Origin of the sequence: Pseudomonas sp. Irchel s3b2 (genome assembly GCF_900187445.1) — a bacterium.
Classification (GTDB): Bacteria; Pseudomonadota; Gammaproteobacteria; order Pseudomonadales; family Pseudomonadaceae; genus Aquipseudomonas.
In genome coordinates this window covers 1-46044 of record NZ_FYEB01000025.1, presented here as the reverse complement: position 1 = coordinate 46044, position 46044 = coordinate 1, and the positions used below count along the sequence as shown (strand labels likewise).

43 protein-coding genes are annotated in these 46044 nt (G+C 58.6%); 25 read left to right on the top strand and 18 right to left on the bottom strand.

Going from position 1 to position 46044, the window contains the following annotated elements; genetic code table 11:
- Window positions 1-153: 153 nt before the first annotated feature.
- The 6 genes from msrQ to CKW20_RS28605 all read right to left on the bottom strand — a co-directional run bounded on the left by msrQ (window position 154) and on the right by CKW20_RS28605 (window position 6137).
- Window positions 154-774, bottom strand: a complete 621-nt coding sequence (gene msrQ, locus CKW20_RS28630; protein WP_095055880.1) for a protein-methionine-sulfoxide reductase heme-binding subunit MsrQ — start codon at window positions 772-774, stop codon at window positions 154-156.
- The gene (gene msrP / locus CKW20_RS28625) at window positions 774-1787 is read right to left on the bottom strand and encodes a protein-methionine-sulfoxide reductase catalytic subunit MsrP (protein WP_095055879.1); all 1014 of its coding nucleotides are present in this window, start codon (window positions 1785-1787) and stop codon (window positions 774-776) included. Before msrP ends, msrQ begins: the two co-directional genes overlap by 1 nt.
- 63 nt (window positions 1788-1850) lie before the next feature.
- A complete protein-coding gene (gene pssA, locus CKW20_RS28620) occupies window positions 1851-2708 on the bottom strand; it encodes a CDP-diacylglycerol--serine O-phosphatidyltransferase (protein WP_095055878.1) in 858 nt (285 codons plus the stop codon).
- Window positions 2709-2853: 145 nt separating this feature from the next.
- Window positions 2854-3870: a ketol-acid reductoisomerase gene (gene ilvC, locus CKW20_RS28615; protein WP_095055877.1), complete on the bottom strand. Its 1017-nt coding sequence runs from the start codon at window positions 3868-3870 to the stop codon at window positions 2854-2856.
- A 48-nt stretch (window positions 3871-3918) separates the two neighbouring features.
- On the bottom strand, window positions 3919-4410 hold the full coding sequence (gene ilvN, locus CKW20_RS28610) for an acetolactate synthase small subunit (RefSeq protein WP_003176102.1): 492 nt from the start codon (window positions 4408-4410) through the stop codon (window positions 3919-3921).
- A 2-nt stretch (window positions 4411-4412) separates the two neighbouring features.
- Window positions 4413-6137 (bottom strand): acetolactate synthase 3 large subunit, encoded by a 1725-nt coding sequence (locus CKW20_RS28605; protein ID WP_095055883.1) that lies wholly within the window; start codon window positions 6135-6137, stop codon window positions 4413-4415.
- 400 nt (window positions 6138-6537) lie between these two features.
- On the opposite strand from CKW20_RS28605, the gene CKW20_RS28600 reads away from it, so the two are divergent.
- Entirely contained in the window at window positions 6538-6960 is a 423-nt protein-coding gene (locus CKW20_RS28600) for a DUF4124 domain-containing protein (RefSeq protein WP_095055876.1), read from the top strand.
- Here the strand turns inward: CKW20_RS28600 and CKW20_RS28595 are convergent, their stop codons facing one another.
- The 3 genes from CKW20_RS28595 to mrcB are packed head-to-tail and all read right to left on the bottom strand — an operon-like array spanning window position 6961 to window position 10368.
- Window positions 6961-7296, bottom strand: a complete 336-nt coding sequence (locus CKW20_RS28595) for a YqcC family protein (RefSeq protein ID WP_095055875.1) — start codon at window positions 7294-7296, stop codon at window positions 6961-6963.
- The gene (locus CKW20_RS28590; RefSeq protein ID WP_095055874.1) at window positions 7296-8030 is read right to left on the bottom strand and encodes a M48 family metallopeptidase; all 735 of its coding nucleotides are present in this window, start codon (window positions 8028-8030) and stop codon (window positions 7296-7298) included. Before CKW20_RS28590 ends, CKW20_RS28595 begins: the two co-directional genes overlap by 1 nt.
- Window positions 8031-8046: 16 nt before the next feature.
- Complete coding sequence (gene mrcB / locus CKW20_RS28585) at window positions 8047-10368, bottom strand: penicillin-binding protein 1B (protein ID WP_095055873.1); 2322 nt, start codon at window positions 10366-10368, stop codon at window positions 8047-8049.
- A gap of 118 nt (window positions 10369-10486) precedes the next feature.
- On the opposite strand from mrcB, the gene CKW20_RS28580 reads away from it, so the two are divergent.
- The 3 genes from CKW20_RS28580 (at window position 10487) to CKW20_RS28570 (ending at window position 12983) form a co-directional block, all read left to right on the top strand.
- Entirely contained in the window at window positions 10487-12043 is a 1557-nt protein-coding gene (locus CKW20_RS28580; protein ID WP_095055872.1) for a bifunctional aminoglycoside phosphotransferase/ATP-binding protein, read from the top strand.
- Between the two features lie 91 nt (window positions 12044-12134).
- Entirely contained in the window at window positions 12135-12479 is a 345-nt protein-coding gene (locus CKW20_RS28575) for a pentapeptide repeat-containing protein (protein WP_008015079.1), read from the top strand.
- Window positions 12480-12710: 231 nt separating this feature from the next.
- Complete coding sequence (locus tag CKW20_RS28570; RefSeq protein WP_007902045.1) at window positions 12711-12983, top strand: TfoX/Sxy family protein; 273 nt, start codon at window positions 12711-12713, stop codon at window positions 12981-12983.
- 266 nt (window positions 12984-13249) lie between these two features.
- On the opposite strand, the gene CKW20_RS28565 is transcribed toward CKW20_RS28570, so the two are convergent.
- The 3 genes from CKW20_RS28565 to CKW20_RS28555 are packed head-to-tail and all read right to left on the bottom strand — an operon-like array spanning window position 13250 to window position 15885.
- On the bottom strand, window positions 13250-14113 hold the full coding sequence (locus CKW20_RS28565; protein ID WP_095055871.1) for a ChaN family lipoprotein: 864 nt from the start codon (window positions 14111-14113) through the stop codon (window positions 13250-13252).
- Between the two features lie 21 nt (window positions 14114-14134).
- A complete protein-coding gene (locus CKW20_RS28560) occupies window positions 14135-14902 on the bottom strand; it encodes a heme ABC transporter ATP-binding protein (protein WP_095055870.1) in 768 nt (255 codons plus the stop codon).
- Window positions 14902-15885, bottom strand: a complete 984-nt coding sequence (locus CKW20_RS28555) for an iron ABC transporter permease (RefSeq protein ID WP_176466974.1) — start codon at window positions 15883-15885, stop codon at window positions 14902-14904. Before CKW20_RS28555 ends, CKW20_RS28560 begins: the two co-directional genes overlap by 1 nt.
- Window positions 15886-16157: 272 nt before the next feature.
- On the opposite strand from CKW20_RS28555, the gene CKW20_RS28550 reads away from it, so the two are divergent.
- The gene (locus CKW20_RS28550) at window positions 16158-16475 is read left to right on the top strand and encodes a Rieske (2Fe-2S) protein (protein WP_095055868.1); all 318 of its coding nucleotides are present in this window, start codon (window positions 16158-16160) and stop codon (window positions 16473-16475) included.
- Here the strand turns inward: CKW20_RS28550 and sfsA are convergent.
- Together sfsA and CKW20_RS28540 are read right to left on the bottom strand one after the other, a co-directional pair.
- Window positions 16472-17185, bottom strand: coding sequence for a DNA/RNA nuclease SfsA (gene sfsA / locus CKW20_RS28545; RefSeq protein ID WP_095055867.1), 714 nt, complete (start codon window positions 17183-17185; stop codon window positions 16472-16474). The two genes, CKW20_RS28550 and sfsA, sit on opposite strands and share 4 nt — an antisense overlap.
- The gene (locus CKW20_RS28540; protein ID WP_095055866.1) at window positions 17185-18357 is read right to left on the bottom strand and encodes a pyridoxal phosphate-dependent aminotransferase; all 1173 of its coding nucleotides are present in this window, start codon (window positions 18355-18357) and stop codon (window positions 17185-17187) included. The genes sfsA and CKW20_RS28540 overlap by 1 nt, the downstream gene beginning before the upstream one ends.
- 333 nt (window positions 18358-18690) lie before the next feature.
- Between CKW20_RS28540 and dksA the strand changes: the two genes are divergently transcribed.
- The 15 genes from dksA to CKW20_RS28465 all read left to right on the top strand — a co-directional run bounded on the left by dksA (window position 18691) and on the right by CKW20_RS28465 (window position 38595).
- Entirely contained in the window at window positions 18691-19134 is a 444-nt protein-coding gene (dksA, locus tag CKW20_RS28535) for an RNA polymerase-binding protein DksA (RefSeq protein WP_030130357.1), read from the top strand.
- A 207-nt stretch (window positions 19135-19341) separates the two neighbouring features.
- Entirely contained in the window at window positions 19342-20238 is an 897-nt protein-coding gene (gluQRS, locus tag CKW20_RS28530) for a tRNA glutamyl-Q(34) synthetase GluQRS (protein WP_095055882.1), read from the top strand.
- A gap of 77 nt (window positions 20239-20315) precedes the next feature.
- Window positions 20316-20492, top strand: a complete 177-nt coding sequence (locus CKW20_RS28525) for a hypothetical protein (protein WP_003176118.1) — start codon at window positions 20316-20318, stop codon at window positions 20490-20492.
- Complete coding sequence (locus tag CKW20_RS28520) at window positions 20476-23430, top strand: sensor histidine kinase (protein WP_176466973.1); 2955 nt, start codon at window positions 20476-20478, stop codon at window positions 23428-23430. Before CKW20_RS28525 ends, CKW20_RS28520 begins: the two co-directional genes overlap by 17 nt.
- Window positions 23431-23452: 22 nt before the next feature.
- On the top strand, window positions 23453-24889 hold the full coding sequence (locus CKW20_RS28515) for a sigma-54 dependent transcriptional regulator (protein WP_095055864.1): 1437 nt from the start codon (window positions 23453-23455) through the stop codon (window positions 24887-24889).
- Between the two features lie 709 nt (window positions 24890-25598).
- Complete coding sequence (locus tag CKW20_RS28510; RefSeq protein ID WP_095055863.1) at window positions 25599-26999, top strand: polynucleotide adenylyltransferase PcnB; 1401 nt, start codon at window positions 25599-25601, stop codon at window positions 26997-26999.
- Between the two features lie 3 nt (window positions 27000-27002).
- Window positions 27003-27488, top strand: coding sequence for a 2-amino-4-hydroxy-6-hydroxymethyldihydropteridine diphosphokinase (folK, locus tag CKW20_RS28505; RefSeq protein WP_095055862.1), 486 nt, complete (start codon window positions 27003-27005; stop codon window positions 27486-27488).
- A gap of 354 nt (window positions 27489-27842) precedes the next feature.
- Window positions 27843-28643 carry a 3-methyl-2-oxobutanoate hydroxymethyltransferase gene (gene panB / locus CKW20_RS28500; RefSeq protein ID WP_095055861.1) on the top strand — a complete coding sequence of 267 codons (801 nt, stop codon included), beginning with the start codon at window positions 27843-27845 and terminating at the stop codon, window positions 28641-28643.
- Window positions 28640-29500, top strand: coding sequence for a pantoate--beta-alanine ligase (gene panC / locus CKW20_RS28495; protein ID WP_095055860.1), 861 nt, complete (start codon window positions 28640-28642; stop codon window positions 29498-29500). Before panB ends, panC begins: the two co-directional genes overlap by 4 nt.
- Window positions 29501-29695: 195 nt before the next feature.
- Window positions 29696-30076 (top strand): aspartate 1-decarboxylase, encoded by a 381-nt coding sequence (gene panD / locus CKW20_RS28490; RefSeq protein WP_008153310.1) that lies wholly within the window; start codon window positions 29696-29698, stop codon window positions 30074-30076.
- A gap of 229 nt (window positions 30077-30305) precedes the next feature.
- Complete coding sequence (pgi, locus tag CKW20_RS28485; protein WP_095055859.1) at window positions 30306-31970, top strand: glucose-6-phosphate isomerase; 1665 nt, start codon at window positions 30306-30308, stop codon at window positions 31968-31970.
- Between the two features lie 109 nt (window positions 31971-32079).
- Window positions 32080-34017, top strand: coding sequence for an acetate--CoA ligase (gene acs / locus CKW20_RS28480; protein ID WP_095055858.1), 1938 nt, complete (start codon window positions 32080-32082; stop codon window positions 34015-34017).
- A gap of 213 nt (window positions 34018-34230) precedes the next feature.
- Window positions 34231-35247, top strand: coding sequence for a class I SAM-dependent rRNA methyltransferase (locus CKW20_RS28475; RefSeq protein WP_095055857.1), 1017 nt, complete (start codon window positions 34231-34233; stop codon window positions 35245-35247).
- A 61-nt stretch (window positions 35248-35308) separates the two neighbouring features.
- Window positions 35309-38299: a DUF748 domain-containing protein gene (locus CKW20_RS28470; RefSeq protein WP_176466972.1), complete on the top strand. Its 2991-nt coding sequence runs from the start codon at window positions 35309-35311 to the stop codon at window positions 38297-38299.
- Complete coding sequence (locus tag CKW20_RS28465) at window positions 38299-38595, top strand: DUF2845 domain-containing protein (protein ID WP_095055856.1); 297 nt, start codon at window positions 38299-38301, stop codon at window positions 38593-38595. Before CKW20_RS28470 ends, CKW20_RS28465 begins: the two co-directional genes overlap by 1 nt.
- 187 nt (window positions 38596-38782) lie before the next feature.
- Here the strand turns inward: CKW20_RS28465 and CKW20_RS28460 are convergent, their stop codons facing one another.
- Complete coding sequence (locus CKW20_RS28460; RefSeq protein ID WP_095055855.1) at window positions 38783-39139, bottom strand: BON domain-containing protein; 357 nt, start codon at window positions 39137-39139, stop codon at window positions 38783-38785.
- Between the two features lie 318 nt (window positions 39140-39457).
- Window positions 39458-39886: a pilin gene (locus CKW20_RS28455; protein WP_095055854.1), complete on the bottom strand. Its 429-nt coding sequence runs from the start codon at window positions 39884-39886 to the stop codon at window positions 39458-39460.
- Window positions 39887-40112: 226 nt separating this feature from the next.
- Here CKW20_RS28455 and pilB point away from each other — a divergent pair, with 226 nt between their 5' ends.
- The 5 genes from pilB to yacG are packed head-to-tail and all read left to right on the top strand — an operon-like array spanning window position 40113 to window position 44724.
- Entirely contained in the window at window positions 40113-41813 is a 1701-nt protein-coding gene (gene pilB, locus CKW20_RS28450; protein WP_095055853.1) for a type IV-A pilus assembly ATPase PilB, read from the top strand.
- 2 nt (window positions 41814-41815) lie between these two features.
- Window positions 41816-43033 (top strand): type II secretion system F family protein, encoded by a 1218-nt coding sequence (locus CKW20_RS28445; protein WP_095055852.1) that lies wholly within the window; start codon window positions 41816-41818, stop codon window positions 43031-43033.
- A 1-nt stretch (window position 43034) separates the two neighbouring features.
- The gene (locus CKW20_RS28440) at window positions 43035-43907 is read left to right on the top strand and encodes an A24 family peptidase (RefSeq protein WP_095055851.1); all 873 of its coding nucleotides are present in this window, start codon (window positions 43035-43037) and stop codon (window positions 43905-43907) included.
- The gene (coaE, locus tag CKW20_RS28435) at window positions 43904-44527 is read left to right on the top strand and encodes a dephospho-CoA kinase (RefSeq protein ID WP_095055850.1); all 624 of its coding nucleotides are present in this window, start codon (window positions 43904-43906) and stop codon (window positions 44525-44527) included. Before CKW20_RS28440 ends, coaE begins: the two co-directional genes overlap by 4 nt.
- Complete coding sequence (yacG, locus tag CKW20_RS28430) at window positions 44524-44724, top strand: DNA gyrase inhibitor YacG (RefSeq protein WP_095055849.1); 201 nt, start codon at window positions 44524-44526, stop codon at window positions 44722-44724. Before coaE ends, yacG begins: the two co-directional genes overlap by 4 nt.
- Window positions 44725-44733: 9 nt before the next feature.
- On the opposite strand, the gene CKW20_RS28425 is transcribed toward yacG, so the two are convergent.
- Together CKW20_RS28425 and CKW20_RS28420 are read right to left on the bottom strand one after the other, a co-directional pair.
- A complete protein-coding gene (locus CKW20_RS28425) occupies window positions 44734-44949 on the bottom strand; it encodes a hypothetical protein (RefSeq protein ID WP_007938959.1) in 216 nt (71 codons plus the stop codon).
- A gap of 63 nt (window positions 44950-45012) precedes the next feature.
- Window positions 45013-45702: an energy-coupling factor ABC transporter permease gene (locus tag CKW20_RS28420; protein ID WP_095055848.1), complete on the bottom strand. Its 690-nt coding sequence runs from the start codon at window positions 45700-45702 to the stop codon at window positions 45013-45015.
- Window positions 45703-46044 lie beyond the last annotated feature (342 nt).

Below are 46044 nucleotides of genomic sequence, written 5' to 3'. Positions count from 1 at the left end.
CACCGCTCCTTCAACTCCTTCTGGCTTCGATGAACTGAAGCGTAACCGCTGCCGAAAACTGCGTAACTCTTTGTTTACCAAGGAGTTTTCCGTTTCGACTGCGCCGGAAGTGGGGCGAATTATAGACTTTCAGAATCTGCCGTCAACCTCTAATTACGCTTTTCTGGCAGAAGGCGCCTTTCTGGCTATTAAACGTGGAATCCGGCGAGTTACAGGCGGCAATCTCAACACCAACAACAACGCACCTATAGAAGCATAGATCGCCCATTCCTTCATATCGGCACGCACGATCCACAACATATGCAGCAATCCAAGCCCGAGAACCACATAGACCAACCGATGCAGCTTCTTCCAGCGAGAACCCAAACGCCGCTGACTGTAGCGATTGGAGGTAACCGCCAATGCCAACAAACAGAGAAACCCCAGCGCTCCGACAATAATGTACGGCCGCTTGCGCAACTCGATACCCAGCTGCGACCAATCAAAGCCAAGGATAAACGCTGTGTAACCGCTCAAATGCAGAACCGCATAAGCGAAGCACCACAACCCCAACTGCCGTCGGACAGCTATCCACCCCGGCCAACTGGTGAGCTTTTGCAAAGGTGTCATGCTTAATGTAATCAGCAGCAGAACAAGTGTCCCCAGCCCTAGACGGTCAACCAGTACCTTGCCCGGATCTGGCCCCAACACATCCCCCAAGGCCTGATACAACCAAAGCAGCGGCCAAATCGCTGCAGCGATGAAGACGCCAATACGCCAGAACGGATATCGCATCAGTAATTCTTCCGCAGATCGAGCCCTGTATATAGAGAAGCGACTTCATCCGAGTAACCATTGAACATTTGCGTATCGCGCACATTGGGTTTGAACAGGCCGCTCGGCAAACGCCTTTCCCGTGCCTGGGTCCAACGCGGATGATCGACTGTCGGGTTCACGTTCGCATAAAAGCCATACTCATCCGCAGCGATACTCTGCCAGGTAGTTTTTGGCTGCTCGCTGACCAGACTGATCCGCACGATGGATTTAATGCTCTTGAAGCCGTACTTCCAAGGCACCACCAGACGCAGCGGCGCACCGTTCTGATTCGGCAACTCACGCCCATACATGCCCACAGCAAGAATCGCCAACGGGTTCATCGCTTCATCCAGACGCAGCCCTTCTACATAAGGCCAGTCGATCAGGGCAAAACCGGAACGCTGCCCGGGCATAGTTTTGGGATCCTGCAAGGTTTCGAAGCGAATGAACTTGGCTTTGGACGTTGGCTCGACCTCCTTGAGCAAAGCCGAAACAGGAAAACCGATCCACGGAATGACCATCGACCAGGCTTCCACGCAGCGAAGACGATAGATGCGCTCCTCCAGTTGATAAGGCTTCATGAAGTCTTCCAGCGCATACCGCCCCGGCTTCCCCACCTCCCCGTCCACCACCACGCTCCACGGTTCGGTTTTCAGCGCCCCAGCGTTGGCCGCGGGATCACCTTTATCGGTACCGAACTCATAGAAGTTGTTGTAGTGGGTCGCATCCTTGAAAGGTGTGATCGCCTCGTCCTTTACGTTGACCGCCCCCCATTTAGTAGAAGGAAGCTTTTCGGCAAACCAGGACGGTGCCTTGCCAGGCTCGACATCAGCATAACGCGCAACATCGTCGGCACTCGCCCAACGCGGCAGACCGCTCACAGCCAGACCAGCAACGGCGGCACTCAATACACTGCGACGAGAAAGGTAGAGGGATTCAGGCGTGACGTCCGACTCATGACAGTCAGACGCTTTGGGGACTTTAATCAGCATGACAACTCCGCAGCTTTGGAGGACAGATGCACCCATAGACTGCGGAGTATGAGGGAAATTACATCACTCGGCTTTTTTGTGCCGACGAAGGCGTAACAGGTACTGCACCGGCCCGGAAGCCGCATAGCCGAGGAAAACCAGCAGCAGAATGCGCGGCGGATCACTGAACACAACGGCGAATACCAATACCACTGCGAGTATCGCGACAAAAGGAACGCGCCCCTTCAAGTCCAGCTCCTTGAAGCTGTTGTACTTGATGTTACTGACCATCAGCATGCCAGCGGCGGCAACCATCAGTGCAACCAGGAACGACATCTTGGAACCCTGAATGCCGTAATCGCTGAATGCCCAGACAATGCCCGCGACCACACCGGCGGCAGCCGGGCTGGCCAGACCGATGAAGTAACGTTTGTCTGCAGTGCCGACCTGAGTGTTGAAACGAGCCAGACGTAATGCCGCCCCCGCTACATAGATGAAGGCGACCATCCAGCCGACCTTGCCCATGTCACCCAAGGCCCAGCCGAATGCCAGCAATGCCGGCGCCACACCAAAGGCAACCATGTCCGACAGCGAGTCGTACTCGGCACCGAAAGCACTTTGGGTATTGGTCATACGGGCAACACGACCGTCGAGGCCGTCGAGTACCATGGCGACGAAAATCGCGATCGCGGCAAACGCAAAATATTTGCTCGCGCCGATCGCATCACCGGCACTCAAGGCACTCTGGGCGCTCATCGAGTTGATGATGGAATAGAACCCTGCGAAGAGGTTCGCAGTGGTGAACAGATTCGGCAGAAGATAGATACCACGATGCCGGACTTTACGGCCTTCAGCGTCATGCCCTTCTTCGATGTGTTCATCGATAGGCAGAAGGCTTTCGGCGTCAGAAGCCTGCTTTGGCTCTTCGGGACGTTCGCTCATGGACATTTACCTTGTAACGGGTGGAAAGTTTCGACAGGTGTCTGGGACGACGGTTCGGCCACAAACAATGCAGCTTTATACCAGAACCGGCGGATCCAAACGAAAAAACGCGGCCTAGGCCGCGTTTTCCGTACAAGCTCGGGACTTAGTTCTTGGCTTTGTCGACGATCTTGTTGGCACCGATCCACGGCATCATGGAGCGCAGTTGCTCACCGATGATTTCGATACCGTGAGCGGCGTTGTTACGACGCTTGGCGGTCATCGAAGGATAGCCGGTGGCGCCTTCGCTGATGAACATCTTGGCGTATTCGCCGTCCTGAATACGTTTCAGGGCGTTGCGCATGGCCTGACGAGATTCGGCGTTGATCACTTCCGGACCGGTTACGTACTCGCCGTACTCAGCGTTATTGGAGATCGAGTAGTTCATGTTGGCGATACCGCCTTCGTACATGAGGTCAACGATCAGTTTCAGTTCGTGCAGGCATTCGAAGTAGGCCATTTCCGGCGCGTAGCCAGCTTCAACCAGGGTTTCGAAACCGGCTTTTACCAGTTCAACGGTACCGCCGCACAGAACGGCTTGTTCGCCGAACAGGTCGGTTTCAGTCTCGTCCTTGAACGTGGTTTCGATGATGCCGGTACGACCGCCACCAACGCCGGCAGCGTAGGACAGTGCAACGTTTTTGGCGTTGCCCGAAGCATCCTGGTAGATAGCGATCAGGTCAGGGATACCGCCGCCTTTGACGAACTCGGAACGCACGGTGTGGCCCGGTGCTTTTGGCGCGATCATGATCACGTCGAGGTCAGCGCGCGGTACAACCTGGTTGTAGTGAATCGCGAAACCGTGGGAGAAGGCCAGGGTGGCGCCTTTCTTGATGTTCGGCTCGATTTCGTTCTTGTACAGGGTAGACTGGAACTCGTCCGGGGTCAGGATCATGACCAGGTCGGCAGCCGCTACGGCGGAAGCAACGTCAGTCACTTTCAGGCCGTGGGCTTCAGCTTTGGCAACAGTGGCCGAACCTTTACGCAGACCAACAGTTACGTCAACGCCGGAGTCTTTCAGGTTGCACGCTTGAGCGTGGCCCTGGGAACCGTAACCGATGATGGCAACTTTCTTGCCCTGGATGATCGACAGGTCGCAGTCTTTTTCGTAATAAACTTTCATGAAATTCCCCTCTATATCCTGGCCGTTCAGGCCATTCGCTAATTTGGTTTAGATGCTCAGTACTTTGTCGCCGCGGGCAATCCCGGTGACGCCACTGCGTACGGTTTCCAGAATCGAGGCAGTCCCGATCGATTGAATGAAGCTGTCGAGCTTGTCGCTGGTACCGGTCAATTGAACGGTATACACGCTAGCGCTGACATCAACGATCTGCCCACGATAAATATCGGTGGTGCGCTTGATCTCGGCGCGCTGGGCGCCGGTAGCCTTGACCTTGACCAGCATCAGTTCGCGCTCGATGTGAGCACTCTCCGACAGGTCGACCAATTTGACCACTTCGATCAGTTTGTTCAGGTTCTTGGTGATCTGCTCGATGACTTCATCATGGCCGACAGTGGTCAGCGTCAGACGCGACAGGGTCGGGTCTTCAGTGGGTGCCACGGTCAGGCTTTCGATGTTGTAGTTGCGCTGCGAGAACAGGCCGACTACACGAGACAGAGCGCCCGGTTCGTTTTCCAGAAGCAAGGAAATAATGTGCCGCATGATTAAGTACGCTCCGTCTTGCTCAGCCACATATCGCGCATGGAGCCGTCTTTGATCTGCATCGGGTAGACGTGCTCGCTGGTGTCGACCGAAATATCGATAACCACCAGGCGATCTTTCATGGCGAACGCCTCTTCCATCTTCGACTTCAAATCTTTCGATTCGGTGATACGCACGCCAACGTGACCATAGGCCTCGGCCAGCTTGACGAAGTCAGGCAACGATTCCATGTAGGAGTGCGAGTGGCGGCTGCCATAACTCATGTCCTGCCACTGGCGAACCATACCCAGCACACCATTGTTCAGGATGACGATTTTTACCGGCAAACCATATTGCAGGCAGGTCGACAGTTCCTGAATGTTCATCTGGATGCTGCCCTCGCCCGTTACGCAGGCGACGTCGTCATCCGGGAAGTTCAGCTTGATACCCATGGCTGCCGGGAATCCGAAGCCCATGGTGCCCAGACCACCGGAGTTGATCCAGCGGTTTGGCTTGTTGAACTTGTAGTATTGCGCCGCGAACATTTGATGCTGACCTACGTCCGAGGCTACAAAGGCATCGCCCTTGGTCACTTCGCACAGGGTTTCGATCACGGTCTGCGGCTTGATCACGCTGCCATCGCCCTTGTCGTAAGGGAACAGGCCGCGGTCACCGCGCCACTCATCGACTTGCTTCCACCAACTGGCAACGGACTCCTTGTTCGGGGTCTCGCCGATTTCCTTGAGGATCGCGACCATTTCGGTCAGGACACTCTCGACCGGACCGACGATAGGCACGTCTGCCTTGATGGTCTTGGAGATCGAAGCCGGGTCGATGTCGATATGAATGATCTTGGCGTTCGGACAGAACTTGGCCGGGCCGTTGATCACGCGATCATCGAAACGCGCGCCGACTGCAAGGATCACGTCGGCATGGTGCATCGCCAGGTTGGCGGTGTAGCTGCCGTGCATGCCGAGCATGCCGATGAACTGACGGTCGGTGCCAGGGTAGGCACCCAGGCCCATCAGGGTATTGGTCACTGGCAGGTTGAGCATCTTCGCCAGCTCGGTCAGCGGCGCGGAGCCGCCACCGAGAATCACACCGCCGCCTGCATAAAGCACAGGACGCTTGGCCGCCAGGAGCATTTCAGCTGCCTTGCGGATTTGCCCGGAGTGACCACGAACAGCCGGGCTGTAGGAACGCAGCTTGGCTTTTTTCGGGAAGATGTATTCGAACTTCTCGGCCGGGTTGGTCATGTCTTTCGGGATATCGACAACGACCGGACCAGGACGACCGGATTGCGCCAGGTAGAACGCTTTCTTCATGACTTCCGGGATTTCCGACGCGTGCTTGATCATGAAGCTGTGTTTCACGATCGGCCGGGAAATACCGATCATGTCGGTTTCCTGGAAAGCGTCGGTACCTACCATGGTGCTCGGCACTTGGCCGGAAATGACCACCATCGGAATGGAGTCCATGTAGGCCGTGGCAATACCGGTGATGGCGTTGGTTGCGCCCGGACCGGAAGTTACCAGTACCACGCCGGCTTTACCGGTGGCACGGGCGTAGCCGTCGGCCATATGGGTCGCAGCCTGTTCATGACGAACCAGGATGTGGGTCACTTCCGGTTCTTTGAACAGGGCATCATAGACATGAAGAAGAGCACCGCCCGGGTACCCGTAGATATATTTGACGCCTTCGTCACGCAAAAAGCGGACGAGCATCTCACCGCCAGATAAAAGCTCCACGTTGTTCACCTCTAAAACGCCAGAATACCGCCCACATACATGAGGACGGGTCTTAATAGGTTTACTTCTCAGCAGAGCATGAGCGACGGTGGTCGCCGACTACGTCAGCACTGACTGAGCAAGTATTGGGATCGTCCCAAGTGTTGCGGGCCTTTCCCACCCAGCGCGAGGTAACGCGTTGCGGGTGTAACAGGTCGGCGCGGATGTGCGCCTCATGATCTACCGAGTGGGTCTGCTTCTGGCAGTCCCTCTACAGCGGACTTTGGATTCTTCTGTTTCGCCCTCTCCAAGTCAAGCCGTCAATGTGCTTTATTCGAACTAAGCGCATGAGAACGCAAGAAAAAACCTTTAAACCGCAACTGTGTTAGCTTCGATTGCGCACTCACGACAAGGAAATGGCATGCGAACGCTCTTCTTCACCGCCGGGTTGCTTATCATCCTGAGCCCTTTGTGCACGGCGGGTCAGATCTATAAATGGGTCGATGCCCAGGGCGTTACCCATTTCGATGCACAACCGCCCCCAGGCCGCGAGCCCACCCTCGTGGTGACGCCCGCCCCGCCCGTCGGCAAACCGAGTACGCCAACGCACAGCAACGTCATAGGAGATCAACAGGCCATCGACAACAAAGTGAAAAAGCAGATCGCCGAGCAGCAAGCCCAGCTAAAAACATTCTGCGAACAAGCCCGAACGAACCTGGCTCAACTGCAGAACAATCCGCGACTACGGGAGGATGTCGACGGTGAGATGCGCCGCCTGACCGACCAACAACGACAGGAGCGCATCACCGAAGCACAGAAACAGATTGCGAAAAACTGCCAGTAGTCAGCGGGAGGCGGTAATCAACAGATCGAACTCTTTGAGCAAGACCTGAAGCTGCCGATCCTTGCCCTGAACGTTGCGGGCGGCGAAGACCATTTCGGCCATTTCCTGGATCCCCGACGCATTGGGCAATGGCAGGTTTTGTTCCAGGATCGACTTCATTCTTGGCAGGAAGATCCATTGCAGCCATTGCTCAAATTCCAGTGTATCTACCGAGAACGGCTCGACACTGGAAAGCGCTTCAATGGACGGAGCAACATCGTCCCACCAGCCCTGAACACGCAGTTCGCGCTCGATCAACAGCAATTGCTCGGCAATCTTCGGGAAGCGGGCATCCATCACAGCGAAACCTTGGCCTTCTGACGCGCCAACGCGGCACCGGCGGAGTCACCCTGCTTCTCACGAGCCTGGGCGATCAAATTCCACAGACTGGCCTGAAGGGCCGGGCGACCATTGGCGAACGTCAAACCACGACGAGCGAATTGCTCGGCCTGGGCCGCATCGCCTTGGGCCATACGCACCTGGGCCAGGCGATAAAGCACTTGCGGCTCACGCGGCGCGACACGCTGGGCGCGCTCGAGGCTGGAGGACGCGCCATTAAGATCGCCGCTGGCCTGTTGCTGCTGGGCAGTGGTCAACAACGCCAGGACCGGTCCGTCCAGTTGCTCATCGGCAGACAGACCACCGGAGCTCGCCGAAGGAATCCCGCTCGGCGTCGATGGCATGCTGTAGCTGCCCTGGTTGATCGGTGCCGACTGGACCGGCGAGGTATCGATCGGCCCCGGAGTAATCGGGCCTGGGGTAATCGGCGAAGTGCTGATCGGTGCCGAGGAAACAGCACCACCACCCGGCACCATCACAACAACACCAGTGTCACCTTGCGGGATCGCCTGAGTCTGGCCTTGCACAGGACGTTTTACCGTCGTCTGACGGTAACCGCCATTCGCCGAAATCCGCTCGCTGTTGGAGACGGCGGTGCCGGAATCCACAACCGGGATCGAACCACGTTGTACGGTGGAGCAGCCGCTGAGCAAAGCCACGGCGGTCACTGCTGGAATCAACCACTTGTTCACTTGAAACCCTCTTTGCTTAATTCATCCAGCCCTTGACCCAATCCATCACCGATTCGGCGGAAGGGCTTTCGCCACCGCAAGGAGCACCGGGAGGCGGTTCGCTGCCGCGAATATACGGCATCTGCACTGCGCCTGGGCAGCTGCCTTCAGAACCTTGCCCGGTACGCGAATCGACCCAGGCCTGAACAATGTTGTCCGGCTGCGGCATGTCCAGCGGCAGCGGATCGGCCTTGCGCATAAAACTGGTCCAGACCTGCAACGCACCGGTGGCACCGGTGAACGGCGTCTTGCCGTTATCATCGCGCCCCAACCAGACCACAGCCAGCAGATCCTGACTGAAACCGGCAAACCAGCTGTCGCGCGAATCGTTACTGGTGCCGGTCTTGCCGGCCAGGGCCAGGGTTTTCGGCAGCACGTTGTAAACCGAACTGCCGGTGCCCTCGCGCATGACCCGCTGCATGGCGCTCTGGATCAGGTAAATGGACGCCGGATCGAATTGCTGCTGAATCTGAAACGGATAACGCTTGAGTGGTTCGCCTTCGGCAGTCAACACACTGCGAATCCCGCGCATCGGCGTATTGAACCCGCCGTTGGCCAGCGTCTGGTACATGGTCGCCACTTCGATCGGGGTCAAGCCACCGGCACCCAGCAACATCGACGGGAACGCCGGGAACTCGCGACTCACCCCCAGACGCGCCAGGGTCTTCAAGACATTCGGCACACCCACCGCCAAGCCGAGACGCGCGGTCGACAGGTTGTAGGAATGCGCCAGGCCCTGATAAAGAAATACCGTACCGTGGGAACGGCGATCATAGTTCTGCGGTTTCCAGACCTGACCGTCCGCACCTTTGACCGAGAAGTAGTCGTCCGACAGCCAACTGGTCAGCGTGTACTGGCTCGGCTTCTCAAGGGCCGTCAGATAAACCGCCGGTTTGATCAACGAACCAATCGGTCGTACCGCGTCCAGCGCACGGTTGAAGCCGGCAAAACCCGCCTGACGGCTGCCAATCATCGCCTGGACTTCGCCGGTTTCCGGGTTGGTCACGACCATGGCCGCCTCAACTTCATCGGAACCCTTTCGTCCGGCCAGACGCTTGAACGTGTCGTTGACCGAGGCTTCAGCTTTCATCTGCAGGATCGGGTCGAAACTGGTGAAAATCCGCAGCCCCTCTTCGGTCAAATCTTCGTCGCGGTAGTCTTCGCGCAACTGACGTTTAACCAGATCAAGGAAGCCCGGGAACGAGCTATCAGCCAACTTGCCGCGAGTGGTCACACCCAGTGGCATTTTCTTCGCAGCCTCAACCTGCTCGGCGGTGGCAACGCCTTGTTCCTTCAGAACATCGAGTACCAGATTGCGCCGCTCCAGCGCCCGCTCAGGGTTGCGACGCGGGTTGTAATAGGACGGCCCCTTGACCATGCCCACCAACATAGCGACTTGATGCAGTTTCAGCTCGGACAATGGCTGCCCGAAGAAGAACTGGCTGGCGAGGCCAAAACCGTGCACCGCGCGCTGGCCATCCTGGCCGACGAACACTTCATTGAGGTAAGCCTCAAGAATTTCGCGCTTGTCGTAATGCAGCTCAAGCAACATCGCCATCATGGCTTCGGTGAGCTTTCGGGTCAGGCTGCGTTCGCTGGTGAGGTAGAAGTTCTTGACCAACTGTTGCGTCAGCGTACTGCCGCCCTGGGTCATCTTGCCACCCGAGGTGTTGACGTAGACGGCTCGGACAATCGACTTCGGCGACACGCCCCAGTGGCTGTAGAAATCCCGGTCTTCTACGGCAATCAGGGTTTCGAGCAGATAAGGCGGAACCTGATCGATCTTGATCAGGATGCGGTCTTCAAGATTTTTCGGGTAAATCCCGCCAATCAGCAGCGGCTCCAGTCGCACCACAGAAAGCTTCGAACCGTTGGTCGCCGAGAGCTCGGCCACGTAATCGCCGGAGAAGCGCACACGCACAGGCTGAGCCGTCTCCATGCCTTCATAGAACTGGAAGCCTCGGGTATTCAACTCGATAGTATTGCCATTGACCGCCGCCGCGCCGGGGCCGTTGCTGACCGCTTCGCGTCGATAGCCCAAGGCATCGAGCTCGGTGAGGAAGTCTTCCTTGCTCAGCTTCTGGCCAGTAAACAGCTCGAGCGGGCGTGCATATACCTTGGCCGGGATGGTCCAGCGCTTGCCGGAGAACTTCTCCTGGACCACAGCGTCGAGGTAAACCGCAAACCCGGCAAGCACCACAAGGCCGACCAGGCTGAGTTTAAGGGCCCATCCCAGCCAAGGGCGCAGGCCTTTGGAAGGTGGTTTTTTGGGAGTGCGAGGGGATCGAGTACGAGTCATGGCGGCGGATTATACGCACTTTATTCATCCTCAACAGGAGCCCGCTGAGGTTTGCGTCGGGCGGACTTGCGGCCATAATGACGGCCTTGAATTTTCCCCAGACTCTGAAGGATCGCCTGTGAGCCAGTCCCTGATCGCTGCCCTGCAAAACCCGGCCCTCTACCCGCATCCCGTAGACGGGTTTCAGGTCATCGAGACCCATATTTCCTGGGTGCTGCTCACCGGCCCCTATGCTTATAAAGTGAAGAAGCCAGTAAATTTCGGCTTCCTTGACTTCACCAGTCTCGAGGCTCGCGAACATTTCTGCGCTGAAGAGCTGCGCCTGAACCAGCGCCTGACCCATGATTTGTATCTTGAAGTGTTGCCAGTCACCGGCAGCGCCGAAGCCCCACAATTGGGCGGCGATGGCCCGGCCATCGAATACGTGCTGAAAATGCGCCAGTTTCCGCAGAACGGTCTGCTCAGCACCTTGCAAGCCAACGGCGAACTGACCACCACGCACATTGACGAGATGGCCGCGCAGATCGCTCAATTCCACCTCAACGCACCGAAAGTGCCTGCCGAACACGAAGCCGGTACGCCCGACAGTGTCATGGCGCCAGTACGCCAGAACTTTGAACAGATCCGTCCGTTCCTCAGCGACAAGGCCGATCTGTTACAACTCGATGCGCTGCAAGCCTGGGCCGAAAGCAGCTTCGAGCGCCTCAAGCCGCTGTTCGCCCAGCGCAAGGCCGACGGTTTCATTCGTGAATGCCACGGCGATATTCACTTGGGCAACGCCACCGTGATCGACGGCAACGTGGTGATCTTCGATTGCATCGAATTCAACGAACCGTTCCGCTTCACCGACGTTTACGCCGACACCGGTTTCCTGGCCATGGACCTGGAAGACCGCGGCCTGAAGAGCCTGGCGCGCCGTTTCATCAGCCAATACCTGGAGTTGACCGGCGACTATCAGGGCCTGGAGCTGCTGAATTTCTATAAAGCCTACCGCGCACTGGTTCGCGCCAAGGTCAGCCTGTTCAGCATGCCGGCCGAGGCCGATCCAGTGCAGCGCGCCACTACGCTGCGCCAGTACCGCAACTACGCCAACCTGGCGGAAAGCTATAGCACCATTCCTTCGCGCTTCCTGGCGATTACCCACGGTGTTTCCGCCGTCGGCAAGAGCCACGTGGCCATGCGCCTGGTGGAAGCTTTGGGCGCCATCCGCTTGCGTTCCGATGTCGAGCGCAAGCGTATGTTCGGCGAGCAAACCGTACCGAACGATCCGCAGGCCGGCATCTATAGCGCCGACGCCAGCGCTGCCACCTACAGCCGTCTGCATGAAATCGCCGGTGTAATTCTGCATGCCGGTTTCCCGGTAGTGATCGATGCCACGTACCTCAAGCGCGATCAACGTGACGGCGCGGCAAAAATCGCCGAAGCCACCGGTGCGCCATTCCTGATCCTCGATTGCGACGCACCGCAAGCGGTGATCGAGAGCTGGCTGAAGCAACGTCAGGCAGACAGTAACGATCCGTCCGACGCCAACCTGGCCGTTATCGCCGCCCAGCAAGCCAGCCGCGAGGCTCTGACGCCAGCAGAAATTCTCTGCAGCAAACGCGTCCAGACCAATGAAAGCGGCACGCTCGATACCGTGGTTGCACAAATTCGCCAACGTCTGCCAGGCCTGTAAGAAACTATTTCAATCGTGAAGCCTTCACCGGCTTCACGACTGTCAAATAGTGGCACTATACTGGCGTCATAAAACCATCAGGTGATGCGACATGAGCCAGCCGAAACTTCTCGACACCCCGCTTTATGCCTTGCTGCACAAAGACGACATCACAGGCTTTAACAACGAACGCCCGAAAGATGGACCTATCGACATGGTCGGTGGCGACTTCCGTGGTCTCGATCTGCGTGAGTTGAACGCCGACGGCGTCGACTTCACCGATGCCTATTTCCGCTCTGCCGACTTGCGCGGCATCGACTTTCGCAACGCTTCCCTGGAAGGTGCAAGCCTGGCCCACGCGCAGATCTCCGGCGCCTACTTCCCGCCAGAGCTGAGTGCCGATGAGATTCTGATGTCGATGAATTTCGGTACACGACTGCGTTATCGCACCCGCTAAAAGCGACGTTCTACCCAGGTCCGGCGCCCCTGCTTTGCGCTGGACTCTGTACTTGTTTTGCCTGAAAGACTCGACTCTCTAAACGTCACGCCGCTTTTTCACGCTGCTTCTTGAGCCCGCCTCTTAGACGCTTTTGCGTCGAAACCGACCAAACAATCACGCTTTTCCTACTGATGGCTACACTCCTGAGAGGCTCGCCCACGCACCGTTCGGCTGTCGCAAGGAGGCTTGATGAATGATGAACTGCAACACCTGAAAAATCTTGGCAAGACGTCGGCGCAATGGCTGCATGCCGTAGGCATCCACAGTGCCTCGGACTTGCGTCGGCTGGGAGCTGTGGATGCTTATCGGGCCGTGCGCACGCGCGGTTTTCGGGCTTCCAAGGTGTTGTTGTATGCGATCGAAGGCGCACTGATGGATGTTCACTGGAACGACATTCCCGCCGAACGCAAGGAAGCCTTGAACAAACAGCTGGACGCCATCTCGTCACGACACAAGATTTGAACGGGTAATTTCGCTTCGCACACAGCCTGAAGACCAATGCTTGCAGGGCCTTCATTAAGGGAACTGGTGAGATTCACAGAATTTAAAAATCAGCGGTTGACTTGGTAATGAGAATCGCTATGATTATCACAACTGGTCGCGAGACTGGTCGATATTCTGAAAAGCCCTTGGTTCGGACTCTCAGATTATCTCCTCATCAGGCTAATCACGGTTATTTGACCCGGCTCTTGCCGGGTCTTTTTTTGCCTGTGGAAAACTCGCCAGGGTTACTGGCCTGATGGTTTGCCGAACTGCTTGCGCATTTGCGCGCAGTAATCCTGTGGCGGCGTGGCAGGCGTATACCAGACGTAATCGGCCATGGCCGGTGCAACTTCAGCGCCCTGCTCTGCCAGCATCAATACCGTTGGCGCCTCGTGCTCACCGAAGTCCTGCACATGGATCGGCACCCCGACATCCTTGCGCGCGTGGTACGCGCCGGCAAACAACAGTGAAGGCGTCGGTGCGACCAGTAACCGCTCGGCCATGCGCCGATCACGTTGTTGCTGGACGGCCAGCATCGCGGGCATTTGTGAGGTGGGCAGCAAGCCGCAGTGAGAATCGCTGATTTGTGCCAGCAACGTCTCCTTGACCATCGGGGCGCTGGAACGTGAACCGTTCAATGTCGGCGGTTTAGCATAAACAGTACGGACTTCAAGCGTGTCCAGATTGGCCGCCAGCAACGGATAAGGCTGAGTCAGGGCAAAACCAACGATCGGCCCATACAGGTTCCAGTCCCAACCCGATTGCCAGGCCAATGCATTGGGCAAGTCCGCCGGTAGGGGTGATGCCTGCCGAACATGATCGACGCGCACCTGTTGATCCGGCGTAAGCATTTCCAACAACAGACTGCCTTGGGGCCGCTGCTCACTTAATGCCTGCAACAACCACAATTGCAGTTGATGGTGATCACGATTGTCATGCTGCTCGCCGACGATCAACCGCGAAGGTTTGGCTAACCGCGCAAGCAGCTCCTGCGCTGTCAGGGTTTGACCGCTGCGTAGGTCCCGGATCTCGCCACTGACCGGTGGCGGCACCCGCACATGCTGGCAGGCACTCAGTAACAGCACAGCCAGTATCACCATCACACGCATGTTCTCACCTCGATGAAATGCTCAGCGGGCGATGATCAGCGGATGCCCACGCTCCGGGTGCGGCTGCACCAGTACTTCCAGGCCGAATACCGCTTTGAGCGGTTCCGGGCGCAGCACCTGCTCCGGCGTATCCAGCGCCACGGGGCACCCACCTTCGAGCAGTAACAGACGATCACAATAACGTGCCGCCAGGTTCAGATCATGCAGGATCACCAGCACCGCGGCGCCACGATCAGCGAACTCGCGCACTGCTTGCAGAGTAGTGTGTTGGTGCAGCGGGTCGAGCATCGATGTCGGTTCATCGAGCAACAACGTTTGACCCGCCTCCCCCGGCCACAGCTGCGCCAGGACGCGTGCCAGGTGCACTCGCTGACGCTCACCGCCAGACAGCGCCAGATAGCTGCGTCCACTCAGGTGCTTCGCATCAGCCGCGTGCAGCGCGGCGGCGACGATCTCATCATCCCGGACCCGACCGCTTTGATAAGGCAAACGCCCCATGCCGACCACTTCTTCGACGCGAAAGGCAAAGTCCAGGGTCGACACCTGCGGCAACACCGCCAAACGCTGGGCTCGCTGCGCCCCGGCCCAATGACTCAGCTCGCGCTCATCGAGCCAGACACTGCCGTGGTCCGCCTGCAATTCGCCGCACAGGGCGCCGAGCAATGTGCTTTTGCCGGCCCCGTTGGGGCCCAGCACGCCGAGGACTTCACCTGGTTTGAGTTCAAGGGTGATGTCTGTGAGAACAATCTTTCGACCGCGGCGGATTTGCAGGTTCTGCGCTCGCAACATCAGGCACGCCCTCTGAGCAGTAAATACAGAAAGAACGGTGCGCCGAGGAACGCCGTGACGATCCCGATCGGCAACTCGGCCGGCGCCAAGGCCAGTCGTGCTACCAGATCGGCAAATAACAAGAGACTGGCCCCCGCCAATACCGACGCCGGCAACAGCACCCGATGATCGGGGCCGGCCAGCAGCCGCACCAGATGCGGCACCACCAGGCCGACAAACCCGATCATCCCCGCCGCCGCGACCGCCGCGCCGACGCCCAGCGCCGTGCAGAACACCAGTTCGCGCTTGAGGCCTTCGACGTCGATGCCCAGATGGCCGGCCTCCGACTCCCCAAGCAACAAGGCGTTCAAGGCCTTGGCCCGACGCGGCAACCACAGCGCCACACCGGTGCTCACCAGGAGCAACGGCCAGAGTCGTGAATAACTGGCGCCGTTAAGGCTGCCCAGGTTCCAGAACGTCAGGGTGCGCAGGGTCGCGTCATCCGCCAGATAGGTGAATAGCCCAACCGTCGAACCGGCCAGGGCTGTCAATGCAATACCGGCCAGCAGCATGGTGGCGACGTTGGTCTGGCCATTGCGCCGCCCCAGTCGATAGACCAGCGCCGTCACACCCAGCCCGCCGAGAAACGCGCACACCGACAATAGATAAGGCCCGAAGGAATCAGGCAGACCGCCGAACACCGAGCCACCGACAATCGCAATGGCTGCGCCCAATGCCGCACCGCTAGACACGCCCACCAGGCCCGGATCGGCCAGAGGGTTGCGAAACAAGCCCTGCATCGCCACGCCGGACAACGCCAGCACACCGCCCACTGCCAAGCCCAGCAAGGTTCGCGGCAAGCGGATCTGCCCGAGGATCAGCTCGGCCTGCTCCAACCCGTCGGGCGCGATGGGCAAACCAATCAGCCGCAACGCCGCGCGCAAGGTATCGAACAACGGCAAACTCACCGGCCCCAGCGCCAGCGATAACCAGATCGCCAGCAAACACAGCAGGCTCAAGCCAATGAATAATGCACGGGGTTTAACGAGGATCATTGGCCGGTCGTACCGGGATAGAACCCACAGAACACAGCAACGCGGGTACTCAGACGCATAAACAGCTTCCTTTAAGGTTTTCCCGGGCATCGAGAGGGCAGGCCAAGTATCCTCGGCATCCGGCAATCGCCCTGTGGGTGAGCGGCCATTTGATAATTGCTAGCATTTGAACGTCAAGCTCGGGCATATCTGGTCACGAGCTGCGGGAGTTGAGGATAGACATGAAGCTTCTTTGCACAGGCGCCGAATTGGCTGACGCCAGCAGTCGCGGTTTCGACGTCGATGGTCAGAAGCTTCTGGCCGTGCGCCGGGACGGCCGGGTGTATGTGTATGAAAATCGCTGCCCGCACCGGGGTGTCGGACTGGAATGGAAGCCCGACCAGTTTCTCGACCCCAGCAACAGTCTGATCCAGTGCGCCACTCATGGCGCACTGTTTCTGATCGAAGACGGCGAATGCGTCTCCGGCCCGTGCGCCGGGCAATCCCTGACCACCGTCCCCTGCCGCGAAGACGAGCAAGGGATCTGGATCTCTCTCTAACCGTTTAACAGCACCTCCAGCCGCCGATCGACCACCATCTCTTCGTGGGTCAAGTGCACGCCATAGGCCAGCACTTCGACCCCGCACGCCACCGCTTCGCGTAACGCCGCCGCGTAGGCCGAATCGATTTCTTCAGCAGGACGCACGGAGTCGATGCCGGTCAGGTTCACGCAATACAACTGCACGGCTCGAATGCCGTCCCGGGCCAAATGCGCCAACTCGCGCAAATGCTTGGCCCCACGCTGAGTCACCGCATCGGGAAATGCCGCCACCAACGAGCCATCGAAGCCCAGAGTGACGCTTTTGACTTCCACATACGCTGGCCCGCTCGGGTAATCGAGACGGAAATCGATGCGGCTGCTTTCCTGACCGTAGGCCACTTCGCGCCTAAGTTCGGTAAAGCCGTTCAGCTCGGTGATGACATTGGCCCGCAAGGCCTCCTCGATCAAACCGTTGGCGCGCCCGGTGTTTACGCAGAACAGCCGCCCCTGAGGGGTTTCACCGACTTCCCAAGTGCCGGGCAACTTGCGTTTGGGGTCATTGGAACGGCTGAACCAGACCTGCCCGCCTTCGACCTGGCAATTAAGCATCGAACCGGTGTTAGGACAGTGAATGGTCAGCAACTCGCCGCTAACGGTTTCGATATCGGCGAGAAAACGTTTGTAGCGACGAATCAAGCGACCTTCTTCGAGGGGAGGATGAAAGCGCATCAGCCTTGCCAGCTCCGCAAACCACGAGCGATTCGTTCAACCGCTTCCTGCAAACGGGGAAGACTTTGGGTGTAGGCAAAGCGCACATGATGCCCAGCCTGATAACGTCCGAAGTCCAAGCCCGGCGTGAACGCAACGTGCTCGGTTTCGAGGAAATGTCGGCAAAACGCGAAGGCATCGCCGCCGAACTTGCTGATATCGGCGTACAAATAGAACGCGCCTTCCGGTTCCACGGCGATACCGAAGCCCAATTCCCGCAGGGCTGGCAGCAGGAAGTCACGACGTCGGCCGAACTCGGCGCGGCGCTCCTCGAAAATTTGGATGGTGGCGGGTTCGAAGCAAGCCAAAGCGGCGTGCTGGGCCATGCTCGGTGCGCTGATGTAGAGGTTCTGGGCGAGTTTCTCCAGCTCACCGACTGCCGCTTCTGGCGCTACCAGCCAACCGAGGCGCCAGCCGGTCATGCCGAAATACTTGGAAAAACTGTTGAGGACGAAGGCACTGTCATCGACTTCCAGCACGCTGGCCGCATCCGTGCCGTAAGTCAGGCCATGGTAGATCTCGTCGACCACCAAATGGCCATGACGGGCCTTGATCGCGGCAGAGAGCCCGGCCAATTCGTCGCGGGTCAGGATGGTCCCGGTCGGGTTGGCCGGCGATGCCACCAGGGCGCCGACGCTGTCGTGATCCCAGTGACGCGCGACCAGGTCCGGGGTCAGTTGATAACGCACATCCGGACCTACAGGAACAAGCTGCGCCGCGCCTTCCACCAGCCGCAGGAAGTGCCGGTTGCACGGGTAACCCGGGTCTGCCAGCAGCCAGTGTTTGCCTGGGTCTACCAGCAAGGCACTGGCCAACAGCAACGCACCTGAACCGCCGGGCGTGATGAGGATGCGTTGCGGATCGATGTTCAGCCCGTAACGCTGCTGATAAAACCCTGAAATGGCTTCACGCAGCTCGGGAATGCCGCGGGCAGCGGTATAACGGGTCTTCCCCGCCGTCAGCGCGGCTTGGCCGGCCTGGATGATCGGCTCGGCGGTGGTGAAGTCCGGCTCGCCGATTTCCAGGTGAATCACGTCGTGGCCGGCCGCTTGCAGCTCGTTGGCCCGCGCCAGCAGGGCCATGACGTGGAATGGTTCGATAGCGCGACTGCGCGCACTGTAGGACAGAGCCATTAGCCTTCCTTACAACGGGAAAAGAATCGATTCTACCCAAGCGCAGGAACGAGCGAGAACCTAAAGCGGTCAGAGCCCATATAACGCTGGTCTCAAACGATTCAAGCGTATGCTCCAGGTTTGACTAAAATCAATAATTGATCAGGTCTCCAGAGCCGCCAGGCAAGGCTTTGCAATCTTTTGCAAGCGCCACGGGCCGCGGGCTCGACATCCGGGAGTAGCGCGGTCTGATTTGATCTGGTAAGTTCGCCCGCTTGCAGCCGCAGGGCCGGCAGGTGTCGGTGATGGAGCAATCCTGCGCAATGGATTACAAGAGTAGAGGCGGTCCATTTCATGCCCACCCAAGCAAAGCAACAACAGAACCAGTCGATCAGCGGCTTCGAACCCTATAAAGAAGTGAAGGGCGAAGAGTACATGGGCAAGCCCATGCGCGCTCACTTCACCAAGATCCTGAACAAGTGGAAACAGGACTTGATGCAGGAAGTCGACCGTACTGTTGATCACATGAAAGACGAAGCGGCCAACTTCCCCGACCCGGCAGACCGTGCCAGCCAGGAAGAAGAATTCAGCCTCGAATTGCGCGCCCGCGACCGCGAGCGCAAGCTGATCAAGAAAATCGACAAAACCCTGCAATTGATCGAAGACGAAGAATACGGCTGGTGCGAGTCCTGCGGCGTCGAAATCGGCGTCAAGCGACTGGAAGCCCGCCCTACCGCCGACATGTGCGTTGACTGCAAGACCCTGGCGGAAATCAAGGAAAAGCAAGTCGGCAAGTGATTTTTGGCGGCTTGAACGAGGAACGGAGCGTGCGAACGCTCCGTTTTTTGTTTCTGACATTTGCTGATTTGTTGCGTCTTTAAAATCGCCTTCGCGAGCAAGCTTCGCTCCTACAAAGGCAGCGCAACCCCCTGTAGGAGCTGAGCTTGCTCGCGAAGGCGGCTTCAAGCCATGCTCAAAACGATTGAACACCCTGATATCGCCCTTATGACCACCATCGCCTCCCCCGCCTACATCGGACGCTTCGCCCCTACGCCCAGTGGCCACTTGCATTTCGGTTCGCTGGTCGCAGCCCTGGCCTCCTACCTCGACGCCCGTTCGGTCGGCGGCCGTTGGCTGGTGCGCATGGAAGACCTCGATCCGCCACGGGAAGAGCCCGGCGCTCAGGCAGCGATTCTCAAGGCGTTGGAAAGTTACGGTTTCGAGTGGGATGGCGAGATGGTCCGCCAGAGCGAGCGGCACGCGGCCTATGACGAAGTCATCAATCGCCTGTTCAATCAAGGCCTGGCCTACGCTTGCACCTGCTCGCGCAAGCAATTGGAGCCGTATCATGGCATCTATCCCGGGTTCTGCCGCAACGCGGGCCACGGCACCGAGAACGCCGCGATCCGCCTGCGCGTACCAGAGCTGGAATACCACTTCATCGACCGGGTACAGGGCGAATTCCGCCAACATCTGGGCCGGGAGGTCGGTGATTTCGTGATCCGCCGCCGCGACGGGCTCTACGCCTATCAACTGGCGGTGGTTCTGGACGACGCCTGGCAAGGCATCACCGATATCGTGCGCGGCGCTGATCTGCTGGATTCCACGCCGCGCCAGCTCTATCTGCAAGAACTGCTGGGCCTGCCGCAACCACGCTACCTGCACATCCCGCTGATTACTCAGCCGGACGGCCACAAACTCGGCAAATCCTATCGCTCGCCGCCGCTGACCGAAGATCAGGCCACGCCGCTGTTGCTGCGCGCATTGCGGGCGCTGGGGCACAAGCCTGTGACCGAGCTGAATGACGCCACGCCACGGGAAGTGCTGAACTGGGGGATTGCCCACTGGGATGCATCGCTGATCCCGCGCACACTGACGTTGCCCGAAGCGCAACTGCAGTGAAGCCACTTGCAGTGGCGCGCCCATCCGTTACCATCGCCGCACGTTTTCGGGCACGCGCATAAAAAAGAGAGGCCGGGATGTACATCTATCGCTTGGTCCTGCTCCTGGTAGTGGGGATTTATCTGTTTTCCCCGGCCATCATGGATTGGTGGATCGACGCCACGGGCGCCTGGTATCGCCCTTATTTGCTCTGGCTGATTCTGATTGTCGTGACCTTCATCCTGCAGAGCCAAAAAGATGCCGATGAGCTTTAGCCTGACCCAGATGATCCTGATCAGCGCCACGTACCTGGCGGTGCTGTTCGGCGTGGCCTGGATCAGCGAACGGGGCATGATCCCCCGGGCGATCATTCGCCACCCGCTGACGTACACCCTGTCGCTGGGTGTTTACGCCAGTGCCTGGGCGTTTTACGGCACGGTGGGCCTGGCCTATCAGTACGGCTACGGTTTTCTGTCCAGCTACCTTGGGGTTTCCGGGGCGTTTCTGCTGGCGCCGGTGCTTTTGTACCCGATCCTGAAAATCACCCGCACGTATCAACTCTCGTCCCTGGCTGACTTGTTCGCGTTTCGTTTTCGCAGCACCTGGGCCGGTGCGTTGACGACGATTTTCATGCTGATCGGCGTGCTGCCGTTGCTGGCGTTGCAGATTCAGGCGGTGGCAGACTCCATCAGCATCCTCACTCGCGAGCCGGTGCAGCATCGCGTGGCCCTGAGCTTCTGCGCGCTGATTACGCTGTTCACGATTTTTTTCGGCTCGCGCCACATCGCTACCCGCGAGAAACATGAAGGCCTGGTGTTTGCGATTGCCTTCGAGTCGGTGATCAAACTGATCGCGATTGGCGGCGTCGGTCTGTATGCGCTGTATGGCGTGTTTGATGGCCCGCAGCAGTTGGAACTGTGGCTGCTGCAAAACCAGACCGCCCTCGCCGCCCTGCATACGCCATTGCAGGAAGGCCCGTGGCGCACATTGCTGTTGGTGTTTTTCGCCTCGGCGATCGTGATGCCGCACATGTACCACATGACCTTTACCGAAAACCTCAACCCGCGCTCGCTGGTCAGTGCTAGCTGGGGTTTACCGCTGTTTCTGCTGTTGATGAGCCTCGCGGTGCCGCTGATTCTCTGGGCCGGGCTGAAACTCGGCGCCACGACCAATCCGGAATACTTCACCCTCGGCATCGGCATCGCCGCCAACAGCAAAGCCCTGGCGCTATTGGCCTATGTCGGCGGATTGTCGGCGGCCAGCGGCCTGATCATCGTCACCACGCTGGCGCTGTCCGGAATGGCGCTGAACCATCTGGTGCTGCCGCTCTATCAGCCACCGGCCGAAGGTAATATCTACCGTTGGCTGAAGTGGACCCGCCGGGCGCTGATCGTCGCGATCATCATGGCCGGTTACGGTTTCTACCTGATGCTGGGCGCCGAACAAGACTTGGCTAACCTCGGCATCGTCGCCTTCGTCGCCACGTTGCAGTTCCTGCCGGGGGTATTGTCAGTGCTGTACTGGCCGACCGCCAACCGCCGCGGCTTCATCGCGGGTCTCCTGGCGGGGATTCTGGTGTGGCTGGTGACCATGCTGCTGCCGCTGGTCGGCAATCTGCAAGGCTTCTACATTCCGCTGCTGAACATGATTTACGTGCTGGATGACACCAGTTGGCACATGGCAGCAATCGCCTCGCTGGCTGCCAACGTACTGATGTTCACCCTGATCTCGTTGTTCACCAACGCCAGCGCCGAAGAGGCCAGCGCCGCCGAAGCCTGCGCGGTGGACAACGTTCGCCGCCCGCAACGCCGCGAACTGCATGCCGCCTCACCTCAGGAATTCGCCACGCAGCTTGCAAAACCATTGGGCGCCAAGGCTGCACAGAAAGAAGTCGAACAGGCCCTGCGTGACCTCTATCTACCATTCGATGAACGCCGGCCTTATGCCTTGCGTCGTTTGCGTGACCGTATCGAAGCCAACCTCTCCGGCCTGATGGGGCCGAGCGTGGCGCAGGATATGGTCGAAACCTTCCTGCCCTACAAGGCCGGCGGTGAAAATTACGTCACTGAAGACATCCACTTCATCGAAAGCCGCCTCGAGGATTACCACTCGCGCCTCACCGGCCTTGCCGCCGAACTCGATGCCCTGCGCCGCTACCACCGCCAGACCTTGCAGGAACTGCCGATGGGCGTGTGCTCGCTGGCCAAGGATCAGGAAATCCTCATGTGGAACAAAGCCATGGAGGAATTGACCGGGATTGCCGCGCAGCGTGTGGTCGGTTCGCGTCTGAGCACCATTGCCGATCCGTGGAAGGAACTGCTGCAAGGCTTCATCAATCTGCCGGACGAACACTTGCACAAACAGCACCTGGCCCTCGACGGTCAGACGCGCTGGCTGAACCTGCACAAAGCGGCGATCGATGAACCGTTGGCACCGGGTAACAGCGGCCTGGTGCTGCTGGTGGAAGACCTGACCGAAACCCAGATGCTCGAAGACAAACTGGTGCACTCCGAGCGCCTGGCCAGCATCGGTCGACTGGCGGCCGGCGTGGCCCATGAAATCGGCAACCCGATCACCGGCATTGCCTGTCTCGCGCAAAACTTGCGCGAAGAGCGTGAGGAAGACGCCGAGATCACGGAAATCAGCGGGCAGATCCTCGAGCAGACCAAACGCGTGTCACGCATCGTTCAGTCGCTGATGAGCTTCGCCCATGCTGGCAGTTATCAGCACACTGACGAGCCCGTCTGTCTGGCGGAAGTGGCCCAGGATGCCATTGGCCTGCTGGCCTTGAACCGGCGCAATTTCGAAGTACAGTTCTACAACCTGTGTGACCCCGATCACTGGGTCGAAGGCGACCCGCAGCGGCTCGCCCAGGTATTGATCAACCTGCTCTCAAACGCCCGCGACGCCTCACCTGCGGGCAGTGCGGTGCGAGTCAAAAGCGAAGCCGGCGAACACACGGTCGATTTGATCGTCGAAGACGAAGGCAGCGGTATTCCCTCGAACATCATGGATCGACTGTTCGAACCTTTCTTCACCACCAAGGATCCTGGCGAAGGCACCGGTCTGGGCCTTGCACTGGTCTATTCCATCGTTGAAGAGCATTATGGACAAATCACCATCGACAGCCCGGCTGATGTTCAAAGCCAACGCGGCACCCGTATTCGGGTAACTTTGCCGCGTCATGTCGAAGCGACGTCCGCTGTGAACTGAGACCGTCGAGAGTATCGAATCAATGCCGCACATTTTGATCGTCGAAGACGAAACAATTATCCGCTCCGCCTTGCGCCGTCTGCTGGAACGTAACCAGTACCAGGTCAGCGAAGCCGGATCCGTGCAGGAAGCACAAGAGCGTTTCAGCATCCCCACATTTGACCTGATCGTCAGCGACCTGCGTCTTCCGGGCGCACCGGGTACCGAGTTGATCAAACTTGGCCAGGGCACCCCGGTGCTGATCATGACCAGTTACGCCAGCCTGCGTTCGGCCGTCGACTCGATGAAGATGGGCGCGGTGGATTACATCGCCAAGCCTTTCGATCACGACGAAATGCTCCAGGCCGTTGCGCGAATCCTGCGTGACCGGCAATCGGCGCAAGCCAGCGGTGAACCGGTCGTCGGCAAAACGACCAATGGCGCCGCGAAAAGCGGTGTCGACAACAGCAACGGCGAGATCGGCATTATCGGCTCGTGTCCTCCGATGCAGGACCTCTACAGCAAAATCCGCAAAGTCGCGCCGACCGATTCCAATGTCCTGATCCAGGGTGAATCGGGTACTGGTAAGGAACTGGTAGCACGCGCCCTGCATAATCTGTCCAAACGCGCCAAGGCGCCGATGATTTCGGTGAACTGCGCGGCCATTCCGGAAAGCCTGATCGAGTCCGAACTGTTCGGCCACGAAAAAGGCGCGTTCACTGGCGCCAGTGCCGGGCGTGCCGGGTTGGTAGAAGCGGCGGACGGCGGCACTTTATTCCTCGATGAAATCGGTGAACTGCCACTGGAAGCTCAGGCCCGCCTGCTTCGTGTGTTGCAGGAAGGGGAAATCCGTCGAGTCGGTTCGGTGCAGTCGCAGAAGGTCGATGTACGCCTGATCGCCGCGACCCACCGAGACCTCAAGAGCCTGGCGAAGATTGGCCAGTTCCGTGAAGACTTATATTACCGCCTTCACGTGATCGCCTTGAAGCTGCCGGCCCTGCGCGAGCGCGGTGCGGACGTCAATGAAATTGCCAATGCTTTCCTCGCAAGACAGAGCGCACGGGTCAACCGCACCGATCTGAAGTTCGCCCTGGATGCCGAGCAGGCGATTCGGCATTACTCCTGGCCGGGTAACGTTCGCGAGCTGGAAAACGCGGTCGAGCGCGCCGTGATTCTGTGCGAAAGCCCGGAGATTTCCGCCGAGCTGCTGGGCATCGACATCGAACTGAGCGATCTGGATGATGACGACTTCATCGGCCTGGCGCCCCAGCAGGGCAATGGCGCCGGTAACACCAGCCACGAACCTACCGAAGATTTGTCTCTGGAAGACTACTTCCAGCATTTCGTTCTCGAGCACCAGGACCACATGACCGAAACCGAACTGGCTCGCAAACTAGGGGTCAGTCGCAAATGCCTGTGGGAACGCCGTCAGCGCCTGGGCATTCCGCGGCGCAAGACCGGGGTGGCCAGCGAGAGCTGAACCGCACCTGTCGGATGTGCGGGTAACACATGACATTGTGAAAAAACTGTTACCTCAGTTTTTTCGCGTAACAGAAGCCGGGGCTTACGGTAACGAAGCCCCGGTTTTTTTGGGCCTCGAAAAACACCATTAGCCCGCCTAACCCCTTGTTTTACTGGGTTTCACAAAAGTTGGCACGCACCCTGCTATATGTCTGGTACAAGAACAATAACAAGCAATGTACAAGACAATAAAAATAAGACGTATCGACTCACGCACAATAAAAACAAGACGGCGAGAGGCGTAGCTAACTGATTCTTTTGGAGAGGCGTTGCATTTGGGGCTTGCCCCACGACCAGGCCGAGAACAATAAAAAACTGTCCCAAGACAGTGCCTGAACTGGTTGGATCGAACGATCACAGCAACACAGCGACCAAAGCAATCCGTTTGCTCTTGGCTCCCGATTGGGAGGGTCATGAAGGAAAACTTCATGGCGAGGGCGCTCAACAAAAACAAGAAGCCCGAAACCAATAATAAAAATAGAGCACGCAACTACTTCTTGGGGAGCTTCGGCTCCCCTTGTGGTTTCTGCCGTTTGACCCTGCTGCCGACATCCCCTTCACACGCTTGCGCAGCTTCCTACACCATCCCCCGACTAAATGCTAGAATCCCCGCCCATCATGCGGTCATTCTTCGTTATGGCCGAACATTCCTTCAAACAGTGCATCCCATGCTGAAGAAGTTGTTCCAGTCATTCCGTTCTCCTAAGCGTCATACGCAACACATTCGCAGTACGCCTGAAGTGCTCAACAGCGGCCAACATTCGCTGCAAAAAGCACAATTCAGCCGTTATGCGGTGAATATCGTCGAACGCCTGCAGAACGCCGGTTACCAGGCTTACCTGGTCGGCGGCTGTGTGCGTGACATGCTGCTCGGCATCACGCCAAAAGATTTCGACGTCGCCACCAGCGCCACGCCTGAACAGGTACGCGCCGAATTCCGCAACGCGCGGATCATTGGTCGGCGTTTCAAACTGGTGCATATCCACTTTGGTCGCGAAATCATTGAAGTCGCGACCTTCCGCGCCAATCACCCGCAAAACGATGAGAAAGAAGACAGCAACCAGTCTTCCCGTAACGAAAGCGGGCGCATTCTGCGCGACAACGTCTATGGCACCCTGGAAGAGGACGCGCAACGTCGCGACTTCACCATCAACGCCTTGTATTACGATCCGGTCAGCGAGCGCATTCTCGATTACGCCAACGGCGTACACGACATCCGCAATCACCTGATCCGCCTGATCGGCGATCCGAAGCAACGCTACCAGGAAGACCCTGTGCGGATGCTGCGGGCCGTGCGTTTTGCCGCCAAGCTGAATTTCGGCATCGAAAAACACAGCGCCACGCCCATCCGCGAACTGGCGCCGATGCTGCGCGAGATCCCGTCGGCTCGTCTGTTCGAAGAAGTGCTCAAGTTGTTCCTCTCCGGCCACGCCGCGGACACCTTCGAAATGCTGGTCGACCTGCAGCTGTTCGATCCGCTGTTCCCGGCCAGTGCGACAGCGTTGGAATACAACCCGACCTACACCCACACGCTGATCAGTGAAGCGTTGATCAACACAGACCTGCGGATCAAGCAGAACAAACCGGTGACCCCGGCGTTCCTGTTTGCCGCCCTGCTCTGGCCTGCCCTGCCGGCCCGTGTGTTGCGCCTGCAAGAACGCGGCATGCCGCCGATTCCGGCGATGCAGGAAGCCGCTCACGAGTTGATCGCCGAACAGTGCCAGCGCATCGCCATTCCGAAACGCTTCACCATGCCGATCCGCGAGATCTGGGACATGCAGGAGCGTCTGCCACGGCGCAGCGGCAAACGCGCCGACTTGTTGCTGGACAACCCACGTTTCCGCGCCGGTTACGACTTCCTGCTGCTGCGTGAAAGCGCCGGTGAACAGACCGATGGCCTGGGCGAATGGTGGACCGACTATCAGGACGCCAATGACAGCGAACGCCGGGACATGATCCGCGATCTGAGCGGCAAGGACGACGGTACCGGCGCTCCGCGCAAACGGCGCCGCAGCGGCGGTGCCAAGCGCAAGCGCGCTGCCGGTGCACCGAGCGCTACAGGCGAGTAAGCCATGGAACGCATCTACATCGGCATGGGCAGCAATCTGGCTGACCCCACGCAACAATTGCGCAGCGCTGTCGAAGCGCTGGCGCAGTTGCCGCAAACCGAACTGGTCGGCGTTTCAGCGTTTTATCAAAGCGACTCGCTGCTGCCCGGTCAACCGCGTTACACCAACGCGGTCGCCGCCCTCGATAGCCACCTCGCCCCGCTGGACCTGCTTGATGCGCTACAAGCCATCGAGAATGGCCAAGGCCGCGAGCGCCTTGAACGTTGGGGCCCGCGCACGCTGGATCTGGATATCGTGCTGTTCGGCGATCGACTGATCGACGAACCTCGTCTCAAAGTCCCCCACTACCACCTGCAGGAACGGGCCTTTGTGCTCTATCCGCTGGCCGAGCTGGCACCGGCGGATTTGCGCCTGGCCGATGGCCGCAGCCTCACGGAATTGCTCGCTGCCTGCCCGTTCGTTGGGTTGGAACGCATCTCTATAAATTGACACCCCTGTAGGAGCGGGCTTGCTCGCGAAGGGACCATATCAATATCGACTGTTACACCGCTTTCGCGGGCAAGCCCGCTCCTACAGGGATTCGTGTGGATCAGAACTTCTCCAATTGCTGAATCGCATCATCAGTAACGCCGGTAACAACCCACACGTAACAACGCGGTAACACATGCAATTGACTTCCCGGGTTCTCCTCACGACTATAGGCGTCCCGCTGCCGCCAACGCGGCGCTAAAGGGCGCAATCCAGGCCTTACAAGCACCACGAAAGAAGGTGCGCCTGTATAAATGACGAATCACGCGCGTTACTCGCAGTAGTTTCCATAGCGCCTGTAATGAGGATTTTTTCATGCCAGCCATCACCCTGACCACGCTCCAGAGCCTCAAGCAGAAAGGTGAAAAGATCACCATGCTGACCTGCTATGACGCGACCTTCGCCCATGCCTGCAATGAGGCAGGGGTTGAAGTGCTGCTGGTGGGCGACTCCCTCGGCATGGTCTTGCAAGGTCACGACAGCACCCTGCCAGTGACCACCGCTGAAATGGCCTACCACGTGGCGGCCGTCAAACGTGGCAACGCCGATGCCCTGATCCTCGCCGACCTGCCCTTCATGGCCTACGCCACCCTCGAACAAACCATGACCAACAGCGCCCTGTTGATGCAGGCCGGCGCCCATATGGTCAAAGTTGAAGGCGCTTTGTGGCTCGCGGACTCGATCCGTCTGCTGGCCGAACGTGGCATCCCGGTGTGCGCGCACATGGGGCTGACACCACAATCGGTCAACATCCTCGGCGGCTATAAAGTCCAAGGCCGCAACGAGAACCAGGCACGGCAAATGCGTGCCGACGCGATTTCTCTGGAGGAGGCCGGCGCGGCCATGCTGCTGCTCGAATGCGTGCCCAGCGAACTGGCCGAAGAAATTTCCCAGGCGGTGACGATCCCGGTGATCGGCATCGGTGCCGGCAATGGCACCGACGGTCAGGTACTGGTCCTGCATGACATGCTTGGCTTGTCCATTACCGGCCGCGTACCAAAATTCGTGAAGAACTTCATGATTGATCAAACCAGCATTCAAGCCGCCTTGAGCGCTTACGTCACTGAAGTCAAAGCGGCGACTTTCCCTGGCATTGAACACGGATTCTCTGCATGAACACCGTAAAAACCGTACGCGAACTGCGGGCCGCCGTGGCCCGCGCCCGTAACGAAGGCAAGCGCATCGGCTTCGTACCGACCATGGGTAACCTGCACAGCGGGCATGTCGCACTGATTACCAAAGCCACCCAACGGGTGGATTTCGTGGTCGCAAGCATTTTCGTCAACCCGCTGCAATTCGGCGCCGGCGAAGACCTCGACAAATATCCGCGAACCCTGGCCGCCGATCAGGAGAAGTTGCTTCAGGCCGGTTGCCATCTGCTGTTCGCACCGACCGTCGAAGAAATGTACCCCGACGGCATGGCCGGTCAGACCCGCGTCAGCGTTCCGCAACTCTCCGAAGGCCTGTGCGGCGCCAGCCGTCCGGGGCATTTTGAAGGGGTGGCGACTGTCGTCAGCAAGCTGTTCAACATGGTCCAGCCGGATTTGGCGATCTTCGGCCAGAAAGACTTCCAGCAACTGGCGGTGATTCGTGCCCTGGTGCATGACCTGAACATGCCGATCCAGATCATCGGCGAACCTACCGTGCGTGCGGCCGATGGCCTGGCGCTGTCGTCGCGCAATGGGTTCCTCAGCGAAGAACAACGGGCCATCGCGCCAGAGGTCTATCGCACCCTGACCCGGATCAGCGACGCGATCAAACAGGGCGAGCGCGATTACCCGACGTTGATCAACGAGCAGATCAGACAGCTTGAAGCCGCTGGCCTGCGTGTGGATTATCTGGAAATTCGCCATGCGCTGACCTTGCGTCCGGCGACGGTGGAAGATCGGGATCTGGTGATTCTGGTGGCGGCGTTCCTGGGCACGACGCGGTTGATCGACAACCTGCATCTGAATCTCGACGCGCCCGCATAAACACCACCAAACCCTGTGGGAGCGAGCCTGCTCGCGATAGCAATCTTACAGTCGACATCAATGTTGAATGTGATGGCCTAATCGCGAGCAGGCTCGCTCCCACATTGGATCTGCGTCTGTTTCCAGACTGTATTGCCGCCCACAAAGCCTTCGGGCAAACTGCCCGCCGTTCGATTCCGACCTGGGGAAACACTCATGCACGCCATCATGCTCAAGGCCAAGCTGCATCGCGCCGAAGTCACCCATGCTGTACTCGATTACGAAGGTTCCTGCGCCATCGACGGCGAATGGCTGGACCTGTCCGGCATCCGTGAGTACGAACAGATCCAGATCTACAACATCGACAACGGCGAACGCTTTACCACCTACGCAATTCGTGGCGAAGAAGGTTCGCGCATGATTTCGGTCAATGGTGCCGCAGCGCACAAGGCCAAGGTCGGCGATCGTGTGATCATCTGCGCTTACGCCCACTACAGCGAAGCCGAACTGCTCAACTTCAAGCCACGCATGCTCTACATGGCGCCGGGTAACGAACTGAGCCACACCAGCAATGCCATTCCGGTTCAGGTCGCCTGATCGAACCGCTCCCCCTTTCAGCCTTCCGTTTGTCGGACCGTTCCCGGTTAAATGTTAAAAAAGTACCGGGAGCAGGTCAGACAAAGTCAAGACAGATTGCAGCGCGAGGTTTACTGTATTCGCCCTGCGCCAGAAAATCGTGTCGACGCAGTTGACCGGACGCTCACCCACAGCGCTCCGGGATTTTTAGTGTTCAAAAGGCCGTTCAAGTAAAAGGAAAACCGCAGCGATGGCGTATTACCGCACTCCTCACGACGTTACCGCTCTGCCCGCTTGGCAAGCGCTGAATGACCACCGCCAAGCCATGCAGGATTTCAGCATGCGCGAAGCCTTTAATGCCGATCCGCAGCGCTTTACTCAATTCACCCTCAGCAGCTGCGGCCTGTTTCTCGACTACTCGAAAAACCTGATCAATGCCGAGACCCGCAATCTGCTGGTGGGCCTGGCCAACGAAGTCGATCTCCAAGGCGCGATCAAAGCGCTGTTCAGTGGCGAAATCGTCAACTCTTCCGAAGGCCGTCCGGCCCTGCACACCGCACTGCGCCGCCCGGTGGGCGACAAGCTGTCGGTCAACGGCGTCAACGTGATGCCCGATGTGCACAAGGTGTTGAACCAGATCACCGATCTCGTGGGCCGCATCCACGATGGTCTGTGGCGCGGGTACACCGAGAAGCCGATCACTGACGTGGTGAACATCGGCATCGGTGGCTCGTTCCTCGGCCCTGAGCTGGTGTCCGAAGCACTGCTGTCCTACGCCCAGAAAGGCGTGCGCTGCCATTACCTGGCGAACATCGACGGCAGTGAATTCCATGAACTGACCATGAAGCTGCGCGCCGAGACCACGCTGTTCATCGTCTCGTCGAAATCCTTCAACACCCTCGAAACCCTGAAAAACGCCCAGGCTGCACGCGCCTGGTACCTGGCTCAGGGTGGTTCGGAAGCCGAGCTGTACCGTCACTTTATCGCCGTTTCCAGCAACAACGCGGCAGCGGTGGCGTTCGGTATTCGCGAAGAAAACATCTTCCCTATGTGGGACTGGGTCGGCGGGCGTTACTCGCTGTGGTCGGCTATCGGTTTGCCGATTGCCCTGGCCATCGGCATGTCGAACTTCAAGGAGCTGCTGTCCGGTGCTTACACCATGGACCAGCATTTCCAGAGCGCACCATTCGAACAGAACATGCCGGTGCTGCTGGCGTTGCTCGGCGTCTGGTACGGCAACTTCTGGGGCGCGCAAAGCCACGCGATCCTGCCGTACGACCACTACCTGCGCAACATCACCAAACACTTGCAACAGCTGGACATGGAATCCAACGGCAAGAGCGTGCGTCAGGACGGCACGCCAGTGTCCACGGATACCGGCCCGGTGATCTGGGGCGGCGTCGGCTGCAACGGTCAGCACGCTTACCACCAGTTGCTGCACCAAGGCACCCAGCTGATTCCGGCGGACTTTATCGTGCCGATCGTCAGCTTCAATCCAGTGGCCGACCACCACCAGTGGCTGTACGCCAACTGCCTGTCGCAAAGCCAGGCGCTGATGCTCGGCAAGACCCGTGTCGAGGCCGAAGCCGAGCTGCGTGACAAGGGCATGAGCGAGGACGAAGTGCAGAAGCTGGCGGCGCACAAGGTGATCCCGGGCAACCGTCCGAGCAACACCTTGGTGGTCGAGCGCATCAGCCCGCGTCGTCTTGGCGCATTGGTGGCGCTGTACGAACATAAAGTCTTCGTGCAAAGCGTGGTCTGGGGCATCAACGCCTTCGATCAGTGGGGTGTGGAGCTTGGTAAAGAGCTGGGCAAAGGCGTCTACAACCGCCTGGTCGGCAGCGAAGAAACCCCCGCCGACGATGCTTCCACCCAAGGCCTGATCAACTACTTCCGCGGTCGTCACCGCGGGTGATTTGACGCCATTCCTACGGGGCGTACTAACCTTGTAGGAGCTGGCTTGCCAGCTCCTACGAGGGTCGCGCAGCTCCCCTCTTGTCGCAAAACAAGAAGAAGGAACCGTCATGTTCGATATCAGCACGTTCCCCAAAGCCGATGCCGTCCGCCGGGCTGCACAGTTAAGTCAAGACGACTATCAACGCCTGTACCGCCAATCCATCGAACACCCCAGCACCTTCTGGGCCGAACAGGCCACCCGCTTTCTCGACTGGAGCGCGCCTTGGCAGACTGTCCAGCGTTATGACTTGAAAACCGGCGAGGCAAGCTGGTTCGCCGGCGGGAAATTAAACGTCAGTTATAACTGCATCGACCGTCACCTGGAAAAACGCGGCGAGCAAATCGCGATTATCTGGGAAGGCGATGACCCCGCCGAATCCGCCCAGATCACCTACAAAAAACTCCATCACAACGTCTGTCGACTGGCCAACGTGCTCAAAAGCCGTGGCGTGAAGAAAGGCGACCGCGTGTGCATCTACATGCCGATGATTCCCGAAGCTGCCTACGCCATGCTCGCCTGCGCGCGGATCGGCGCGATTCATTCGGTGGTGTTCGGTGGATTCTCCCCGGACTCGTTGCGTGACCGGATCCTCGACGCCGATTGCCGCACCGTGATCACTGCCGACGAAGGCGTGCGCGGCGGTAAATTCGTGCCGCTCAAACAGAACGTCGACACGGCGCTGCAAAGCTGCCCGGACGTGAACACCGTGATCGTGGTCGAGCACACCCAAAACCAGGTCAACTGGGTCGACGACCGGGACATCTGGTACCACCAGGCTTTGCGCGATGTCAGCGACGACTGCCCGCCAGAGCCGATGGACGCCGAAGACCCGCTGTTTATCCTCTACACCTCTGGCAGTACAGGCAAACCCAAAGGCGTGCTGCACACCACCGGCGGCTATTTGCTGCAAGCGGCAATGACTTTCAAGTACGTGCTCGATTATCGCGACGGTGAAGTCTTCTGGTGCACCGCCGATGTCGGCTGGGTCACCGGCCATAGCTACATCGTCTACGGGCCGCTGGCCAATGGGGCGACCACGCTGATCTTCGAAGGCGTGCCGAGCTACCCCAGCACTTCGCGCTTCTGGCAGGTGATCGACAAGCACCACGTGAACATCTTCTACACCGCGCCAACCGCCCTGCGCGCGCTGATGCGTGAAGGCCCCGAGCCGTTGAAGGAAACGTCCCGCGAGAGCCTGCGATTACTCGGCACCGTCGGTGAGCCGATTAACCCGGAAGCCTGGGAATGGTATTTCAATACGGTCGGCGAGCAGCGTTGCCCGATTGTCGATACCTGGTGGCAGACCGAAACCGGCGGCATCATGCTCAGCCCGCTGGTCAGCACCCAACGGCTCAAACCCGGTTGCGCCACCCAACCGATGTTCGGCGTGCAACCGGTACTGCTCGATGAACACGGCAAGGAAATCAAAGGCGCCGGCAGCGGCATACTGGCCATCAAGTCCAGCTGGCCGGCGCAGATTCGCAGCGTCTACGGCGACCCGAAACGGATGATCGAAACCTACTTCAAGCCCTACCCCGGCTATTACTTCACCGGCGATGGCGCACGCCGTGACGAGGATGGCGACTACTGGATCACCGGGCGCATCGACGACGTGATCAACGTCTCCGGGCATCGCATTGGCACCGCCGAAGTGGAGAGCGCGCTGGTGCTGCACGACAGCATCGCCGAAGCCGCCGTGGTCGGTTATCCCCACGATGTCAAAGGCCAGGGCATCTATGCCTTCGTCACGCCCATGAATGGCACCGAACCCAATGACGAATTGAAGAAACAATTGCTGGCGCATGTCAGCAAGGAAATCGGCAGCTTCGCCAAACCGGACTTGATCCAGTGGGCTCCGGCCCTGCCGAAAACCCGTTCGGGCAAGATCATGCGACGCATTCTGCGCAAGATCGCCTGCAACGAACTGGACAGCCTGGGCGATACCTCGACCCTCGCCGACCCGAGCGTGGTGCAAGGACTGATCGATCAGCGGCTGAACCAATGAGCCCGTGTTGTGCATTGGCCATCACATCCCTGTAGGAGCGAGCGGTGCGGCGATCCGACTTGCCCGCGAAGACGGCGGCACAGTCAACATTAATGTCGCCTGACACACCGCTTTCGCGGGCAAGCCTCGCTCCTACAGGTACAGGCACAGGTTCTTCATCGTTCAAGCTGTTAAACTCCCGCGCCCCCAATTCCCTCCTGCAAGGCGCCCAGCATGTCTTCCTTGAATCAGGCGCTGTGCGCCGCCCTCGATCGTCGCCAGGACCTGCTCGCCGAGCTGCATCAGCAAGGCACCGATTGCTATCGCCTGTTCCACGGCAGCCAGGAAGGCGCCGGCGGCCTGACCATCGACCGCTATGGCCCGCAACTGTTGGTGCAGAGTTTTCATCAGGCACTGGAGCGTGACGCTCTGCTGCAGTTGCACGAGATCGTCAATCAACAGCTGGGCCTCGACACCCTGCTGGTCTACAACGACCGTTCCCGCGGCAACTCGCGCATCGACCGCGAAGACACCGTCTACCGCGCCGACGAAGCTGCCCTGCAAGATTTGATCGGCCACGAATGGGGACTGAACTACCGGGTTCGCGGGCGCCACGCCGGCCAGGACCCGTTGCTGTTTCTTGATCTGCGCAACGCTCGCGGCTGGGTCAAGGCGCACAGCAAAAACAAAAGTGTGCTGAACCTGTTTGCCTATACCTGTGGCGTTGGCCTCAGCGCCGCGGCCGGTAGTGCGAGCGAGGTGTGCAACCTGGACTTTGCCGAGGGCAATCTGGCGGTCGGTCGTGAGAACGGTCTGCTCAACCCGCAATTGCCGACGATGGAGTTCATCCAGTCCGATTATTTCCCGGCGATCCGCCAACTGGCCGGCCTGCCGATCAGCCAGCGTCGCGGTCAGAAACTGCCGAGCTATCAACGTCTGGAGCCGCGTCAGTACGATTTGGTGCTGCTTGATCCTCCGGCCTGGGCCAAGAGCGCTTTCGGCACCGTTGACCTATTGCGTGACTATCAGAGCCTGCTCAAACCGGCGCTGCTGACCACTGCCGACGACGGCGTGCTGATCTGCTGCAACAACCTGGCGAAGGTCGGCATGGACGATTGGCGCGAGCAGGTTTTGCGCTGCGCAGAGAAAGCCGGGCGCCCGGTGCGTGAGTGGACAACGCTGACACCGGGCAGCGATTTCCCGTCGATGGATCAACAGCCGCCGCTGAAAACGCTGATCCTGCAGCTCTGAAAATCCGCACCGATAATCAGATAAATCCTATAAAGCGTGGTTGCTTCGGAACCGCAAACGCATGCCATACTCCAAGGCACTCCGATTCCGACAGTTGAAGCCGCACATGCCCAAAGGATTGATTCGCGCTATCGGCGCCTTGTTGACTGCCCTGGCTCTTTACAGCCTGCTGGGGTTTCTGATTCTGCCGGGTATCGCGTTGCGGATTGCCAACCAACAATTGGCCAACTACGCCACGACGCCCGCTACGATTCAGCGGATCGAACTCAACCCCTTCAGCCTTGAAGTCACCCTTTGGGGCCTGGTCGTCGGCGAGCCGGGCAAGGAGCAAGTAGGCTTCGAACGTCTGTACGCCAACCTGCAGATCGACAGCCTCTGGACCAAGGCGCTGCACTTGTCCGATATCGAACTGGACAAACCCAAGACCGAAATTCTCTTCGGCAAGGACGGCAAACTCAACCTGCTCGGGCTGTTTAACATCCCCGCCAGCGAACCGACCCCGGTCGATCCGGACGCCAAACCATTCCCGCTGCGCGTAGAGCGGATCAAACTGGCCGGTGGCTCCGTACATTTCCAGGATGCACGGCCCAGCGAACCCATCGAATTCCTCTACGACAAACTCGATTTCGAACTGAAAAACCTCAGCACCTTGCCCGAAGACAGCGCCGACATGACGTTGGTCGCCATCGGTCCGGCAGGTGGACAGATCGACTGGACCGGTAATTTCAGCCTGATCCCGATCGCCTCCGAAGGTAAGCTGAAAATCACCGATGGCAAGATGAAATCCTTTTGGCCCTATGTGCGCGATGCTGTGCCACTCGTGCTCGAAGATGGCGTCGTCAGCCTCAGCACCGATTACAAACTCAACCTGGCCAAGGAAACCGAACTGCTGCTGAGCAATGTCGCGGTCAGCGTCGCGCCTTTCGCCATCAAGGCTCCGGACGGTCGACCGCTGGCGAAGCTCCAGCGGCTGGACATCAGCGAAACCACCGTGGATCTGGCCAAACAGCAAGTGGTGGTCGGCAAGATTCGCAGCCAGAAACTGGAAACCTGGGCCGCCCTCGAAACCGACGGGCAACTCGATTGGCAAAAGCTGTTCGCCAGCCAACCGTCCAAACCGACCGCCAAGGCCAATGCCGAGCCGATCAGCACACCCGCGGCTGCCGATTCGCCGAAGCCTGAACCGACCACGCCGAGCAAGCCCTGGCAGGTGCTGCTCAAAGATGTGCAACTGCGCGATTACCAGGTGCATCTGGCCGACCGCAAGGCACAACCCGCCGTGGCGCTTGAGGTGGGCCCGCTGAACCTGGACCTGCAAAATTTCGATAGCCTCAATGGCTCACCTTTCAATCTCAAGCTCGACACCGGCGTGGGCAAGCAAGGCAAGATCACCGCGGATGGCGTGGTCAATCTGGCCCCGATCAGCGCCAAACTGAACGTGCAGACCAAGGACATCGACCTGCGCGTCGCCCAGTCCTACATCAACCCGTTCATTCGTCTCGAACTGCGCAGCGGCATGCTGGGCAGTGATCTGGCGGTCGACCTGAAAAGCACCGAACCGCTGGCGTTCAGCGTCACCGGCCGCGCTCAGGTCGATCAACTGCATACCCTCGACACCCTGAAAACCCGCGACTTCCTCAAGTGGCAACAGTTGGTGCTCGAAGGCCTGAACTATCAGCATGGCGACAGCCTGTCGATCGACAAGGTCAACCTGTTCCAGCCCTATGCACGCTTCATGATCAACGATGATCGCACCACCAACGTCGATGACCTGTTGATCCCGCAACCGGCCGACTCCGGCGCCACAACCGCCGCTACTGCCAAACCGCCAGCCGGAAAAGAAAAACCGCTGGGCATCCACATTGGCGGCATTGCCATCAATGACGGCTCGGCAAACTTCGCCGACTTCAGCCTGACCCCGAACTTCGCCACAGCTGTTCAACAGCTCAACGGGAAGATCGGCACCATCGACAGCCGGCAGGCGAAACCGGCCAGCGTTGACGTCAAAGGCAAGGTCGACCGCTATGCGCCGGTGACCATCAAGGGTTCGGTCAATCCATTCGACCCGATGGCCAGCCTGGACATCGCCACCAGTTTCAAACGGGTTGAACTGACGACCTTGACGCCCTACTCCGGCAAGTTCGCCGGCTACCGTATCCGCAAGGGCCGGCTCAATCTCGACCTGCATTACAAGATCACCAACGGCCAGCTCCTGGCCGAAAACAAAGTGGTGGTCGAGCAATTGCAACTGGGTGAAAAGGTCGACAGCCCGGACGCGGTGAGCCTGCCGCTGAAACTGGCGATTGCCTTGCTCAAGGATGTCGACGGCAAGATTTCCATCGAGCTGCCGGTAAGCGGCGACCTGAACAACCCGCAATTCAGTGTCATGCCTATTATCTGGCAGACCCTGCGCAACCTGATCGTGAAAGCCGCCGCAGCGCCATTCAAAATGATTGGCGGGCTGGTCAGCGGCGGTGGTTCGGAAGACTTGGGCACCGTGGCATTTGCACCGGGTTCAAGCGACCTGAGCAAAGACGCTGAAACAGCGCTGGTCAAACTGTCCCAAGCGCTCAAGGAACGTCCGGCCCTGCGCCTGGAAATCGAAGGCACTGCCGCCAAGAGCAGCGATGGCCCGCTGATTGCCGAGCAACGCCTGGAGCGGGAATACCAGTACAACTACTACAAAATGCTCCAGCGTCGCGGTGACAAGGTGCCGGCCCAGGCCTCATTGCTGCAAGTGCCGGACAACGAGAAAGGCCCGCTGCTTGAAGGAATCTACCGCACACGTCTCAAGACTCAGCCGCCCGCCGAATGGAAGGACTTGGGCAAGGAAGAACGCAGTAAAAAAATGCGTGAAGGCGTGATCGCGTTCTGGAGTTCCAGCGAGGTGCTGTTGCGTCAACTGGGGCAAGAACGGGCCAGCAGTATCAAGGATTATCTGGTGGACAAGGGTCAGTTGGCCGATGACCGCGTGTACTTCATCGACGCCAGCCTCGGTGAGGCAGAAAGCGATGGCCGCGTTATCACGCCCATGCATCTGGATGCCGAGTGATGGGCACACGCTGGCTTATGAGCCTGGCCCTGGTGCTGGCTGCCGGCCAGGCAGCAGCGGCCGATACCTTGCGCTGCGGCAGTCAATTGATCAGCGTGGGGGACAGGTCCGGCGAAGTGCTGCAAAAATGCGGAGAGCCCGTTGCCCGCGACTTGTTGGGCTACAAGCGCAGCGCCAATCGGCGGGAAGAGTTTGCGGTCGAGGAATGGACCTACGGGCCTAACAGCGGGATGTACCAGTACCTGCGCTTTGAAGGGAATCGCTTGGTTCGAATCACCAGCAAGCGCGGCAACTGAGCCCACAATCGGCTCGCTCCCACATCTATGGTTACGGCAGTGCAAATAGAACAGGCCCCGACACAAATGTCGGGGCCTGTAATGGCTACATCCTTGTGGCCTTGCGCGTGAACTCTGAAAAAAGCGGCAGACGTATGACTCGGCCCGTCTACCGCATCTTCTCCCGGTCGAGGCGAGAAGCCTTGTTTTACTCGGATTTCAGGCCGTCAGCGGACACCGCTTTGACACCTTTGATGTTCTTGGCGATAGCCACGGCGGTTGTTTTCTGAGCGTCTGTCAGAACGGTCATGGAAGACAGGGAAACAACGCCTTTGTTGGTTTCGACTTTGATATCGGTGCCCGGGATGCCTTTTTCGGTCACCAGGTCTGCTTTGACTTTGGTGGTGATCCAGGTATCGGAAACATCCTCTTTCGCTTCAGTGACTTCACCGGCGGCCAGCATCATGGGTGCCTGAGTCGCTTGAGTGGTCTGTGCAAATGCAGCGGTGGCCATGGTCAGGGTCAGAGCGGTAGCAGTAGCGGCAGCAATAGCGAACGTCTTCATACGAGTAACTCCTGTATTTCTGGAAAGTCTGCTTCGAGTCTTGTCAGCAGGGTTACCAGAGAGAGTGCGAACGTTGTGCCAATGGCTCGATAAAAAATAAATATCTATAAATCAATAACTTAACAAAAAATGCAATTTTCGAAATCATGCAAATTGCATGACTACGAAATTATCTACATGCAACTTGCGGGTTTTAACGCAGGCCTAAGGCCATGAATTGTCGGGGGTTTCTCGATTATCTGAATCGCCCCAAAAACAGCGAACAAAAAAATGCCCCGCGTCTTTAAACGCGGGGGCATTTGGCAGGATGACAATGGATCAGCCTGCAGCGGCAGCAGCAGCGCCGGTGCAGCCTTTAGGCGCGTATTCCTGCTCAACTGTCGTGGCGCAAGTCCAGCCGCCAGTAAGTGAGCGCGTAAGCGTAATGGTTTTGCCGAGCACCGGCCCCGGTGCGTTGAGAATCGTGCAGCCAATAGTGCCCGCACCGTCAGCGGCAGTACCCGCTACCGCAACCGTGCAATTACCTGTGGTCAAAGTACCGCCGGTATTAGCGAGTGAGGGGTTAGTGCCTTGATTGATGATGTCTTCGAAAGGCACCTTCAATGCCGAAATTTCTGCAACCGCAGCGGTAACCTTCGCCCGCGCTTGGTACTTCGAATACTGCGGCAACGCAAACGTCGCCAGAATCCCGATGATCGCCACCACGATCAGCAGTTCGATCAGGGTAAAACCATTTTGATTTTTCATAGACAGGCTCCATGCATGAGTCGAAATCTCATGATCTAAACAAGGCACAGCACAGGTCATGCCAAACCGCACGCGCCCCTGCCTGTGGGGCACGAGATCGCGGCAAAGATCTTTCCTACTCCCAGGATCCGCACTATCTGACACTTTTTGTCACCTCACCCCGGCTGGTTTGGTTCCACTGCTTGACTAGGCTATAAGTCATTCAATGCCTGCTTCCGGAACTCCAATGAATGACATCGCCCTTAGCGGTCTGGCCAAGCAATTGGTACTGGCCGAGCTGATCACCGACCAAAGTGCGCAACAGGCGTATCAGCAAGCCCAACGCAATCGAATTTCGCTGGTCAGCTATCTGGTGCAAAACAAACTGCTAAAAAGCTGGCAGGTCGCCGAAGTAGCCTCGGAGCATTTCGGCATAGCCCTGCTGGACCTCAACTGCCTGGACAAGGACACCCAACCCCGAGGGTTGGTCAGCGAGAAGCTGGTCCGTCAGCACCACGCCCTGCCCCTCTGGCGGCGTGGTAACAGACTGTTCGTGGGGATTTCCGACCCGACCAACCATCAAGCCATCAACGACATCCAGTTCAGCACCGGGCTGAGCACCGAAGCCATCCTGGTGGAGGAAGACAAGCTCAGCGACGCCATTGAAAAGTTCTTCGACAACCACTCCACCGGTCTGGAAGACATGGCCGATGTCGACCTCGACGGGGTGGACATCGAGTCGGTCGATGAGCAGAAACAGGATGCCCTTGTGGGGCAAGATGCCGATGATGCCCCCGTGGTGCGCTTCGTCCACAAGATGCTGCTCGACGCGATCAAGAGCGGCTCTTCCGACCTGCATTTCGAGCCCTACGAAAAAATCTACCGCGTGCGGATGCGCACCGATGGCATGCTGCGGGAAGTCGCCAGGCCACCGACGCAACTGGCCAATCGCATTGCTTCACGACTGAAAGTCATGGCCAGTCTCGACATCTCCGAACGGCGCAAACCCCAGGACGGGCGAATCAAGATGCGCCTGTCCAAAAGCAAGTCCATCGACTTCCGGGTCAACACCCTGCCGACCCTGTGGGGCGAGAAAGTGGTAATCCGGATCCTCGATCCGTCCAGTGCCCAAATGGGCATCGATGCCCTCGGCTACGAGCCCGACCAGAAAGACCTGTACATGGCCGCCCTCAAGCAGCCACAAGGGATGATCCTGGTGACCGGCCCCACCGGCTCGGGCAAGACCGTGTCGCTCTATACCGGGCTGAACATCCTCAACACCGTCGACATCAATATTTCCACTGCCGAAGACCCGGTAGAAATCAACATCGAAGGCATTAACCAGGTCAACGTCAATCCCAGGCAGGGACTGGATTTCGCCCAGGCGCTGCGCTCGTTTCTGCGTCAGGACCCGGACGTGATCATGGTCGGCGAAATCCGCGACCTCGAAACCGCCGAGATTGCCATCAAGGCCGCCCAGACCGGGCACATGGTCCTTTCCACCCTGCACACCAACAGCGCCGCGCAAACCCTGACCCGTCTGCACAATATGGGGATTCAGGGGTTCAACATCGCGACTTCGGTCAGCCTGATCATCGCCCAGCGCCTGGCGCGCAAACTGTGCAGCCATTGCAAAAAGCCCATCGAGATTCCCCGCGAGGCGTTACTCAAGGAAGGTTTTCCCGAGGAACGCATCGGCTCGTTCACGATCTATGAACCGGTCGGTTGCGATCAGTGCAACAACGGTTACAAAGGGCGAGTAGGGATTTATGAAGTGGTAAAGAACACCCCAGACCTGCAACGGCTGATCATGGCCGAAGGCAACTCACTGGAAATCGACATCCAGATGCGTAAGGACGGTTTCAACGACCTGCGTACTTCGGGCCTGCTCAAGGCCATGCAAGGCATCACCAGCCTTGAAGAAATCAACCGGGTCACGAAGGACTGAACATGGCGGTCAAAGCAGCGAAAATCAGCGTATATGCCTGGGAAGGCACAGACAAAAAAGGCACAAGAATGACCGGCGAGTTGACCGGCCAGAATCCCGCGCTGATCAAGGCGCAGTTACGCAAGCAAGGCATCAATCCGGGCAAGGTGCGGAAAAAAACCGCGTCCATTTTCCGTGCCGGCAAACGCATCAAGGCTCTGGACATTGCCCTGTTTACCCGGCAGATGGCGACCATGATGAAAGCCGGCGTACCGCTGCTGCAATCGTTCGACATTATCGGCGAGGGCTTCGATAACCCGAACATGCGCAAGCTGGTCGACGAGGTGAAACAGGAAGTCGCGGCCGGCAACAGCTTCGCCGCCGCCCTGCGCAAAAAGCCCCAGTATTTCGATGAGTTGTACTGCAACCTAGTGGACGCCGGCGAGCAGGCCGGAGCCCTGGATACCCTGCTGGAACGGGTGGCGACCTACAAGGAAAAGAGCGAAAGCCTCAAGGCCAAGATCAAGAAAGCCATGACCTACCCGTTGGCGGTGGTGTGCGTCGCGATCATTGTGACCGGGATTTTGCTGGTCAAGGTTGTGCCGCAGTTCGAGTCGGTGTTCTCGGGGTTTGGCGCCGAGCTGCCGGCGTTCACCGTGATGGTCATTGGCTTGTCGGAGTTTTTGCAGGACTGGTGGTGGATGGTGCTCGGCGTGCTGGGTGCGGCGATCTTCGGCGTTCGCCATGCCTTTAAAAAATCCCCGGGCTTTCGCGACCGAACGGACACCTGGCTGCTGAAACTGCCGTTGGTTGGGGCGCTCATGTACAAGTCCGCCGTGGCCCGTTTCGCCCGCACGCTGTCGACGACGTTCGCCGCCGGGGTGCCATTGGTCGAAGCCCTGGATTCAGTCGCGGGAGCGACCGGCAATATCGTGTTCAAGCGAGCGGTATTACGCATCAAGCAGGACGTTTCAACCGGTATGCAGCTGAATTTTTCCATGCGCACCTCCGGTATCTTTCCGACCATGGCCATCCAGATGACGGCCATTGGCGAAGAGTCCGGCGCGCTGGACGACATGCTCGACAAGGTCGCGAGCTTCTATGAGGACGAAGTGGATAACATGGTCGATAACCTGACCAGTCTGATGGAACCGTTCATCATGGTGGTGCTGGGGGTTATCGTCGGCGGCCTGGTGGTGGCGATGTACCTGCCTATTTTCCAACTCGGCTCAGCGATCTGATATGTCCTTGAACGAATTTCTGAGTCTTAATCCGCTGACCTTCGTGATCACTGCATGGGTGATCGGCTTGCTGATCGGCAGTTTTCTCAACGTGGTGGTCTGGCGCCTGCCGAAAATGCTTGAGCGTGAATGGCGCTTGCAGGCCCATGACGTCCTGGATTTGCCACCCGAAGCCCCCGGCCCGGTTTACAACCTGATACTGCCTCACTCCGAGTGCCCTCACTGTGGCCATCGGATTCGAGCGTGGGAAAACATTCCCGTGCTCAGTTATCTGTTTTTACGTGGGCGATGCTCAAGCTGCGCGACGCCGATCAGCAAACGTTACCCACTGACCGAACTGGCCTGTGGCGTGCTGTCGGCATTCGTTGCCTGGCATTTCGGTTTCGGCTGGCAGGCCTGCATGGTACTGGTCCTGAGCTGGGGCCTGTTGGCAATGAGCCTGATCGACGCCGAACACCAACTGTTGCCGGACGTGCTGGTACTGCCGTTGATATGGCTGGGGTTGATCGTTAACAGTTTCGGGCTCTTCGTCTCGCTGCATGACGCGTTTTGGGGCGCGGTGGCCGGCTACATGGCGCTGTGGACGGTGTTCTGGCTGTTCAAACTGATCACCGGCAAGGACGGCATCGGCTACGGTGACTTCAAGCTGCTGGCGATGCTCGGCGCTTGGGGTGGCTGGCAAATCCTGCCGCTGACCATCCTGCTGTCATCGCTGCTGGGCGCCATCATCGGGGTGATTTTGCTGCGCCTGCGGGACGCGAAAACCTCGACGCCGCTGCCCTTTGGCCCCTATCTGGCCATTGCCGGCTGGATTGCCTTGCTCTGGGGTGGTCAAATAACCGGCTTCTATTGGCAGTTTGTCGGTTTGAAATGAATACCCCTGTGGAAAAACCCTGGATTCTCGGCCTGACCGGCGGCATCGGCAGCGGCAAAAGCGCGGCAGCCCAGCACTTCATCGACTTGGGCGTGCATGTGGTCGATGCCGATCATGCGGCTCGCTGGGTGGTCGAACCCGGTCGCCCGGCACTGGCGAAGATCGCCGAGCACTTTGGCCCCGGCGTGCTGCAAGCCGACGGCCAACTGAATCGCGCGGCGCTGCGCAAGCTGATCTTCGAAGTGCCGGATGAACGCCGCTGGCTCGAAGCGCTGCTACATCCGCTGATCGCCGAAGAAATCGCCCACCATCTGGCCAAGGCACAATCGTCTTATGCGATTCTGGTTTCGCCGCTGCTGATCGAGTCCGGGCAGTACGCCATGACCCAACGGGTCCTGGTGATCGATGCCCCGGAACAGTTACAGATCGAACGCACCCTGCAGCGTGACCAGACCAGCGAGCAGCAGGTCCAGGCGATCCTCAAGGCCCAATCCAGCCGACAGGACCGCGTGAGCCATGCCGACGATGTGGTGGTCAACGACCGCGACCTCGCCTGGCTGCACAGCGAGGTCGAACGCCTGCATCATTTTTACCTTACTTTGCGTGGAGGCCAGTCATGAGCCAAACCCCAACCGTCGATTGCCCAACCTGTGGCGCCCCTGTCGAATGGAGCCCCGAGAACAAGTTCCGGCCATTCTGTTCAGACCGTTGCAAACTGATCGACCTGGGCGCCTGGGCGTCGGAAGAACACAAGATTCCGGTGACCCCCGATGCCGAGGACGAATTGTTCAGCGGCGACTTCGACCCGCGTCATTGATTCCGACCCTCAGGGCCGCATAAAGCCATAGTCCTGGCCCTCGTCGAGGTTTTCGGCGAGAAACCGCAACTCATCGGCCAGGTCTTCTATATTGCGTACCGCCTTGCTCTGCTGCACCACCGCACTGAGCAAGGCGCGCAGGCTCAACCCCGGATCGAACCCCACCTCTTGCGCCACATCCAGACTCTGACGCAACTCCTGCCGGGCCCACTCATACACACTCATGCCATTGCTCCTGAAGGTTTTCCAGAGCATGGATTCGGCAACGTTTTTTGGATTTGATATGAATCAAGATTTGGGGTCGTCGTCTTTCCAGGGCGCCGAAAGATAACGCGTGCGATTGAACGTCTCCAGCCATTCGGGGCAGAACACCACCAATGCGCTGACCACCATGCCGTTGATAAACGCTTCCGGAAAAATCAGCAGCCACAAGTAACCGACAAAATCTATCAGCCAATAGGGCATGGCGAAGCGTTCGTCGTACCACAGCAATGTGAGCGCCAGAATCAGGCACAACAGGGCCGATAACGCAGCGGCAAAAAAACCGGAACAGAAGATGTACACAAAGGGATTACGCGGCTGCGCGCGCTCGACCAGGATTGCGCAGCACTCGGTGATCAGCACCGGCAACAGAATCAGCAACGCGCCGTTAACCCCCATGGCCGCCATGTCCTGCCGTCCGAGCAGCACCAATCCAACTTGCGCGACCAACCCGCCGACAATCGCCAACGGCCAATCCAGCAGTAACGTCACTGCCGTCATGCCGATGAAGTGATAGGACACGCCCGTATCAAAGTCCCGTCGCACGAGCCAAAGCATGAACAGCGCGAACACCGTGCCGAACAACAGATGCTGACGGCGGCTATCGCTGAACAGTTCGACCCAGGGTGCTCTACAGACAGCCCAGATCAGTACCGGCGCGTAAATCAGCCACCCCACTGTGAGGCTTTGCGGTGACAGCAGTTCGGCGCCGATCATGGGCGTGCCTTTTCCGGTACTTGGGCCCACGCAAGCGTAAGACTGAGCAGCAACACTGTTCTATATTTCACGCGTCTCTCCCGTCGTGATAGCTCTCAGTCTATACCGGCGTTTCTGACTGGCCGAATCGCTGTTCTAGCCGCACACATCTTCGCGATTTTGAGGGTGTACATATCCGTTTCTGTGGTCACGGCGGCTATTGGTTCCGCTCTTACAGCCAGCCCTTTCAAGGTCTTCGTTTAGAATCCCCCCAAAACTCCAGTCAGGGTGACGAAAACGATGTGGGCAGAAGTTCTAGCGCGGTTTGAAAAAAAGGCACCGGCCAGTGTCATGGTCAAGTTG

Excerpts from the sequence above, each read along its gene's own strand:
- CKW20_RS28420 (WP_095055848.1), bottom strand. The coding sequence starts at position 45,702 with ATGATCGGCGCCGAACTGCTGTCACCGCAAAGCCTCACAGTGGGGTGG.
- coaE (WP_095055850.1), top strand. The coding sequence starts at position 43,904 with ATGAATACCCCTGTGGAAAAACCCTGGATTCTCGGCCTGACCGGCGGC.
- CKW20_RS28425 (WP_007938959.1), bottom strand. The coding sequence starts at position 44,949 with ATGAGTGTGTATGAGTGGGCCCGGCAGGAGTTGCGTCAGAGTCTGGAT.
- panD (WP_008153310.1), top strand. The coding sequence starts at position 29,696 with ATGCACGCCATCATGCTCAAGGCCAAGCTGCATCGCGCCGAAGTCACC.
- CKW20_RS28515 (WP_095055864.1), top strand. The coding sequence starts at position 23,453 with ATGCCGCACATTTTGATCGTCGAAGACGAAACAATTATCCGCTCCGCC.
- CKW20_RS28445 (WP_095055852.1), top strand. The coding sequence starts at position 41,816 with ATGGCGGTCAAAGCAGCGAAAATCAGCGTATATGCCTGGGAAGGCACA.
- gluQRS (WP_095055882.1), top strand. The coding sequence starts at position 19,342 with ATGACCACCATCGCCTCCCCCGCCTACATCGGACGCTTCGCCCCTACG.
- acs (WP_095055858.1), top strand. The coding sequence starts at position 32,080 with ATGTTCGATATCAGCACGTTCCCCAAAGCCGATGCCGTCCGCCGGGCT.
- CKW20_RS28475 (WP_095055857.1), top strand. The coding sequence starts at position 34,231 with ATGTCTTCCTTGAATCAGGCGCTGTGCGCCGCCCTCGATCGTCGCCAG.
- CKW20_RS28575 (WP_008015079.1), top strand. The coding sequence starts at position 12,135 with ATGAGCCAGCCGAAACTTCTCGACACCCCGCTTTATGCCTTGCTGCAC.
- CKW20_RS28470 (WP_176466972.1), top strand. The coding sequence starts at position 35,309 with ATGCCATACTCCAAGGCACTCCGATTCCGACAGTTGAAGCCGCACATG.
- pssA (WP_095055878.1), bottom strand. The coding sequence starts at position 2,708 with ATGAGCGAACGTCCCGAAGAGCCAAAGCAGGCTTCTGACGCCGAAAGC.
- panC (WP_095055860.1), top strand. The coding sequence starts at position 28,640 with ATGAACACCGTAAAAACCGTACGCGAACTGCGGGCCGCCGTGGCCCGC.
- CKW20_RS28565 (WP_095055871.1), bottom strand. The coding sequence starts at position 14,113 with ATGCGTGTGATGGTGATACTGGCTGTGCTGTTACTGAGTGCCTGCCAG.
- CKW20_RS28440 (WP_095055851.1), top strand. The coding sequence starts at position 43,035 with ATGTCCTTGAACGAATTTCTGAGTCTTAATCCGCTGACCTTCGTGATC.
- pilB (WP_095055853.1), top strand. The coding sequence starts at position 40,113 with ATGAATGACATCGCCCTTAGCGGTCTGGCCAAGCAATTGGTACTGGCC.
- CKW20_RS28595 (WP_095055875.1), bottom strand. The coding sequence starts at position 7,296 with ATGGATGCCCGCTTCCCGAAGATTGCCGAGCAATTGCTGTTGATCGAG.
- CKW20_RS28550 (WP_095055868.1), top strand. The coding sequence starts at position 16,158 with ATGAAGCTTCTTTGCACAGGCGCCGAATTGGCTGACGCCAGCAGTCGC.
- CKW20_RS28540 (WP_095055866.1), bottom strand. The coding sequence starts at position 18,357 with ATGGCTCTGTCCTACAGTGCGCGCAGTCGCGCTATCGAACCATTCCAC.
- CKW20_RS28570 (WP_007902045.1), top strand. The coding sequence starts at position 12,711 with ATGAATGATGAACTGCAACACCTGAAAAATCTTGGCAAGACGTCGGCG.
- ilvC (WP_095055877.1), bottom strand. The coding sequence starts at position 3,870 with ATGAAAGTTTATTACGAAAAAGACTGCGACCTGTCGATCATCCAGGGC.
- CKW20_RS28455 (WP_095055854.1), bottom strand. The coding sequence starts at position 39,886 with ATGAAAAATCAAAATGGTTTTACCCTGATCGAACTGCTGATCGTGGTG.
- panB (WP_095055861.1), top strand. The coding sequence starts at position 27,843 with ATGCCAGCCATCACCCTGACCACGCTCCAGAGCCTCAAGCAGAAAGGT.
- mrcB (WP_095055873.1), bottom strand. The coding sequence starts at position 10,368 with ATGACTCGTACTCGATCCCCTCGCACTCCCAAAAAACCACCTTCCAAA.
- ilvN (WP_003176102.1), bottom strand. The coding sequence starts at position 4,410 with ATGCGGCACATTATTTCCTTGCTTCTGGAAAACGAACCGGGCGCTCTG.
- dksA (WP_030130357.1), top strand. The coding sequence starts at position 18,691 with ATGCCCACCCAAGCAAAGCAACAACAGAACCAGTCGATCAGCGGCTTC.
- CKW20_RS28510 (WP_095055863.1), top strand. The coding sequence starts at position 25,599 with ATGCTGAAGAAGTTGTTCCAGTCATTCCGTTCTCCTAAGCGTCATACG.
- msrP (WP_095055879.1), bottom strand. The coding sequence starts at position 1,787 with ATGCTGATTAAAGTCCCCAAAGCGTCTGACTGTCATGAGTCGGACGTC.
- CKW20_RS28600 (WP_095055876.1), top strand. The coding sequence starts at position 6,538 with ATGCGAACGCTCTTCTTCACCGCCGGGTTGCTTATCATCCTGAGCCCT.
- folK (WP_095055862.1), top strand. The coding sequence starts at position 27,003 with ATGGAACGCATCTACATCGGCATGGGCAGCAATCTGGCTGACCCCACG.
- CKW20_RS28520 (WP_176466973.1), top strand. The coding sequence starts at position 20,476 with ATGCCGATGAGCTTTAGCCTGACCCAGATGATCCTGATCAGCGCCACG.
- pgi (WP_095055859.1), top strand. The coding sequence starts at position 30,306 with ATGGCGTATTACCGCACTCCTCACGACGTTACCGCTCTGCCCGCTTGG.
- CKW20_RS28460 (WP_095055855.1), bottom strand. The coding sequence starts at position 39,139 with ATGAAGACGTTCGCTATTGCTGCCGCTACTGCTACCGCTCTGACCCTG.
- CKW20_RS28465 (WP_095055856.1), top strand. The coding sequence starts at position 38,299 with ATGGGCACACGCTGGCTTATGAGCCTGGCCCTGGTGCTGGCTGCCGGC.
- CKW20_RS28560 (WP_095055870.1), bottom strand. The coding sequence starts at position 14,902 with ATGTTGCGAGCGCAGAACCTGCAAATCCGCCGCGGTCGAAAGATTGTT.
- sfsA (WP_095055867.1), bottom strand. The coding sequence starts at position 17,185 with ATGCGCTTTCATCCTCCCCTCGAAGAAGGTCGCTTGATTCGTCGCTAC.
- CKW20_RS28525 (WP_003176118.1), top strand. The coding sequence starts at position 20,316 with ATGTACATCTATCGCTTGGTCCTGCTCCTGGTAGTGGGGATTTATCTG.
- msrQ (WP_095055880.1), bottom strand. The coding sequence starts at position 774 with ATGCGATATCCGTTCTGGCGTATTGGCGTCTTCATCGCTGCAGCGATT.
- yacG (WP_095055849.1), top strand. The coding sequence starts at position 44,524 with ATGAGCCAAACCCCAACCGTCGATTGCCCAACCTGTGGCGCCCCTGTC.